Here is a 57532-nt window from a genome sequence, read left to right as displayed (position 1 = left end):
TTCGAGGTTCAATGCGTGTTTTTTTCTGAAGCAACTTCAGTATATCAATAAATAAGGCTATTCACTGGAAATTTAAAGGGTGACAGAATAAATTTCTTCTTTTTAAGAATTATGTGCACAATAAAACAGCATGTTATTCATATTTTTTTGGCATGTTGTGCAGTTATTTTGAGTAATGGATTAAAAAGCGACCAGTTGCGCAAATAAAAAAGCCGGGGCGACCCGGCAAAAACGAACATTACTGCATATCATTTTTTATTCATTGACGAACCAGTCATCCGCGCTTTCCCAGGTTTCCTGTAGGATTTCGCTGATGCGTTCTTTATCCTCTTTTGTCGCGCCAATGACCGACAAATTGTTGGCTGCGGCATAACGGACGACAACATTGCCCGCGTTATCTGGAAAAGAGTGATGGATACGGCGGGAGAGTTCACCGGCCAGCGCGTCAATCGCGCCAGCAGGCAAAGGTGACGTTTTCGCTATAGTGACTTCAATACGCATAATGGCCCCCTGTTGAATATACTGTGTATTTATACAGTTAACCTTTCCGGCTTACAACAGTTGGCCACATTTTTTTTATTATTTTACTGACCAGCGTACGCGCTCGCCGCCGAGGAAGGGCACCAGTGAGTCATCGGCAAGCGTGATGCTTTCCGGGACGAGCTGCTCTTCGCGTACCAGTTCAACGTAGGTTTCATTGACCGGCAGGCCGTAGAACCGTGGCCCATTGAGTGAGCAGAACGCTTCAAAATGCGCGAGGGCGTTCATCTCTTCAAAGACCGTAGCGTAGCTGCCAAGCGCCGTCGGGGCATTAAAGCAGCCTGCGCAGCCGCAGCTGGTTTCTTTCCGATGACGGGCGTGCGGCGCGGAGTCGGTACCGAGGAAGGCGCGGCTAAATCCGCTGGCGACCAGTTCACGCAAGGCCTGCTGGTGGACGTTACGTTTGAGGATCGGCAGGCAATACAGATGCGGGCGAATTCCGCCGACCAGCATATGGTTGCGATTAAACAGCAGATGCTGTGGCGTGATGGTGGCGGCTAACAGCTCGTTGCCGTCGCGAACGTACTCTGCGGCATCTTTGGTGGTAATGTGCTCAAACACGACCTTCAACGCCGTCAGACGCTGGCGCAGCGGCTCCATCACCGTTTCAATAAACCGTGCTTCGCGGTCAAAAATATCGATATCAGCATGGGTAACTTCGCCGTGTACCAGCAACGGCATGCCGAGTTTTTCCATGCGCTCCAGTACCGGCATGATCGTATCGACAGAGGTGACGCCGTGGCTGGAGTTGGTGGTCGCGTTGGCCGGATAGAGTTTTGCTGCGGTAAAGACGCCTTCGCGGAATCCGCGCTCAAGCTCATCAGGATCAAGCGTATCCGTTAAGTAGCAGGTCATCAGTGGGGTAAAGTCATGCCCGGCAGGAACGGCATCAAGAATGCGCTGGCGGTATGCGATGGCCGCATCGACCGTCGTAACAGGCGGCGCCAGGTTCGGCATCACTATCGCGCGGCCATAAATTTCACTGGTGTAAGGCACGACAGTTTTTAACATGTCGCCATCGCGAAGGTGAACGTGCCAGTCGTCTGGGCGGCGGATCTTTAAAACCTGGGATGGTGCAGTCATTAATATGCTCCGGCTGGGGGGATAGTCATTTTTGCCGGAAACCAAGGATAAGCGGAAACGTTTTCGTTTGCACGAAAAAAAAGGGCGCAAATGCGCCCTGGTGCGTTAGTCGGTGAACGGGATGATGATTTCGCCCGGTTTAACCTCTATGCCTTTGGCATATTTTTTCGCCAGCGCTTCGCCTTTGCTGCTGTCTTCACGCAAAACGTAGGCCGGTTGCTGATTAAAATAATTACGCAACGACTGATTCAGGTAAGGCATCAGCGTTTGCAGCACCGATTGCATTTTTTCCGGCGTTACGGTTGCATCCACCACTTCCATTTCTTGCAGATAAATCGCGCCTTTTTCTTTGTTAAAGACCGGTAGCGCTTTCAGCTTCAGTTTCATGGTGGCTTTCTGGCTGCCAAACAGGGAGCTCATATCCAGGTTCGCATCACCGGTTAGCGTGACTTTGTTGGGCTCTTCCCGGCCAATCTGGCTGCTGAGATTCGTCAGAACAATATGCGCATCCGCGATGCCCGGTAAGCCAATGTCTTTGGAAAAATTATTCCGTTTTTCAAGCGCCTGATTAATTTCTTGCTCGCTTACCGTGTACTGCGTGAGTTGGTTGCAGCCAACCAACAGGCCGCTAACCAACAATGCAGCGGCAAAGACAATCTTTTTCATGGGGTTCCTCAACATGATGCCCGTGTCGTAATCCTGACACAAAGCAGCATGTGGCACCAGCACGCCGCGTACCAGCAGAAAAAACTGAAAGGGTGGCGGCATGGCGCCTCCACCCACAAACATTAGAGGGCCATAGACGATAACAGGTTGATTTGCGTCTGTTTTGCCATGTTATCACGGTAATCAGCGACCCGGGTTGGCCAGTTTATGCCTGCGACCAGCGTCAGGTTACGTAATAACGGGAACAGATGAATATCGTCTTCAGACAGTTCACCGTTCACGGCATTAGGCTGCACAATCAATTTATCCAGCGCGCGCAGATCGTCGCTGATGTTTTTGATGAGCCCACTGGAATGCGCCAGATTTTCGCCAAAGTCGCCAATCATGGCCTCTTTTTTCTCGGTGAAGTATTTCCGCGCCGACGGCGTGGAGAACTCATCAAATGCCGATTTTGCGAAACGCGGAAGGAGCAGGCGATTGGCGTAACCGTTAACTTTGCGTAGCCACTCATCAATCGCGGGGTTCTGTTTTCCGATCAGCAAGGGTTTGCCGTCAAGGTTGTCCACATAATGGACGATATCCATACTTTCGGGCAGATAACGGCTGTCGTCCTTTTGCAGAATGGGCACCATTTTTTTGCCGATCATGCGGGTGGGCGTTGCGTCGTCGTCGTTTGCCAGGACGTTTAGCTCAACGGGAATATTTTTCAGGCCGAAAATCATGCGGGCTTTGATGCAGAAAGGGCAGTGATCGTAAATATAAAGCTTCACGTTTCTCCTCCATTTAACTGTCGGTTCTCTTTCAGTATGGAGGAGATGAAAGCAGGTATCAAATCAGGCGCCTGGCTCCAGCATGCCGCGTGGCGTCCGTTTGTGGCTGAATTGCCAGCCGAGCGCAAGAAAGGTCATGATTCCGATTACCCCAAGCATCATCCAGGGCAGTTCAGGCTGTTGCAGCGCTTTCCCCATATCGAACAACCATCCTCCGCCGATATACCCTATCGCGCCGCCAATGGCTAAACCCAGTCGACTGAAGCCCATATAGCTGCCGCGCGCCCGCGCATCGGCCAGTGAGGCGCTGAGCGTTTCACGCGCTGGTTCCGCAATGACCGAGCCGATATAGAACGTGCAAATGAGCGTGAAGAGCTGCTGTAAATTACCGACCAGCCCGACAGGCAACATACTGAGCGACATCAGCAGCAGTCCGGCCATCAGGCGGTGCTCCAGGCGAAAACGTTTCTCGCTCCAGCGGGCGATTGGGTAGAGCAGCGTCAGCGAGAGGCAGGCTTCGATCGCATACATCCACTTGACGGCGGACGGTGATCCCGCGATGTCATTGACCATGATGGGCAGCATCAGCATCACCTGTACGGCCAGCATGTAGTATCCCGCCAGGGTCAGCACGTAAGTCACGAACCGTTTGTCCGCCATGACGCGCCCCATGCCCTCGCGTACCGGGATTTTCACCGTTGACAGCTTCCACGCCGGAAGCAGCCAGGCGTTAAACGCGGCGCACAAAACGAACAGTACCGCCCCCGTCGCGCATACCAGACGAAAGTCATACTGCAACAACCAGCTACCCAATAGCGCGCCAGTCACGGCGCCCGCGCTGTCCTGCATCATCAACAGCGAAAAGAAACGACCGCGTTGTTCAGGGCGAATCAGCTTGACGACCAGCGCAGAGCGCGGCGGATCGAAAAGGGTGCCGCCAAGCCCGGAAAGAAAGCAGGAAAACCAGAGCAGCCAGGGCTCATGGGCGATCCCCATCGTCGCGAATCCGGCTGCGCGCATAAGCATCCCGGTAACAATCATTGGCTTCGCGCCAAAACGGTCGGCAATCGCGCCGCCAAAAATGCCCAGCCCTTGCTGGATGAACTGGCGCAGGCCGAGCGCAATGCCGACCATCAATGCCGCCCAGCCCATCTGGTCGACAAAGCGAATGGAGATCAGTGGAAACACCACGAAAAAGCCTAATACGACCAGCATATTATCGATGAGCAGGAAATATTTACCCAGGTTCCTGGCCTGCGAGACACGCGACATTTCCCCTCCCGGGAAAGACACTCGTCATCCTTCACGTCGCAGGCGCGTCGGCGGCGTTCGCACTCCCCGGCCACGTATTTCTGTGCGCTTTCAGGGAGTGATTCGCTTGCCGCCGTCCTGCAACTCGAATTCTGTTGAGTTTAAAAGGTGAGCACCTTCTATTCTGCGGTGTCGGCGCGTTTTTTCCCACCTTTGCCGGGACAATATTTTTTTATCAAAAGTCCATCTTGATAGAGAGTTTTCATCAAAATGTGTGAATAAGCCAAAAAATGACGATTTGCACTTTTCACAGAGCGTACAGGCGCAGGTATAGTAACGTTATCAGGGTGTGAAGACGTTACGGGAAGGAGTAGGTATAGAATGTTTGGCTATCGCAGTAACGTGCCAAAAGTACGCTTAACAACCGACCGTCTGGTTGTGCGTTTAGTACATGAGCGTGATGCCTGGCGTCTGGCCGATTATTACGCGGAAAATCGTCATTTTTTAAAACCCTGGGAACCCGTTCGTGATGAAAGCCACTGCTATCCTTCGGGCTGGCAGGCGCGTCTGAGCATGATCGCCGAGTTTCACAAACAGGGTTCAGCGTTCTATTTCGCGCTGCTCGACCCGGAAGAGAAAGAGATCATCGGCGTGGCCAATTTTTCTAACGTGGTGCGTGGCTCATTCCACGCCTGTTATCTGGGATACTCCATCGCACAAAAGTGGCAGGGGCAGGGGCTGATGTATGAGGCCTTAACCTCGGCGATTCGCTATATGCAGCGTACGCAACATATTCACCGTATTATGGCGAACTATATGCCGCATAATAAGCGCAGCGGCGACTTGCTGGCGCGACTCGGCTTTGAAAAAGAAGGGTATGCGAAAGATTACCTGTTGATTGACGGACAGTGGCGCGATCATGTGCTGACGGCGTTGACGACGACTGAATGGACCCCCGGTCGCTAAGGAGAGGACGATGAAATACGAACTAACCGCCACTGAAGCGCGAGTGATTGGCTGCCTGCTGGAAAAACAGGTGACAACGCCGGAGCAGTACCCGCTCTCGGTTAACGGCGTGGTTACCGCCTGCAATCAAAAAACCAACCGTGAACCGGTAATGAACTTATCGGAACATGAGGTGCAGGAACAGCTTGATAACCTGGTGAAACGCCATTTTCTGCGGACGGTGAGCGGTTTCGGCAATCGCGTCACCAAATATGAACAGCGCTTCTGCAACTCCGAGTTTGGCAATCTTAAACTGAGTCCGGCAGAGGTGGCGCTGATTGCCACGCTGCTGCTGCGTGGCGCCCAGACGCCAGGTGAACTGCGCAGCCGTGCATCCCGCATGTATGAATTCAGCGATATGGTGGAAGTGGAATCGACGCTGGAACAGCTTGCCGCCCGTGACGACGGCCCTTACGTAGTGCGCCTGGCGCGCGAACCGGGTAAGCGTGAAAGCCGGTATATGCACCTGTTTTGCGGCGAAGTCGATGAGCCGGTGAGTTCAGATGACGCGCCGCAGGCGGCGTCGGGCGATCTGCATGCGCGCGTTGAGGCGCTGGAAGGCGAAGTCGCGGAGCTGAAACAGCGCCTTGATTCGCTCCTGGCGCACCTGGGAGACTAACGTGAAAAAATTACGTATCGGTGTTGTTGGGTTAGGGGGGATCGCCCAAAAAGCCTGGTTGCCCGTGCTGGGCGCATCCGGCGACTGGACGCTACAGGGGGCCTGGTCTCCTTCGCGGGATAAGGCGCTGCGCATTTGTGAAGGCTGGCGGATGCCGTACGTTGAGTCGTTGCCAGCGCTGGCGTCAACCTGCGACGCTATTTTCGTCCACTCCAGCACGGCGACGCATTATGAGGTGGTAAACGAACTGCTCAATGCCGGGGTTCATGTCTGCGTCGATAAACCGCTGGCGGAAAATCTGCGCGATGCGGAACGGTTGGTGGCGTTGGCCGCGCGCAAAAATTTGACGCTAATGGTCGGGTTTAACCGACGCTTCGCTCCGCTCTACCGTGATCTGAAAGCGCAACTGGGCGCTGCCGCTTCTGTCCGTATGGATAAACACCGGACGGACAGCGTCGGGCCGCATGATTTGCGTTTCACGCTGCTGGATGACTACCTGCACGTTGTGGACACCACGCTGTGGCTGACGGACGGCAAGGCGCAACTGAACAGCGGCACGTTGCAGACCAACGATCTTGGCGAGATGCTGTATGCCGAACACCATTTTTTGGCGGATCAGTTGCAAATTACCACCAGTATGCACCGTCGCGCCGGGAGTCAGCGTGAATGTGTGCAGGCGGTGACGGACGGCGGTCTGTTTGACGTGACGGACATGCGCGAATGGCGCGAGGAACGCGGTCAGGGCGTGGTGCATAAACCCATTCCGGGCTGGCAGACAACCCAGGAACAACGTGGATTTGCCGGATGCGCCCGTCATTTTATTGAATGCGTGCAAAATCAGACGGTTCCTGAAACGGCGGGCGAACAGGCGATTCTGGCGCAGCGCGTCGTAGAGAAACTCTGGCGCGAGGCAATGAGCGAATAACGCCCTGTAACATCTGGCTGTAGTAATTCATCATAATCCAGGTACTATATGCCAACTCAAAATAACACCTCTTTCTGACAGAGAATGATGGCAAACCGTGGATCGTTCTGTCGGCCTGATAAGACGTTTTTACGTGGTTATCAGGCACAGCGATATTGCCGGATGGCGGCGTAAACGCCTTTATCCGGCCTGCGGTCGGCCATGCAAGGGTTTTGCTCCAGGGTCTGGAATACAACACTGATGAATTTATTAAAATCGCTGGCTGCCGTCAGCTCGATGACCATGTTTTCGCGCGTGCTTGGTTTTGCGCGTGACGCGATTGTCGCCAGAATTTTTGGCGCAGGGATGGCGACCGACGCCTTTTTCGTGGCATTCAAGTTACCGAATCTGTTGCGGCGCATTTTTGCCGAAGGGGCATTTTCCCAGGCGTTTGTGCCGATCCTTGCAGAATACAAGAGCAAGCAGGGCGAAGAGGCGACCCGGGTTTTTGTCGCCTATGTCTCCGGGCTGCTGACTCTGGCGTTAGCCGTGGTGACGGTGGCCGGTATGCTCGCCGCGCCGTGGGTGATTATGGTAACCGCGCCGGGTTTTGCTGATACCGCTGATAAATTCGCCCTGACCACCAAACTGCTGCAAATCACCTTTCCGTATATTCTGCTGATTTCGCTGGCCTCGCTGGTGGGCGCGATCCTCAACACCTGGAACCGTTTCTCGATTCCTGCGTTTGCGCCCACATTTCTGAACATCAGTATGATCGGCTTTGCGCTGTTTGCCGCGCCGTATTTTAATCCTCCCGTACTGGCGCTGGCCTGGGCGGTGACGGTGGGCGGCGTGCTGCAACTGGTTTACCAGCTTCCTCATCTGAAGAAAATTGGGATGCTGGTATTGCCGCGCATCAATTTTCGTGACGCAGGCGCGATGCGCGTTGTGAAGCAAATGGGCCCGGCGATCCTCGGCGTTTCGGTAAGCCAGATATCTCTGATCATCAACACCATTTTCGCCTCGTTTCTGGCTTCCGGTTCGGTCTCCTGGATGTATTATGCTGACCGACTGATGGAGTTTCCGTCAGGGGTTCTGGGCGTGGCGCTGGGCACCATTTTGCTGCCTTCACTGTCTAAAAGTTTTGCCAGCGGCAATCATGATGAATATTGCCGTCTGATGGACTGGGGGCTGCGTCTGTGTTTTCTGCTGGCGTTGCCGAGCGCCGTCGCGTTGGGCATTCTGGCCAAACCGCTGACGGTATCGCTGTTCCAGTACGGCAAGTTCACCGCCTTTGATGCGTCGATGACCCAGCGCGCGCTGGTGGCCTATTCCGTTGGTCTGATCGGCTTAATTGTGGTGAAAGTTTTGGCTCCGGGGTTTTACTCGCGCCAGGATATCAAAACGCCAGTCAGAATCGCCATTGTGACGCTGATCATGACTCAGTTGATGAACCTGGCGTTTATCGGGCCGTTGAAACATGCCGGTCTGTCGCTGTCTATTGGTCTGGCGGCGTGTCTGAATGCGTCGCTGCTGTACTGGCAACTGCGCAAACAGAAAATCTTTACTCCGCAGCCGGGCTGGACGTGGTTCCTGACCCGCCTGGTGATTTCCGTGCTGGTGATGTCCGCCGCGCTGGTTGGCATGTTGCATATTATGCCTGAGTGGTCAGAAGGGACGATGCTGTGGCGTCTGGCCCGACTGATGGCGGTTGTGGTTGTGGGGATTGCCGCCTATTTCGCCGCGCTGGCGGTGTTGGGCTTTAAAGTGAAGGAATTTACTCGCCGGACGGCATAGAGCATATATCCGGCCAATCGCCCGGTGGCGCTGCCGCTTACCGGGCCTACGAGTTGTTCTGTGATTGTGTCGGCCGGATTACGGCCAATCGCCCGGTGGCGCTGTCGCTTACCGGGCCTACAGGGTTGTTCTGTGATTGTGTCGGCCGGATTACGGCCAATTGCCCGGTGGCGCTATCGCTTACCGGGCCTACAGGGTTGTTCTGTGATTGTGTCGGCTGGATTACGGCCAATCGCCCGGTGGCGCTGCCGCTTACCGGGCCTACAGGGTTGTTCTGTGATTGTGTCGGCTGGATTACGGCAATTGCCCGGTGGCGCTGTCGCTTACCGGGCATACGAGTTGTTCTGTGATTGTGTCGGCCGGATTACGGCAATTGCCCGGTGGCGCTGTCGCTTACCGGGCCTACAGAGTTGTTCTGTGATTGTGTCGGCCGGATTACGGCCAATCGCCCGGTGGCGCTGTCGCTTACCGGGCCTACGAGTTGTTCTGTAGTCGTGTAGGCCGGATAAGGCGTAGCCGCCATCCGGCAATCAGATAGAGATTTTTTTCCCGCCACGGTGGGGAGAGGCGGTTTGACCGTTCGCGCCATATAGCGTCGGTTCCTGATGCGGTTTCAGCATGTCGAGCGCCTGATGATTCCGTTCAATCTGCCCTTCCAGCAGCCAACCATTATGTTGGTTGAGATCGCGTAAATGCTGCGTTTTTTCCGTAATCGCCTGCCAGCGCCTGGCGACATCATCATTAACGTTACGCTGCGCATCTTGTTCAAGACGGCGCTGCTGCTCCAGATAATCCAGCGTCGCCAGTAAAGAGCTTTTTTCTTCTGTAATACGCTGTAACTGGCTACCGCTAATGTGACCTACGGAGAGCTGCTGCTGCTCGGCATCCATCACCTTTTTCAGGTCATTGAGGACAGCCGTCATATGATCCAGAATTTCTGACAGACGAGTCATACGCTTATTTACTCTGTAAGTAGCTCTGCGCCTCGCGGATCAGCGAGTCTGCAATTTTACCGGTGTCCATCTTCAACTCACCGTTACGAATCGCCGTTTTCAGGGCTTCCACGCGCTCCATATTGATGTCGCTGGTACCGGGTTGCATCAGTTTCGCCTGAGCATCGCTTAACTTCACACTGGTACTGGTCGTGGTTGACGCTTTTTCCTGACGCGCTTTTTGTACCGGCGCATCGTTGGTTTCGCGCGGTTGGACAGTGCTAACGGGCTTCAAAGGTGAGGTACGGTCAATGCTCATTTATTTATCCTCATCGAGGGGTTACGCTGTAGCAGCCAGCTATCATCATTGGTTGATTATTTATCGGCAGCCACTACAAAATCTTTAACTCATTATAGATTAATAAGAATATTCCCATCAGGATCGACGGTTCCACTCACGACCTGGCCTGACAACATGCGTACGCGCGCGTTTTGCGCGACGGCGGCATTGTTCAATGCCTGGCCTTCCGCATTGACGCTAAATCCGTCGCCGCTCGCCACCACCAGAACGCGCTGACCAGCTTTTATCCGCCATGCCTGGCGCAACATACTGAGCTGTATTGGCTGCCCGGGAACGAGGTCGCGCAAGCTGACGGCGTCCTGAATCTGGTTGATGTCCAGGACGGTTCGCGGGGGAAGCTGATCCAGCCGTCCGCGTTTTAGCGTGATGTTAGCCGGGCCAAGCGCACCGCCACGGGCGACGGGAGCCGCGGCAACAACGTAATTCCCCGTTGCCTGTACATTTACCTGTAGGTAGCGCTTTTCGTTCGCGCAGCGCGCCAGTACGTTCACATGCCCCCATAACTTCGCACTTCCGGTTACGCTCAGCGCGGGCTGTTCGCAATTCGGCAACAGATTGGGCGACGTGCGGATCGTGACGACGACGTCATCGCTGAACCCTGCCAGACGCTGAGAAAACCAGTCCGTTAACTGGGCATTCAGATCCTGGGCCATCGTCAGGGGGCTGAACAGCAGCGCCAGCAGCGCTATTCCACGTTTTAACGTTTGCATCGTCACTTCCCGCCAGTTTAAGCAATGACAGGATTCTACCTGCGTACCACAAGCATCAACGCAACAAATAGCGACGCATTTTGCGTTTATTCCGGCGATAACGCGCGCGTGATGGGATTTAAGCTGTCGGCTGAATTTTGTCATTTGCGGAGGAGATATGCTCGATAAGCTCGATGCCGCCTTACGTTTTCAACAGGAAGCGCTGAATCTGCGCGCTCAACGCCAGGAGGTGTTGGCCGCCAATATCGCTAACGCCGACACCCCTGGGTATCAGGCGCGTGATATGGATTTCGCCAGCGAACTCAAAAAAGTCATGGTGCGTGGCCGGGAAGAAACCGGCGGGATCGCGTTGAAGCTCACCTCTGCACAACACATTCCGGCCCAGACCGTCGCGTCTCCTTCGGTGGATCTGCTCTACCGTATTCCTGACCAGCCGTCCCTTGATGGCAATACCGTCGATATGGACCGCGAGCGTACGCAGTTTGCGGATAACAGTCTGAAATACCAGACGGGCCTCACCGTGTTGGGTGGACAAATCAAAGGCATGATGAATGTGCTACAGGGAGGAAACTAATTCGTGGCGCTGTTAAACATTTTTGATATTGCCGGGTCGGCGCTCACCGCGCAGTCCAAACGTCTTAACGTGGCGGCCAGTAACCTGGCGAACGCCGATAGCGTCACCGGGCCGGACGGTCAGCCGTATCGCGCTAAACAGGTGGTCTTTCAGGTAGACGCGGCGCCAGGGGCGGCAACCGGTGGGGTAAAAGTGGCGGATGTCATTGAAAGTCAGGCGCCGGACAAACTGGTGTATGAGCCTGGCAACCCGCTGGCGGACGCCAACGGGTACGTAAAAATGCCTAATGTGGACGTGGTCGGTGAAATGGTCAACACCATGTCAGCCTCGCGCAGCTATCAGGCAAACGTCGAAGTTCTTAATACCGTGAAAAGCATGATGCTTAAAACGCTGACATTAGGCCAGTAAAGGAGGCGCGTATGTCTATTGCCGTAAATATGAATGACTCGACCAACTCGGGAGTCGCATCCACCAGCAGTGGCAGTTCGCTGACGGGAAGCAGCGCGAGTGATTTACAAAGCAGCTTCCTGACACTGCTGGTCGCGCAGTTGAAGAATCAGGACCCGACCAACCCACTGCAAAACAACGAGCTGACCACGCAACTGGCGCAGATCAGCACCGTTAGCGGAATTGAAAAACTGAACACCACGCTGGGCGCGATTTCTGGGCAGATCGACAACAGCCAGTCGCTACAGGCCAGCACCCTGATTGGTCATGGCGTCATGATCCCCGGCACCACCATTCTGGCCGGTACGGGCACCGAAGAGGGCGCGACCATCACCACGACGCCGTTTGGCGTGGAGTTGCAGCAGGCAGCGGATAAAGTCACCGCCACCATTACCGACAAAGACGGCAAGGTGGTGCGCACGATCAATATCGGCGAGCTGAAGGCTGGCGTTCATACCTTTACCTGGGACGGTACGTTGGAGGATGGCACAAGCGCGCCAAACGGTTCCTATAACGTCGCGATCGCCGCCAGCAACGGCAGTACGCAGCTTGTGGCGCAACCGCTTCAGTTTGCGCTGGTTCAGGGGGTTATCCGCAACAGTAGCGGTAATACCCTGGATTTAGGGACCTACGGAACCACCACACTCGACGAAGTACGGCAGATCATTTAAGCCTTTACACTTATCAGGAGTAAGTCATGGCCTTTTCTCAAGCGGTCAGCGGTCTGAACGCAGCAGCGACCAACCTCGATGTTATTGGTAATAACATCGCCAACTCCGCCACCTACGGGTTTAAATCCGGTACGGCGTCTTTTGCTGATATGTTCGCGGGCTCCAAAGTGGGCCTGGGCGTTAAAGTCGCCGGGATTACCCAGGACTTTACCGACGGCACTACCACCAACACCGGGCGTGGCCTGGATGTTGCGATTAGCCAGAACGGTTTCTTCCGTCTGGTTGACAGCAACGGCTCCGTTTTCTACAGCCGTAACGGCCAGTTCAAACTGGATGAGAACCGCAATCTGGTTAACATGCAGGGGCTGCAACTGACCGGCTATCCGGCGACCGGGACGCCGCCGACGATCCAGCAGGGGGCGAACCCAGGCCCGATCACCATCCCGAACACCCTGATGGCTGCACAGGCGACCACCACGGCGTCTATGCAGATCAACCTTAACTCAACGGATGAACTGCCGTCTAAGTCACCGTTTGATCCGAGCGATGCGGATTCCTACAACAAAAAGGGCACCATAACGGTCTTTGATAGCCAGGGTAATGCCCATGACATGAACGTTTATTATGTCAAAACTGCTGCCAATAAATGGGATGTATACACCCAAGACTCCAGCGTTGCAGGAGCAGCGGTTACGAAAGCGGCGGTAATGAATTTTAGCAGCAACGGTACGCTGACTTCCGTTAATAACTATATTGATGATCCGAGTAATCCAGGCACGTTAATTGAAGGCCCTGCGAACGCACAGCCACAAATTAACATCACTACGGAAGCGATTAACGGCGCGGTACCGGCTACTTTCTCCCTGAGCTTCCTGAATTCCATGCAGCAGAACACCGGTGCGAACAATATCGTCGCGACCAACCAGAACGGCTATAAGCCGGGCGATCTGGTGAGCTATCAGATCAACGATGACGGCACCGTAGTGGGTAACTATTCCAACGAACAAACGCAGGTTCTGGGGCAGATCGTGCTGGCTAACTTCGCCAACAATGAAGGTCTGGCTTCTCAGGGCGATAACGTCTGGGCGGCGACGCAGGCTTCAGGCGTTGCGCTGCTTGGTACGGCGGGTACGGGTAACTTCGGTAAGTTGACCAACGGCGCGCTGGAATCCTCAAACGTGGATTTGAGTAAAGAGCTGGTGAATATGATCGTCGCGCAGCGTAACTATCAGTCAAACGCGCAGACCATCAAAACCCAGGATCAGATCCTCAACACCCTGGTTAACCTGCGCTAAGCGCCTGACGGGATGGCTTAATGGATCACGCAATATATACCGCCATGGGCGCGGCCAGTCAGACGCTTAATCAACAAGCGGTGACGGCCAGCAACCTGGCGAACGCCTCCACGCCTGGTTTTCGTGCGCAACTTAATGCGTTGCGCGCGGTGCCGGTGGAAGGTCTCTCTTTACCGACGCGTACGCTGGTGGCTGCGTCCACGCCGGGAGCCGATATGACGCCCGGGCAGATGGATTACACCTCGCGCCCGCTGGATGTGGCGCTGCAACAGGATGGCTGGCTGGTTGTTCAGACCGCTGATGGTAACGAGGGATACACCCGTAACGGCAGCATTCAGGTGGACCCGACCGGACAACTGACAATTCAGGGGCATCCGGTTATCGGTGAAGCCGGGCCGATTGCCGTTCCTGAAGGTTCAGAAATTACCATCGCGGCAGACGGGACTATCTCTGCGCTTAACCCTGGCGATCCGGCCAATACCGTCGCACCGGTAGGACGTCTGAAGCTGGTGAAAGCGCTTGGCAGCGAAGTGCAACGCGGCGATGACGGTATGTTCCGTTTAAGCGCGGCGACACAGGCTGCGCGTGGCCCGGTGTTGCAGGCTGACCCGTCCATTCGCGTGATGTCTGGCGTACTGGAGGGCAGTAACGTGAATGCGGTGTCCGCCATGAGCGATATGATCGCTAACGCCCGCCGTTTTGAAATGCAGATGAAGGTTATCAGCAGCGTGGATGACAATGCCGGGCGCGCTAACCAACTGCTGTCGATGAGTTAATACAGGACATTTTATGATCAGTTCATTATGGATCGCCAAAACCGGCCTGGACGCGCAGCAAACCAACATGGATGTGATTGCCAACAACCTGGCAAACGTCAGCACCAATGGTTTTAAGCGTCAACGCGCGGTGTTTGAAGACCTGCTGTACCAGACGATTCGTCAGCCTGGCGCGCAGTCGTCAGAACAGACGACCTTACCTTCTGGTCTGCAAATCGGTACGGGCGTTCGCCCGGTCGCCACCGAGCGTCTGCATAGTCAGGGCAACCTGTCTCAGACCAACAACAGTAAAGATGTCGCCATCAAAGGGCAGGGCTTCTTCCAGGTGATGTTGCCGGATGGCACTTCTGCTTATACCCGTGACGGTTCTTTCCAGGTGGATCAGAACGGCCAACTGGTCACGGCAGGCGGCTTCCAGGTACAGCCAGCGATCACCATTCCGGCGAACTCGCTGAGCATCACCGTGGGTCGCGATGGCGTGGTAAGCGTAACTCAGCAGGGGCAGGCCGCGCCGGTACAGGTGGGGCAGCTTAACCTGACCACGTTCATGAACGATACGGGTCTGGAAAGCATTGGTGAAAACCTGTACACCGAAACGCAATCCTCGGGTGCGCCGAATGAGAGTACGCCAGGGCTTAACGGTGCGGGTCTGCTGTATCAGGGCTATGTCGAAACCTCTAACGTAAACGTGGCGGAAGAACTGGTGAATATGATCCAGGTTCAGCGCGCTTACGAAATTAACAGCAAAGCGGTATCGACTACCGATCAGATGCTGCAAAAACTGACGCAACTCTAAGTGTCGTCCGGTGAGGGAAACCTCACCGGCACACTGATTTTGAAGATGAAGGCAATGCAAAAATACGCTGCGCACCATTACCCGATTATGGCCCTGCTGGTGGTTTCACTGACAGGATGTGCCTGGATACCTTCCACACCGCTCGTGCAGGGCGCGACCACTGCACAGCCCATACCGGGCCCGACTCCGGTGGCGAATGGTTCCATTTTTCAGTCTGCGCAGCCGATCAACTATGGCTATCAGCCGCTGTTTGAAGACCGACGTCCACGCAATATCGGCGATACGCTGACGATTGTATTGCAGGAAAACGTCAGCGCCAGTAAGAGCTCCTCCGCCAATGCCAGCCGTGACGGTAAAACCAACTTCGGCTTTGATACGGTTCCTCGTTATTTGCAGGGATTGTTCGGCAACGCGCGTGCAGATATGGAAGCCTCTGGCGGGAACTCCTTCAATGGTAAAGGCGGCGCGAACGCCAGCAATACCTTTAGCGGCACGCTGACCGTGACCGTCGATCAGGTACTGGCAAATGGCAATTTACACGTCGTGGGTGAAAAACAGATCGCCATTAATCAGGGCACTGAGTTCATCCGCTTCTCCGGGGTCGTGAACCCACGCACCATCAGCGGCAGCAACTCCGTTCCGTCAACACAGGTTGCGGATGCGCGCATTGAATATGTCGGCAACGGCTATATCAACGAGGCGCAAAATATGGGTTGGCTGCAACGTTTCTTCCTTAACTTGTCGCCGATGTAAGCGAGGTCTCCAGTGTTTAAATCTCTTGTTGGAATTGTACTGATACTGGCAACCACCCTGGCGCATGCCGATCGTATTCGGGATCTGACCAGCGTGCAGGGGGTGCGGGAAAACTCGCTGATTGGTTACGGGCTGGTGGTCGGCCTGGACGGGACGGGCGACCAGACGACCCAGACGCCCTTTACCACCCAGACGCTGAATAACATGCTGTCTCAGTTGGGGATCACCGTCCCGACGGGTACCAATATGCAGTTGAAAAATGTTGCGGCGGTAATGGTCACTGCACAATTTCCGGCATTCGGTCGCCAGGGGCAAACGATCGACGTGGTGGTGTCCTCAATGGGGAACGCGAAAAGTCTGCGCGGCGGTACATTGCTGATGACGCCGCTGAAAGGGGTCGATAGCCAGGTGTATGCCCTGGCGCAGGGAAATATTTTAGTCGGCGGCGCAGGGGCGTCTGCGGGCGGCAGCAGCGTGCAGGTTAACCAGCTCAATGGCGGGCGTATCACCAATGGCGCAATTATTGAACGCGAGCTGCCCAGCCAGTTTGGCGGCGGAAATACCCTCAATCTGCAACTGAACAATGAAGACTTCGCAATGGCGCAGCAGATCACTGACACCATCAACCGCGCCCGTGGCTATGGCAGTGCGACCGCGCTGGATGCGCGCACGATTCAGGTTCGCGTACCCAGCGGCAACAGCTCGCAGGTCCGTTTCCTGGCGGATATCCAAAATCTGGAGGTGAACGTCACACCACAGGACGCGAAGGTGGTGATTAACTCCCGTACCGGTTCCGTGGTGATGAACCGTGAAGTGACGCTGGACAGCTGCGCCGTCGCGCAGGGCAATTTGTCCGTAACGGTGAATCGCCAGGCGAACGTCAGCCAGCCGGACACGCCGTTTGGCGGGGGGCAGACGGTCGTCACGCCACAAACGCAGATTGATTTACGTCAGAGCGGCGGTTCGCTGCAAAGCGTCCGTTCCAGCGCCAACCTGAACAACGTCGTCCGCGCGCTGAATGCGCTGGGCGCCACGCCGATGGATCTGATGTCCATCCTGCAATCCATGCAGAGCGCGGGTTGTCTGCGCGCCAAACTGGAAATTATCTGATGATTGGTGACAGCAAACTGTTGGCCAGCGCGGCCTGGGATGCGCAATCGCTCAATGAGCTGAAAGCCAAAGCGGGGCAAGATCCGGCGGCGAATATCCGCCCGGTCGCTCGTCAGGTGGAAGGGATGTTTGTGCAGATGATGCTGAAAAGCATGCGTGAAGCGCTGCCGAAAGACGGCATATTCAGCAGCGATCAAACGCGACTGTACACCAGCATGTATGACCAGCAGATTGCGCAGCAGATGACCGCCGGTAAAGGGTTGGGACTGGCGGAGATGATGGTCAGGCAGATGACCGAGGGGCAGACGCAGCCTGCGGAAGAAGCGCCGCAGGTACCAATGAAGTTCCCTCTGGAAACGGTGACCAGCTATCAAAATCAGGCGCTGACGCAACTGGTGCGTAAGGCGATGCCAAAAGCGCCGGAAAATAATGATGAGCCGCTGTCCGGCGACAGCAAAGACTTCCTGGCCCAGCTTTCGCTTCCGGCACGCCTGGCAAGTGAACAAAGCGGCGTGCCGCATCATCTGATTCTGGCGCAGGCGGCGCTGGAGTCGGGATGGGGTCAGCGACAGATCCGCCGTGAAAATGGTGAGCCGAGCTTTAACCTGTTTGGCATTAAGGCCTCGTCCAACTGGAAGGGGCCGGTAACAGAGATCACCACCACCGAATATGAGAACGGCGAAGCGAAGAAGGTAAAAGCGAAATTCCGCGTTTACAGCTCCTATCTGGAGGCGCTATCGGATTATGTGGGGCTGCTGACCCGTAACCCGCGCTATGCCGCGGTGACCGCCGCGTCTACCGCTGAACAGGGCGCACAGGCGTTACAAAATGCCGGTTATGCAACCGATCCTGACTATGCGCGTAAATTAACCAACATGATTCAACAGCTGAAATCCATGAGCGACAAGGTGAGCAAAACGTACAGTGCGAATCTCGACAATCTCTTTTAAATAGCTCAAGTCCAGAAACCTGCTGCCGATAATAACCAGTATTGAAGGATTACAAGGAACCTCCATGTCCAGCTTAATTAACAACGCCATGAGCGGACTTAGCGCAGCCCAGGCTGCGTTAAATACTGCCAGTAATAACATCTCCAGCTATAACGTTGCCGGGTATACCCGACAGACGACGATTATGGCGCAGGCCAACAGTACGCTGGGAGCGGGCGGTTGGGTCGGTAATGGCGTCTACGTTTCTGGCGTACAGCGTGAGTATGATTCTTTTATTACCAATCAGTTACGCGCGGCGCAGAATCAGAGCAGCGGTTTGACTACGCGTTATGAGCAAATGTCGAAAATTGATAACCTGCTCTCCAGTACCACCAGCTCGATTTCGACCTCTCTGCAAGGTTTCTTCACCAGCCTGCAAACGCTGGTCAGCAACGCGGAAGACCCGGCAGCGCGTCAGGCGCTTATCGGTAAAGCCGACGGCCTGGTAAACCAGTTTAAAACGACCGATCAGTACCTGCGCGATCAGGATAAGCAGGTCAATATTGCCATTGGCTCCAGCGTTGAGCAGATCAACAATTACGCGAAGCAAATCGCCAGCCTGAACGATCAGATCTCCCGTCTGACCGGGGTGGGCGCGGGCGCTTCACCGAACGATCTTCTCGACCAACGCGACCAACTGGTGAGTGAGCTGAACCAGATTGTCGGTGTGGAAGTTAGCGTCCAGGACGGCGGCACCTATAACCTGACGATGGCGAATGGCTATACCCTCGTGCAGGGCAGCAGCGCCCGTCAACTGGCCGCGGTGCCGTCCAGCGCCGATCCGTCACGCACCACGGTCGCCTATGTTGATGCGACTGCCGGAAACATTGAAATCCCGGAAAAATTGCTCAATAGCGGCTCGCTTGGCGGGTTGCTGACGTTCCGCTCTCAGGATCTGGATCAGACTCGCAATACCCTCAACCAGCTGGCGCTGGCCTTTGCCGAAGCGTTTAATGCCCAGCATAAACAGGGATATGATGCCAATGGCGATCAGGGCGAGGACTTCTTTTCCATCGGTAAACCGTCCGTATTGAGTAATGCGAAAAATACGGGTAGCGGAACCTTGTCTGCGGAAGTCACCGACAGTTCCGCGGTACAGGCTACCAATTATAAGCTGGTATTTGATGGTCAGGACTGGCAGGTCACGCGCTTGTCAGACAACACCAGCTTTAAGGCGGTTGAAACCAACGGGAAACTGACGTTTGACGGGCTGGAAGTGACGGTCGGGGCAGGGGCAAATGCGAATGACAGCTTTACCCTGAAACCGGTCAGCGATGCCATTGTGAACATGAACGTGCTGGTGACCGATGAATCCAAAATTGCGATGGCTTCCGATCCCGATGCGGGTGGGAGCGATAACCGTAACGGTCAGGCGCTGCTGGATTTACAAACCCAGAAAACGGTAGGCAATAAGTCCTTTAATGATGCTTATGCGACGATGGTCAGCGATGTGGGGAACAAAACCGCCACGTTGAAAACCAGCAGCACAGCGCAGGGCAATGTTGTGACGCAGTTGTATAACCAGCAGCAATCGATTTCCGGTGTTAACCTTGATGAAGAATACGGCAACCTGCAACGCTACCAGCAGTACTACCTGGCGAACGCCCAGGTGCTGCAAACCGCGAATACGCTGTTTGATGCGCTGTTGGGCATTCGCTAAGGAAGAGGAGGATAAATGCGTATCAGTACCCAGATGATGTACCAGCAGAATATGCGTGGTATCACCAATTCCCAGGCTGAATGGATGAAGTACGGTGAGCAGATGTCCACCGGTAAGCGCGTAATCAATCCGTCTGACGATCCTATTGCCGCTTCTCAGGCTATCGTACTCGCTCAGGCCCAGGCTCAGAACAGTCAGTATGCGCTGGCACGTACCTTTGCCACTCAGAAAGTGTCGCTGGAAGAAAACGTGCTAAGTCAGGTGACAGCTGCAATTCAAACTGCGCAGGAAAAAATCGTTTACGCCGCTAACGGCACCTTAAGCGATGATGACCGCGCCTCGCTGGCGAGCGATCTACAGGGGATTCGCGATCAGTTAATGAACCTGGCCAACAGCACCGACGGCAACGGTCGTTACATTTTCGCAGGTTATAAAACTGAAAAAGCGCCGTTTGATCAGGCAAATGGCGACTATAGCGGCGGCACTGAAAACATCACCCAGCAGGTTGATGCTTCGCGTACGATGGTGATTGGTCATACGGGCGATCAGATTTTTAATCGTATTACCAGTAATGCCGTACCGGAACCCGACAACAGCGCTTCAGAAACCAGCCTGTTTGCGATGCTGGATACGGCCATTGCAGCGCTGAAAACGCCGGTTGCTGACGATGATGTGAAGAAGGCGGAAGCTGCTGCGGCGATTGATAAAACAAACCGTGGCCTGAAAAACTCCCTTAATAACGTCCTGACCGTTCGTGCGGAACTGGGAACGCAATTGAGTGAGCTGGATTCTCTGGATTCATTGGGAAGCGAGCGCGCGCTGGGTCAGGCACAGCAGATGAGTAATCTGGTCGATGTGGACTGGAACGCGGCTATCTCGTCGTATGTAATGCAACAGGCTGCGTTACAGGCGTCCTATAAAGCGTTTAGCGATATGCAAGGAATGTCTCTGTTTCAGTTGAACAGATAGCACATGTTTTGAAACATATCATGAAACTGGGTATGTTTTGTCTGCCCGCTCCCTTCACCCCGGAGCGGGCATTTTTTTGCCCGGAAAACAGATAACGGGCACCGATTGCAGGTACAAAAAAGCCGACCCGCAGGTCGGCTTATCTTTAACATTGCGTTCAGCTTATTCTACAGGCTCCGGGCGCGTGGCTGGCGCGGCGGCCTGATGCGTTGCGCTATGACCACCTGCCGCACCTTTACCTTCAAAGATGAAGGCAGGGCGCTGCCAGTCGCTGTGATGTGGCGCTTCCGGGACATATTCCGGCGCAGGCGCGCGGGTCATCGGCGCACTGGCGTGGCTGACGGGTTTCTCCCCGGTGGTTACCGCGCTTTCTGACACGGTTTCAGCAACGGCAACAGGCGCAGCGACAATCTCTTCCGGTTCAGCGGCAACCACGACAGGTTCAACCGTTTCTTTAACGATCCCTTCAACGATCTCTTCCGGTTCGGCGATGACAACGTCAGCGGATTCTTCAGCCGTCGTGGTTTCCTGAACGTCAGCGACAGGTTCCGCTTGTGCAGCGACTTCCTGCGCAACAGGGACGTCAGCCTCTGCAATCACCTGAGGTTGTTCTTCAACCGGGGTGGCAATTACTTCAGGATGCGTTGTTTCCACAGTAGCGGGCTGAGGTTCAGCGACAACGGTTTCAGTTTGAACCGGTGCGTCTACAACCTGTTCGGCTGCGGCAGCGATGACCTGCGGCTCTACTGCAACCGGCTGAGCTTGTACGGCCTCTTCTTCGCGCTGTGCTTCCTGAGAACGGGCGACAGGGTAGCGAATCCACACTTTGCCAGACGCCATTTCCGGTGAAGCGCAAGCGACGGTTAACGGCATTGGCGATTGAAGCGGGTAACGCTCATCGCGGTAGCGACGACGACGCTGGCCGCTGACGCGCAGGTGGCGAGGAGAACGACGGGAGCGACGCGGCATTCCTGCGTTATCACGCGCTTCGCCGTTTTCTTCCTGCTCTGCTGGCGCAACGTCTGCGATCGCTGGCAGGTCGACTTTCGCCAGTTCAGTACGCTGAGCAGGCGCGCTTTGCGTAGCAGGCTGGGCGGCGACAGCGTCTTCGACGACTGGTGTTGCGACAGCTTCTGCTTCAGAGGTTGCAGAGTCTGTGTAACGAACTTTCTGGCTCAGCTGACGCTGTTTGCGGCGAGGCTGCGCCTGACGAACGCGTTCTTCCTGTTCTGTTTCCTGAGCCGGTTGCTCATCCAGGTTCAGCGCCTTGACTTCTTGCTGTGCCTGACGTTTTTCATCGTTGCGACGACGGTTGCGTTCACGACGCGGCGTCTGCTGCTCGTCACCGGACTTCGCCTTATCGGCAACGTCGTTAGACTGCTGGCGGTTGTCACGCGCTTCTGCGTTCTGCTGCTGCGCCTGACGACGGTTACGACGGTTGTCATCACGGTTTTCACCGCCTTCAGCGCGGTTGTCGCGATTATCACGGTTGTCACGGCGATCGTTACGGTCGCGGCGATTATTCTGGCGAGACTTACGACGATCCTGCTGACGCTCCGGTTTTTCTTCTGCTTTCGGTGCAGGTTGTTCAACCGGCTTAGCGACTTCGCTGCCGCTGAACATGTTTTTCAGCGCGCCGAAGAAGCGGGTAAGCAGACCTGGTTGTGCAGGCGCAGTGGCAACGGCTTTCGGTGCTGCCGTCGCTGCTTTCACCGCAGGTTCTGCTGGCGTCGGCGCAGGCGGCACTTCTGGCATCGCGAAGGTCGCCAGTGCTGGCTGTTCAGGGCGTTTACGCTCGGCGTACTCTTCTTCAGAAGGCAACGCCATCGCTTCTTCATGCAGTTTCGGCAGCATGTAGCTCAGGGTTGGCGTTTCTTCCCCTTTACGTACGCGCAGAACGGAGTAGTGCGGCGTTTCCATCTGATCGTTTGGTACGATCACGCAGCGCACGCCATCCTGACGAGTCTCAATAGCATTAACCGCGGTGCGCTTTTCGTTAAGCAGGTAAGAGGCGATCGGAACCGGAACAATGGCGTGAACTTCCTGGGTATTCTCTTTCAGCGCTTCTTCTTCAATCAGACGCAGAATAGACAGGGAGAGCGATTCGTTGTCGCGGACGGTGCCGGTGCCGCTACAGCGTGGGCAGACGTGATGGCTGGACTCGCCCAGAGACGGGCTGAGACGCTGGCGGGACATCTCCAGCAGGCCAAAACGAGAAATATGGCTAATCTGGATACGCGCACGATCCTGACGTACCGCTTCGCGCAGACGGTTTTCCACCGCGCGCTGGTGGCGTACTGGCGTCATGTCGATGAAGTCGATAACGATCAGGCCGCCGAGGTCGCGCAAGCGCAACTGGCGAGCAATTTCATCGGCCGCTTCCAGGTTTGTGTTAAACGCGGTTTCTTCGATATCGCCGCCGCGTGTGGCACGCGCGGAGTTAATATCAATCGCGGTTAACGCTTCGGTTGTGTCGATAACGATAGAGCCGCCGGAAGGCAGACGCACTTCACGCTGGAAGGCGGATTCAATTTGCGACTCGATCTGGTAGTGGCTGAACAGCGGAATCTCGCCGGTGTAAAGCTTAATCTTGCTGCTGAAATCCGGGCGACCCAACGCCGCGATGTGCTGGCGCGCCAGCTCAAGCACTTTCGGATTATCGATAAGAATTTCGCCGATATCCTGACGTAAGTAGTCACGGAATGCGCGGACGATAACGTTGCTTTCCTGATGGATTAGGAATGGAGCAGGGCGGCTTTCAGCGGCTTTCTGAATCGCTTCCCAGTGTTTCAGGCGGAAGCTCAGGTCCCACTGCAACGCTTCGGCGGATTTGCCGACGCCTGCGGTACGCACGATAAGCCCCATGCCGTCAGGCAGTTCGAGGCTTGCCAGCGCTTCTTTTAATTCGGTGCGATCGTCGCCTTCAATGCGACGGGAGATGCCGCCCGCGCGCGGGTTGTTCGGCATTAAAACCAGATAGCTCCCTGCCAGACTGATAAACGTCGTCAGCGCAGCGCCTTTGTTGCCGCGTTCTTCTTTATCAATCTGAACAATCACTTCCTGACCTTCGCGCAACACATCTTTAATGTTTGGACGGCCGTGGGCGTTGTAGTTGGCGGGGAAATATTCGCGGGCAATTTCTTTTAACGGGAGGAAACCGTGACGTTCAGCGCCGTAATCAACAAAAGCCGCTTCCAGACTCGGTTCGATACGGGTAATTTTGCCTTTATAGATGTTCGCTTTTTTCTGCTCGTGTCCTGGACTCTCAATGTCCAGGTCGTACAGGCGCTGCCCATCTACAAGGGCAACACGCAACTCTTCCTGCTGAGTTGCGTTGATTAACATTCTTTTCATCGTAACTTACTCATTATTCTTACATTGACGACTAAGCTGCGGGCATAGTAATGCCTTTCCGGGTGTGAACCGATGGCCTCGTGTCTATTCGCGTCGCCAACCTCACGGTTATCGTCTGCTCAAAGAGGCGCAGAGTGTCGGTTGCCTGTATTTCATACGGAAATACAGCGCAATTATCAGGGGAACAGCCTGGGAGTTACTCTCCAGAGAAGATTCCATTATGTTCATCGTCTTTCACGCCGCAGATGCGTTGGCTTTATCTGCTCACCCGGGCATAAGCTCCTGGGGATTCCCAGATTTGCCGCCTTTCTGCAACGCGTAGTACATAGAACATATACCGGTAAGGACTGCAACCCGCAGCCCGCTAACTGCCTGAAAAATCAATACGTCTTACGCCATTGCTGCGTTGATGATCTGTCTGGCAAAATGGGTCATTCCGTAAAATTTCTTGTTTTAACAAGGTTCGACACGGAAACGGTTACATTATTCCACTGCTAACCTTGTTATAGCAAGATGACTTTTACCATTTATCACCCGGTTACTCACAGTTTTTTCACTTCCTCATGGCGATTGGTTTAATAACCAGCAAATTGGTCATGTTGAACGTGAGTAACAGGATATAAAAGTAAATATAAGCATAGAAAAATGAGTGGCGCTAATCCTTATGGCTATTTAGAATCGGCCCCCATGAAAACTGAGACTCCATCCGTAAAAATAGTTGCCATTACTGCCGACGAAGCGGGGCAACGCATCGATAACTTTTTGCGCACGCAACTCAAAGGCGTACCGAAAAGCATGATTTACCGCATTTTGCGTAAAGGTGAAGTGCGGGTGAACAAAAAACGCATCAAACCGGAATATAAGCTCGAAGCCGGGGATGAAGTGCGTATTCCGCCGGTGCGCGTCGCCGAACGCGAAGAAGAGGCCGTTTCGCCGCATCTGCAAAAAGTGGCGGCGCTGGCCGATGTCATTTTGTATGAAGATGACCATATCCTGGTGCTGAACAAACCTTCCGGCACGGCGGTACATGGCGGAAGCGGGTTGAGCTTCGGCGTTATCGAAGGGCTGCGCGCGTTGCGGCCAGAAGCGCGTTTCCTGGAACTGGTGCATCGTCTTGACCGCGATACCTCTGGCGTACTGCTGGTTGCGAAAAAACGCTCAGCGCTGCGTTCTTTGCATGAGCAACTGCGTGAGAAGGGGATGCAGAAAGATTATCTGGCGCTGGTTCGCGGCCAGTGGCAGTCGCATGTTAAATCGGTACAGGCGCCTTTATTAAAGAATATTTTGCAAAGCGGCGAACGTATTGTACGTGTGAGTCAGGAAGGAAAACCCTCCGAAACGCGCTTTAAAGTTGAAGAGCGCTATGCGTTTGCGACGCTGGTGCGCTGTAGCCCGGTGACGGGACGTACGCATCAGATTCGTGTGCATACGCTGCATGCGGGCCATCCGATCGCGTTTGACGATCGTTACGGCGATCGCGAATTTGATAAGCAGCTTGCGGGAACGGGGCTGTCACGGCTTTTTCTGCACGCGGCAGCGCTGAAGTTTACCCATCCGGGGACTGGCGAGGTGATGCGTATCGAAGCGCCGATGGATAACCAACTCAAGCATTGCCTTCAGGTGTTACGTAACAAAGCCTGATGCGCGTTGCGATATTATCGCGCTAAACCTGTAGGCCGGATAAGACGTTTACGTCGTTATCCGGCTGATGACGCTGTGCTTATCAGGCCTACGGGCATTGCTCCGCTGTGGGCCTGATAAGATGTTTTAGCGTCGCCACCAGACGCGTCTACTATGCCATCAGCGGGTTCATCTCCTCCCGGCGCAGCATCTGGCACAGCGCAATCAGCGGTAGCCCAATAAGCGTATTGGGATCTCGCCCCTCCAGGCGTTCGAAAAGGGCAATGCCAAGACCTTCGCTTTTAAAACTTCCGGCACAATGCAATGGACGCTCTTTGCGGACATAGTCCTCTATTTCCGTTTCGCTTAAATGGCGGAAATGCACATCAAACGGTTCGACTTCCGTTTGTAAATGTCCGGTTGCAGAATTATAAAGCGCCAGTCCGGTATAAAACGTCACAATATTACCGCTGGCTTTGGTTAATTGCTGGCGCGCTTTTTCTTCGGTTAACGGTTTGCCGGTAATTTCGCCATCCAGAACGCAAATTTGATCGGAGCCAATAATCAGATGATCGGGGAAACGGTGGGCGAGCGATTGCGCTTTCGCCTGTGCGAGGCGAGAGACCAAATGGCGCGGCGCTTCGCCAGACATGGGCGTTTCGTCAACCTCGGGAGCCGCGCACTCGAAAGGGATCGCCAGTTTTTCGAGCAGCGCGCGACGCCAGGGAGAGGTAGAAGCAAGGATGAGACGGGGCATATTTTTTTCCCTCAGATATAGCGTATTAATGAGAGCCATCTTAAACTATGCTCTTCGTCCTTCAAGCATGACATACAGTCACGGTTTGAGCGAAAATAAGTCTGTAACCCGCAATGTGTGCGAATTATTGGCAAAAGGCAACCGCAGGCTGCCTTTTTCTTTGACTCTATGACGTTACAAAGTTAATATGCGCGCCCTATGCAAAAGGTAAAATTACCCCTGACTCTTGATCCGGTTCGTACGGCTCAAAAACGCCTCGATTATGAAGGTATCTATACTTCTGATCTGGTAGAGCGCGTCGCCGATTCTGTAGTCAGTGTGGACAGTGATGTGGAATGCTCCATGTCGTTCGCTATCGATAACCAACGTCTCGCCGTTATTACGGGTGATGCGAAGGTGACGGTATCGCTCGAATGCCAGCGTTGCGGGAAGCCGTTTACCCATCAGGTTCACACAACGTATTGTTTTAGTCCGGTTCGTTCTGACGAACAGGCTGAAGCACTCCCGGAAGCGTATGAGCCGATTGAGGTTAACGAATTCGGTGAAATCGATCTGCTTGCAATGGTTGAAGATGAAATCATCCTCTCCTTGCCGGTAGTTCCGGTGCATGATTCTGAACACTGTGAAGTGTCCGAGGCGGACATGGTCTTTGGTGAACTGCCTGATGAAGCGCAAAAACCAAACCCATTTGCCGTATTAGCCAGCTTAAAGCGTAAGTAATTGAGGAGTAAGGTCCATGGCCGTACAACAGAATAAACCAACCCGTTCCAAACGTGGCATGCGTCGTTCTCATGACGCTCTGACCGCAGTCACCAGCCTGTCTGTAGACAAAACTTCTGGTGAAAAACACCTGCGTCACCACATCACTGCCGACGGTTACTACCGCGGCCGTAAGGTCATCGCTAAGTAATCACGCGCAAGCGTGATGAAGCTTAGTGAGGATTTCCCCGCGTAAGCGGGGAAACACCAAACCAGGCAGCGACGATACCTTGACACGTCTAACCCTGGCGTTAGATGTCATGGGGGGAGATTTCGGCCCTTCCGTGACAGTGCCTGCAGCACTGCAGGCACTGAATTCTAATTCGCAACTCACACTTCTTTTAGTCGGGGATCCCGATACCATCACGCCATTACTTGCCAAAGCTGACTTTGAACAACGTTCGCGTCTGCAGATTATCCCTGCACAGTCAGTTATTGCCAGTGATGCCCGGCCTTCGCAGGCTATCCGCGCCAGTCGCGGCAGCTCAATGCGTGTGGCCCTGGAGCTCGTGAAAGAAGGCCGAGCCGAAGCCTGTGTGAGCGCCGGTAATACGGGCGCGCTCATGGGACTTGCGAAATTATTGCTCAAACCCCTTGAGGGCATTGAGCGTCCTGCGTTGATGACGGTTTTACCGCATCAGCAGAAAGGAAAAACGGTGGTGCTGGATTTAGGCGCCAACGTCGATTGTGACAGTACCATGTTGGTGCAGTTTGCCGTGATGGGGTCCGTGATGGCGGAAGAGGTGATTGGGATAACCAATCCCCGCGTGGCGTTGCTCAATATTGGTGAAGAAGAAACCAAAGGTCTCGACAGTATTCGTGATGCCTCTGCGTTGCTCAAAACAGTCCCTTCCATCAATTACATTGGTTATCTTGAAGCCAATGAATTATTGACGGGAAAAACTGATGTGCTGGTATGTGACGGATTTACAGGTAATGTCACATTAAAGACAATGGAAGGGGTTGTCAGGATGTTCCTTTCACTGCTGAAATCTCAGGGTGAGAGTAAAAAACGGTCGTGGTGGCTGCTGTTATTAAAACGTTGGTTACAAAAAAGCCTGACGAGGCGATTCAGTCACCTCAACCCCGACCAGTATAATGGCGCCTGTCTGTTAGGATTGCGTGGCACGGTGATTAAAAGTCATGGTGCGGCCAATCAGCGAGCATTTGCCGTCGCGATTGAACAGGCAGTGCAGGCGGTGCAGCGACAAGTTCCTCAGCGAATTGCCGCTCGCCTGGAATCTGTATACCCAGCCGGATTCGAACTGTTGGAAGGTGGCAAAAACGGACACTCACGGGTGCACAATTAACGGTGTAACCTGAGCGCAACCAACATACCAACAGTTTGCACGCGGTGGTATATAACCGAAAAGTGACTGAGCGTACATGTATACAAAGATTATTGGTACTGGCAGCTATCTGCCTGAACAAGTGCGTACTAACGCCGATTTGGAAAAGATGGTAGAGACGTCTGACGAGTGGATTGTCACGCGTACAGGCATCCGTGAACGCCATATTGCAGCGCCAAACGAAACAGTCGCGACGATGGGCTATACAGCCGCAAACCGCGCGCTTGAAATGGCGGGCATTGATAAAGACCAGATTGGCTTGATTGTGGTGGCGACCACGTCAGCAACACATGCTTTCCCAAGCGCAGCATGCCAGATTCAGAGTATGCTGGGCATTAAAGGCTGCCCGGCGTTTGACGTTGCAGCGGCCTGCGCCGGTTTTACCTACGCGTTAAGCGTTGCCGATCAGTATGTAAAATCAGGCGCCGTTAAATATGCGCTGGTCATCGGTTCCGATGTCCTGGCGCGCACCTGCGATCCCACCGATCGCGGGACGATCATTATCTTTGGTGACGGCGCGGGTGCAGCGGTTCTGAGCGCATCCGAAGAACCAGGTATTATTTCGACGCATCTTCATGCAGACGGCAGCTACGGTGAGTTGCTGACGCTGCCAAACGCCGATCGCGTCAATCCAGAAAATCCGATTTATCTGACGATGGCGGGCAACGAGGTGTTTAAAGTGGCGGTAACTGAACTGGCACACATCGTTGACGAGACGCTGGCGGCGAATAATCTGGATCGTTCCGCTCTGGACTGGCTGGTTCCGCACCAGGCTAACCTGCGCATCATCAGCGCGACAGCGAAAAAGCTGGGTATGTCGATGGATAATGTGGTGGTTACGCTGGACAGACACGGCAACACCTCTGCGGCCTCTGTGCCGTGCGCGCTGGATGAAGCCGTGCGCGACGGGCGGATTAAAGCCGGGCAGTTGGTATTGCTTGAGGCCTTCGGGGGTGGATTCACCTGGGGCTCCGCGCTGGTTCGTTTCTAGTATAAGGATTTAAACATGACGCAATTTGCTTTTGTGTTCCCGGGGCAGGGTTCCCAGACGGTTGGGATGTTGTCTGAAATGGCAGCCAGCTACCCGATCGTAGAAGAAACCTTTGCTGAAGCTTCTGCGGCGCTGGGTTATGATCTGTGGGCGCTGACGCAGCAAGGGCCTGCGGAAGAACTGAATAAGACCTGGCAGACTCAGCCAGCATTGCTGGCCGCTTCCGTTGCGCTGTATCGCGTATGGCAGCAGCAGGGCGGTAAAGCGCCTGCGCTGATGGCGGGACACAGCCTGGGGGAATACTCCGCGCTGGTATGTGCTGGCGTCATCGATTTCGCCGACGCGGTTCGTCTGGTTGAACTGCGCGGCAAGTTCATGCAGGAAGCTGTGCCGGAAGGCACCGGCGCAATGGCGGCGATCATCGGTCTGGATGATGCATCCATCGCCAAAGCGTGTGAAGAGGCGGCTGAAGGCCAGGTGGTTTCTCCGGTGAACTTTAACTCTCCGGGCCAGGTGGTTATCGCCGGGCATAAAGACGCGGTTGAACGTGCGGGCGCAGCCTGTAAAGCCGCTGGCGCAAAACGTGCGCTGCCGCTGCCGGTAAGCGTGCCGTCACACTGTGCGCTGATGAAACCTGCGGCGGATAAGCTGGCGGTTGAATTAGCGAAAATCGCCTTCAATGCCCCGACCGTACCGGTTGTGAATAACGTTGACGTGAAGTGTGAAACCGACGCTAACGCTATCCGTGATGCGCTGGTACGCCAGCTGTACAACCCGGTGCAGTGGACGAAGAGTGTAGAATTTATCGCAGCACAAGGTGTTGAACACCTTTATGAAGTGGGTCCAGGTAAAGTCCTCACTGGTCTGACTAAACGTATTGTTGACACCCTGACGGCCTCGGCGCTAAACGAACCGGCGGCACTGTCAGCGGCGCTTGAGCAATAAAAGAGGAAAACCATGAGTTTTGAAGGAAAAGTCGCACTGGTTACCGGTGCAAGCCGTGGCATTGGCCGCGCAATTGCTGAGACGCTCGTTGCCCGTGGCGCGAAAGTCATCGGTACTGCTACCAGCGAAAATGGCGCTCAGGCCATTAGCGAATACTTAGGTGCGAACGGTAAAGGTCTGATGTTGAATGTGACCGATCCGGCATCTATTGAATCTGTTCTGGAAAATATTCGCGCAGAATTTGGTGAAGTTGATATCCTGGTCAATAATGCCGGTATCACTCGCGATAATCTGCTGATGCGAATGAAAGATGATGAGTGGAACGATATTCTCGAAACCAATCTGTCATCTGTTTTCCGTCTGTCAAAAGCGGTAATGCGCGCTATGATGAAAAAACGTCATGGACGTATTATCACTATCGGTTCTGTGGTTGGTACCATGGGAAATGCGGGTCAGGCCAACTACGCTGCGGCGAAAGCGGGTCTGATTGGCTTCAGTAAATCACTGGCGCGTGAAGTTGCGTCGCGTGGGATTACTGTCAATGTTGTGGCTCCGGGCTTTATTGAAACGGACATGACGCGTGCGCTGTCTGATGATCAGCGTGCGGGTATTCTGGCGCAGGTTCCTGCGGGTCGCCTCGGCGGCGCTCAGGAAATCGCCAGTGCGGTTGCATTTTTAGCCTCTGACGAAGCAAGTTACATCACTGGTGAGACTCTGCACGTCAACGGCGGAATGTATATGGTTTAACCACGAAAAATATTTGCGTTATTGTAGGTCTTGGCCTCAAAATAACGTAAAATCGTGGTAAGAACTGCCGGGATTTAGTTGCAAATTTTTCAACATTTTATACACTACGAAAACCATCGCGAAAGCGAGTTTTGATAGGAAATTTAAGAGTATGAGCACTATCGAAGAACGCGTTAAGAAAATTATCGGCGAGCAGCTGGGCGTTAAGCAGGAAGAAGTTACCAACAATGCTTCTTTCGTTGAAGACCTGGGCGCAGATTCTCTTGACACCGTTGAGCTGGTAATGGCTCTGGAAGAAGAGTTTGATACTGAGATTCCGGACGAAGAAGCTGAGAAAATCACCACCGTTCAGGCTGCCATTGATTATATCAACGGCCACCAGGCGTAAGTGAACATCTCCAGGCGGTCATTCGACCGCCTGAGTTTTATCTTTTTGTCCCACTAGAATCATTTTCCCTCCCTGGAGGACAAACGTGTCTAAGCGTCGTGTAGTTGTGACCGGACTGGGCATGTTGTCTCCTGTCGGCAATACCGTAGAGTCTACCTGGAAAGCTCTCCTTGCCGGTCAGAGTGGCATCAGCCTGATCGACCATTTCGATACTAGCGCCTATGCAACGAAATTTGCTGGCTTAGTAAAGGATTTTAACTGTGACGACATCATCTCGCGCAAAGAACAGCGCAAGATGGATGCCTTCATTCAATATGGAATTGTCGCTGGCGTTCAGGCCATGCAGGATTCTGGCCTTGAAGTAACGGAAGAGAACGCAGACCGTATTGGTGCCGCTATCGGCTCTGGTATCGGCGGTCTCGGACTGATCGAAGAAAACCACAGTTCCCTGGTGAACGGTGGGCCGCGTAAGATCAGCCCGTTCTTTGTTCCGTCGACGATTGTTAACATGGTGGCGGGTCACCTGACCATCATGTACGGCCTGCGTGGGCCAAGCATCTCTATCGCTACCGCCTGCACCTCAGGCGTACATAACATCGGTCATGCCGCGCGTATCATTGCATACGGCGATGCGGACGCGATGGTAGCGGGTGGTGCGGAAAAAGCCAGTACGCCGCTGGGTGTCGGTGGCTTTGGCGCAGCGCGTGCGCTGTCTACACGTAATGATAACCCGCAAGCGGCCAGCCGCCCGTGGGATAAAGAGCGTGACGGCTTTGTTCTCGGCGATGGCGCGGGCATGGTGGTACTGGAAGAGTACGAACATGCAAAAGCGCGCGGCGCGAAAATTTATGCCGAAATCGTTGGCTTCGGGATGAGCAGCGATGCTTATCACATGACGTCACCGCCGGAAAACGGCGCGGGCGCCGCGCTGGCGATGGTCAATGCGCTGCGTGATGCGGCCATTGAGCCGGGTCAGATTGGTTACGTCAACGCCCACGGTACGTCTACGCCGGCAGGCGATAAAGCGGAAACTCAGGCAGTGAAATCTGTCTTTGGCGATGCGGCAAGCCGTGTGCTGGTCAGTTCGACGAAATCCATGACGGGTCACCTGCTGGGTGCTGCGGGCGCGGTAGAGTCCATTTTCTCTATCCTGGCGCTGCGCGACCAGGCTGTTCCGCCAACCATCAACCTGGATAACCCGGATGAAGGTTGCGACCTGGACTTTGTGCCTCACGAAGCTCGTCAGGTTAATGGAATGGAGTATACGCTGTGTAACTCCTTCGGCTTTGGCGGTACTAACGGCTCGTTGATCTTCAAAAAGGTCTAAGTCGTTCCACCAGAGAGTAAAAAGGTCCGCTTGTCGGGCCTTTTTTATTCAGCTTTCTTCCCTTGTCCTGTGTTAACCATCCTGCCACACTAATCGACCACGAATAAGGAGCCACTATGTTCTTAATTAATGGCCGTGAACAGGATTCTCTTGCCGCCAGCGATCGCGCGACGCAGTTTGGCGATGGCTGTTTCACTACTGCGCGAATCCGTGACGGTAGAATTTGCCTCCTGCCCGCACACCTTCGCCGTTTGCAGGATGCCTGCGAAAAACTGCTGCTTCCCTTCAGTCAATGGACGGAACTGCAACACGAAATGACGGCGATGGCAGCAGGCCAGAACAGTGGCGTACTGAAAGTTATTCTGAGTCGTGGCAGCGGCGGCAGGGGCTACAGCCCGTCAAACTGTCGTGCGGCCACGCGAATTTTATCCGTTTCTCCTTATCCCACTCATTATGAACGCTGGCGTACGGAAGGTATTACGCTGGCGCTAAGCCCCGTACGGCTGGGGCGTAACCCTATGCTTGCGGGTATAAAACACCTTAACCGACTGGAACAGGTACTGATTCGGTCTCATCTTGAGCAGACAAACGCTGATGAAGCGCTGGTTCTTGACAGCGAGGGATGGGTTACGGAATGCTGTGCGGCTAATTTGTTCTGGCGTAAAGAGAATGTGGTGTATACGCCGCGCCTGGATCAGGCGGGGGTAAACGGCATTATGCGACAATTTTGTTTACAGTCGCTGGCACAATCGCCTTTCCAGGTTGTCGAAGTGTATGCCGGGGAGGACGCGCTTATGCAGGCCGATGAGATGGTTATCTGCAATGCGTTGATGCCCGTGATTCCCGTGCGCGCCTGTGGCGATAAACTGATGTTTGCACGTTCATTGTTCGATTTTTTAGCCCCACTTTGTGAGCACCCGAATTAGTCATGAAAAGAATGTTACGCTTTTTCCTTCTGCTGGTCGTTGTGTTGGGCATTGCCGCTGGCGCAGGAATGTGGAAAGTGCGCCAACTGGCCGACAGCCCCTTGTTAATAAAAGAAGAGACGATCTTTACCCTGAAGGCCGGAACCGGGCGTCTGGCATTAGGCGATCAACTCTACGCCGACAAAATTATCAATCGGCCGCGCGTGTTTCAGTGGTTGCTGCGCGTTGAACCTGAATTATCAAACTTTAAAGCGGGCACCTATCGTTTAACGCCTGACATGACCGTACGGGAGATGCTGAAACTGCTGGAAAGCGGTAAAGAAGCACAGTTCCCGCTACGTCTGGTCGAAGGGATGCGCCTGAGCGATTACCTGAATCAGTTGCGGAATGCGCCTTATATTCAGCATACGCTTAGCGATGACCGCTACGAAACCGTCGCGCAGGCGCTGAAGCTGGAGACCCCGGAGTGGCTTGAAGGCTGGTTCTGGCCGGACACCTGGATGTATACCGCCAATACCACCGACGTCGCGCTTCTGAAGCGTGCGCATCAAAAGATGGTTAAAGCGGTAGATGACTTCTGGGAAGGGCGCGCGGAAGGGCTGCCTTATAAAGATAAGAATCAACTGGTGACGATGGCGTCTATTATCGAGAAAGAGACGGCCGTCGCCAGCGAACGCGATCAGGTGGCATCGGTCTTTATTAACCGTCTGCGTATTGGTATGCGTTTGCAGACCGATCCGACCGTGATTTACGGCATGGGGGCGAGTTATAATGGTAAGCTGTCGCGCGCGGCGCTGGAAACGCCGACGGCGTATAACACCTATACCATCACCGGGTTGCCGCCAGGTCCTATCGCCATGCCTGGCGAAGCCTCTTTGAAAGCCGCCGCGCATCCGGCGAAAACGCCGTACCTCTATTTTGTGGCTGACGGAAAGGGCGGTCACACGTTTAACACCAATCTTGCCAGCCATAACCGGTCAGTGCAGGACTACCTGAAAGTGCTTAAGGAAAAAAATGGGCAGTAACTATATCGTCATCGAAGGCCTGGAAGGCGCCGGAAAAACCACCGCGCGTAACGTGGTGGTGGAGACACTTGAGCAACTGGGTATTCACGACATGATTTTTACGCGTGAGCCGGGCGGCACCCAGCTTGCAGAGAAATTAAGAAGTCTGGTGCTGGACATCAAATCGGTGGGTGATGAAACGATCACGGATAAAGCTGAAGTGCTGATGTTTTATGCCGCGCGAGTGCAACTGGTGGAAACCGTTATCAAGCCTGCGCTGGCGAAAGGAACATGGGTCATTGGCGATCGCCATGACCTGTCCACTCAGGCCTACCAGGGTGGCGGCCGTGGGATCGATCAGACAATGCTGGCGACGCTGCGTGATGCTGTATTGGGCGACTTCCGTCCTGACCTGACTCTGTATCTGGATGTGACGCCGGAGGTTGGCTTAAAACGCGCGCGTGCGCGCGGCGAACTTGACCGCATTGAGCAGGAGTCTCTGGATTTCTTCAATCGCACGCGTGCCCGCTACCTTGAGCTGGCCGCCAGCGATGCCAGCATTCGCACCATTGATGCGACTCAGCCGCTGGAGGCTGTGATGAACGATATTCGCACAACCGTGACGGCCTGGATCAAGGAGCAGGGTGCATGAAATGGTATCCGTGGTTACGGCCAGACTTTGAAAAACTGGTAGCAAGCTATCAGGCGGGTCGGGGCCACCATGCGTTACTGATTCAGGCGTTGCCCGGAATGGGGGATGATGCGCTGATTTATGCCCTCAGTCGTTATTTGCTGTGCCAGCAACCGGAAGGGCATAAAAGCTGCGGGCGTTGTCGTGGCTGCCAGTTAATGCAGGCGGGTACGCATCCTGACTATTATTCGCTGTTGCCGGAAAAGGGAAAAAGCACTCTTGGCGTGGACGCGGTACGCGATGTGGGCGAGAAGCTGTACGAACATTCTCGACTTGGCGGCGCGAAAGTCGTGTTGATCCCGAATGCGGCCCTGCTGACTGATGCCGCGGCGAATGCCTTATTAAAGACGCTGGAAGAGCCGCCGGAGCAAACCTGGTTCTTCCTTGCCAGCCGTGAACCGGCACGCCTGCTGGCGACTTTACGCAGCCGCTGTCGTCTGCATCATCTTGCGCCGCCATCTGAACAATACGCTGTTTCCTGGCTTTCTCGTGAAGTGACAATGTCACAAGAGACGTTGCTGGCGGCGCTGCGCCTGAGCGCAGGGGCTCCCGGCGCCGCTCTGGCGTTGTTGCAGGCCGACAGCTGGGCGCATCGTAACGCGCTTTGCGAAGCGCTGGCGAATACGCTGCAATCCGGCGACTGGTATATCCTTCTGTCGGTGTTGAATCACGAACAGGCCGCCGTACGTTTACACTGGCTGGCGACGCTGCTTATGGATGCCCTTAAATACCGGTATGGCGCTTCCAGCCTGACAAATCAGGATGCCGGAACGCTGGTGGCGTCGATAGCTGAACGGTTATCCGTCGCACGTATCCAGGCCATACTCAGCGATGTCTGCCATTGTCGCGAACAGCTGATTAACGTGACCGGATTAAACCGCGAACTGGTATTAACCGATCTTATTCTCCGCATAGAGCATTACCTGCAACCAGGCGCCATGTTGCCTGTTTCCCATCTTTGAGAGAGACATTATGTTTTTAGTCGACTCACACTGCCATCTTGATGGCCTGGATTATCAATCTCTGCATAAGGACGTGGATGACGTGCTGGCAAAAGCCGCCGCGCGCGATGTGAAGTTCTGCCTGGCGGTGGCGACAACCCTGCCCGGATACCGGAATATGCGCGAACTAGTTGGCGAGCGGGATAACGTTGTGTTTTCCTGCGGCGTACACCCGTTAAACCAGGATGAAACATACGATGCGGAAGACCTGCGTCGCTTTGCCGCTGAAGAAGGCGTGGTGGCCATGGGAGAGACCGGGCTGGATTATTTTTATACGCCGGAAACAAAAGTTCGCCAGCAAGAATCCTTCATTAACCATATTCAGATTGGCCGTGAATTAAATAAACCCGTGATTGTGCATACCCGTGACGCACGCGCCGATACGCTGGCGATTTTGCGCGAAGAAAAAGTGACGGATTGCGGTGGCGTACTACACTGTTTTACAGAGGACAGGGAGACGGCGGGTAAATTATTGGATCTTGGGTTTTATATCTCTTTTTCCGGGATCGTGACCTTCCGCAACGCGGAGCAGTTACGTGATGCCGCCCGCTATGTTCCTCTGGATCGTCTGCTGGTTGAGACGGACTCTCCTTATCTTGCTCCGGTGCCGCATCGTGGTAAAGAGAACCAGCCTGCAATGGTTCGCGATGTCGCAGAGTATATGGCCGTATTGAAGGGTGTTGCCGTTGAAGAACTGGCGCAGGCAACCACTGAAAACTTTGCTCGCCTGTTCCACATCGACGCTTCTCGCCTGCAATCAACCCGTTAACCGAGTTTTTTTAAAGCTCGTAATTAATATTCAAAGCGAGTAAAGTTCACCGCCACAAAATGGGCGGTGAATGAGCGAATTGTAACATTCAGACACTCATTTTGTCAGAATGTGATGGTTTTATGGCTGTCAGGAGCTGAAACGTGATAGCCGTCAAACAAAACCGAGCTTATTTATTTTACTCTGTGTAATAAATAAAGGGCGCTTAGATGCCCTGTCCACGGCGAGGTTCTCCCCCCTCGCCAATGCGTGAAAACGTAGAATACACAAAATCATTCAGGCTGCATCAGGGCGGCAAGTGAGTGAATTGCAGGAGCTTACTTGAGTAAGTGACTGGGATGAACGAGCGCAGCCAACGCTGAGGCGGTTTGAAGGATGAAGTGTATAAGCACAAATACTCAGGAGCACTCCTAATTATGTTTAAGAATGCATTTGCTAACCTGCAAAAGGTCGGTAAATCGCTGATGCTACCGGTATCCGTACTGCCTATCGCAGGTATCCTGCTGGGCGTCGGTTCCGCTAACTTCAGCTGGCTGCCAGCCGTTGTGTCGCACGTTATGGCAGAAGCAGGCGGTTCTGTTTTTGCAAATATGCCGCTGATTTTCGCCATTGGTGTCGCACTGGGCTTCACCAACAACGACGGCGTTTCGGCTCTGGCCTCGGTTGTCGCTTACGGCATCATGGTCAAAACCATGGCCGTGGTTGCGCCGCTGGTTCTGCATTTACCTGCTGAAGAAATCGCAGCAAAACACCTGGCGGATACCGGTGTTCTCGGGGGGATTATCTCCGGTGCGATTGCAGCGTACATGTTCAACCGCTTCTACCGTATCAAATTGCCTGAGTATCTGGGCTTCTTTGCGGGTAAACGCTTTGTGCCGATCATTTCTGGTCTGGCTGCCATCTTCACCGGCGTGATCCTGTCCTTCATTTGGCCGCCGATCGGGACGGCTATCCAGACGTTCTCTCAGTGGGCTGCTTACCAGAACCCGGTTGTGGCGTTCGGTATCTATGGCTTCATTGAGCGCTGCCTGGTGCCGTTTGGTCTGCACCATATCTGGAACGTTCCTTTCCAGATGCAGATCGGTGAATACACCAACGCAGCAGGTCAGGTGTTCCACGGCGACATTCCTCGCTATATGGCGGGCGACCCGACTGCGGGCAAACTGTCCGGCGGCTTCCTGTTCAAAATGTACGGTCTGCCTGCTGCGGCTATCGCGATCTGGCACTCTGCTAAACCGGAAAACCGCGCGAAAGTGGGCGGTATCATGATCTCCGCAGCGTTGACCTCGTTCCTGACCGGTATCACCGAGCCGATCGAGTTCTCCTTCATGTTCGTTGCGCCGATCCTGTACGTTATCCACGCGATTCTGGCAGGTCTGGCATTCCCGATCTGTATCCTGCTGGGTATGCGTGACGGTACATCGTTCTCGCACGGTCTGATCGACTTCATCGTTCTGTCTGGCAACAGCAGCAAACTGTGGCTGTTCCCGATTGTTGGTGCAGGTTATGCGATTATTTACTACACCGTCTTCCGTGTGCTGATTAAAGCGCTGGATCTGAAAACGCCGGGTCGTGAAGACGCGAGCGAAGACAGCAAAGTGGGCGCAACCAGTGAAATGGCTCCGGCCCTGATCGCCGCGTTTGGTGGTAAAGAGAACATCACTAATCTCGACGCATGTATCACCCGTCTGCGCGTTAGCGTCGCTGACGTTGCTAAAGTGGATCAGGCTGGCCTGAAGACGCTTGGCGCAGCTGGTGTCGTCGTCGCAGGTTCCGGCGTTCAGGCTATTTTCGGTACGAAATCCGATAACCTGAAAACGGAAATGGATGAATACATCCGCAATAGCTAAGCAGTAAGACGTTGGGGAGAACTAAGGCAGCCAAATGGCTGCCTTTTTTACGCTGTGTTGCCGGATGGCGCGTGGCTTATCCGGCCTACGGTTATAGCACAGTTGTAGGCCTGATAAGGCATTAGCCGCCATCAGGCTTGCGAGAACGTAAAAAAGGGAGCCAGATGGCTCCCTTCTCGTCAGTAACGTTATCAGAACTGATAGCTTGCAGTAATGCTGACGTTACGTGGTTCGCCGTAGACAATAGAACCATCGATATTGGTGTCGTAGGTTTTGTCTAACAGGTTGTTGATGTTGCCCTGTACGGCGAAGTTTTTGGTTACCTGGTAGCGAGTGAACAGATCCACTAACGCATAGCTGCCTTGTTCTGCGCGCCATGTGCCGTATGGTGTGACCGTGTCGCTGCCGTGAACACGGTTCTGCCAGTTAACGCCACCGCCGACGGTCAACTCAGGCATGACTGGCAGACGGTAGCTGGTAAACAGCTTCACGGTTGTACGTGGCAAGTTCGGATTCACCGCATTTCCCTCGTTATCTTCCGCGATAAAGCGCGTTGCGCCGAAAGTCATCTGCCAGTTGTCGGTGATAGCGCCGTTAATTTCGAATTCAACACCTTTGCTGACGGTTCCATCTACCGCTTTATAAGCGGTGTCACCGTTACTACCTGAAATCGGTCTACCGGTCGACTGACCGACGTTATCCTGCTCAATACGGAAGACCGACAATGTGGTGGTCAGGCGGCTGTTCATCCAGTCAGATTTCAAGCCCACTTCATAGTTGTTACCCGTAATAGGGGCGAGGTATTTACCCGAGCTATCACGATAGTTTTGTGGCTGGAAGATGGAAGTATAGCTGGCGTAGGCAGACCAGTTATCATCAATGTCATATACCAGTCCGGCATATGGCGTGGTATGGTTTTTCTCCATCCGGTAGGTCAGCGTGTCGATACTCCAGTTGGTGTAGCGAGCGCCGATGATCAGATGCAACGGATCGGCCAGCGAAATGCGGGTCGCTGCATAGAGCGATTTCATGTGCGTGGTATCATCCTGGGCAACGGTTTGTTGACCCCAGTTTGTTTCCGGGAAGTTACCGTCGTAGTTGTAGAAATTGCCCAGTTCATCCGGGAATACGTTCGCCCAGGTATTCATATAGCGGTTATTCTGTTTACTGTAGCTTCCGCCGACCATCAGGTTATGCTGACGGCCAAACAGGTCGTAGCCCCCATCGGCGAAAAGATCGACAGCATCGACTTTACGTTTGCCGCTGTTCCAGCCCGTACCGCCAATGTAACCGTACTCTGGCCCGTAGTTGGCGTAAGGGCCAACCAGCATACCGGTGTCTTTATTGACATAGGCATCCAGGTACATCATTTTGCTGTCGAATTTGATTTCAGAATGCGTGGCGTTGAGCGTTGCCTGCCAGGTATCCGCAAAACGCTGCTTCAGCGTGACAAAGACTTTATTAAATTCTTTATCGTTGTAAGCCCAGTCTGGAGCGGTACTGCGCGAGCGGTCATATTTGTTGGTGCTGCCATCCGTATTCCAGCGAGGTAAACCGCCCCAGGTCGGGCTGTTAACGTCGATGCGTTGATATTCATACCCGGCGGAAAGGCTGGTTGTGCTCCCCAGATCGGCATCGATAATGCCGGAGAAGAATGTTTTCTCGCTGTTATAACGATCCAGCCATGAGTCATTGTTCTGATAACCCGCAACAATCCGCGCACGTACGTTACCGTCTTCTGTCAGCGGGCTTTGTAAATCGGTTACGTAACGCTGTTTGTTCCAGCTTCCATATTCCGCAGACACATTACCTTTGAATTCACGGCTGGTGGCATGTTTGCGGATCATATTGATAGACGCGGAAGGGTTGCCGGTTCCGGTCATTAATCCATTTGCGCCGCGTACGACTTCCACGCGTTCAAACAGGGCCGTGTCAGAAAGGGCATCACCAAGATTCCAGCGTGATTCAAAATAGGTGGGGATGCCATCGACCATGTAGTTGTCGATGAGGAAACCGCGTGAGTAGTAGAGGTTGCGGTCGGAGTCCGACTGGCTTCTGCTGATACCCAGCGTGCTGTCCATTACATCGCCAAGGGTTTGTAATTGCTGATCAGCCATGCGTTGCTGGCTGATGATACTGACAGACTGAGGAATATCGCGCTGCGCCATCTGCATTTTAGTGCCAGCGGTTGTCGTTTTAACGTTGTAGTCCTGTTCTTCATCGCTGGACGTGTCGGCTTGTGATGCGCTATCAACAACGATTGTTTCTTCTGTTGTGGTAGCGGCGAAGCTGGTGGAAGGCATCAATGCCATAGCGATGCAGGCTGCCAGCAGTGTGGGAACTGCGGCAGGCTGACGCTGCTCATCCTGGGTGTGTGTTGTGAAAGACATCGAAAAACCCCTAATAATGATGAACGTTAAGTTCAAACCATGAAATGGCATGGCGAACCCTTTTAATTTTCTAACCATCAAATGCGCATGAAAATGCAAATGCGAAATATACGCACTTGCATTAATGCTGTAAACAGATGTTACGGGTGAAAATGAAATCTTGTTTCAGTGCTATGAGGTGCAAAGAGAAGAGGGAAATGAGTATAAGCGCAGCAACTGACAGATTTTTTGCTTAATAAATCGTGGGTTAAAGTTGAAAGAGCGTGAGTAACTCGCTCATACTCTATACTCGCAGTGTGGCTCGGCGTAGCATGGCGCAACGTTATGGCTAATTTTGAAAAAAGGAAAAATGTCGTGGCAGAAGAAACTATATTCAGCAAAATTATCCGTCGTGAAATCCCCTCGGATATCGTTTACCAGGATGAACTGGTTACCGCATTTCGCGATATTTCGCCGCAGGCGCCCACGCACATTCTGATCATCCCGAATACCCTGATCCCAACGGTTAATGATGTCACGGCGGAGCACGAACAGGCGCTGGGCCGTATGATCACCGTCGCGGCAAAAATTGCCGGGCAGGAAGGCATTGCCGAAGACGGCTACCGCCTGATCATGAATACTAACCGTCATGGCGGGCAGGAGGTTTATCACATTCATATGCACCTGCTGGGCGGGTGTGCGCTGGGGCCGATGCTGGCGCATAAAGGCCTCTGACAATGACCAGAGGATGCCTTGCGATATCACTGGCCTTACTGTTGCTTGCGGGTTGTCGCTCACACCCTGAAATTCCGGTCAGTGATGAACAGACACTGGTGATGGAGTCAACGCTGCTGGCGGCCGGTATCACGGCGGAAGCGCCTGCGTTGACGACGTCCGATATTCAGCCTTCTGCATCCTCACGCCTCTATAACGAAAGGCAAGAACCCGTTACCGTGCATTATCGGTTTTACTGGTATGACGCCAGAGGGCTGGAAATGCATCCTCTGGAAGCGCCACGCAGTGTGACTATCCCGGCGCGTTCGTCGGTCACGCTGTATGGCAGCGCCAATTATCTGGGGGCGCATAAGGTTAGACTTTATCTTTATTTGTAAGGGGTGAATTTTGATGACGAAAATGAATCGCTACGCACTGGTGGCCGCGCTGGCGATATTCCTCTCCGGTTGTGTGGGGCAACGTGAACCCGCACCGGTTGATGAAGTCAAACCGGCGCCGGAACAGCCAGCTGAGCCGCAGCAGCCTGTGCCGGTCGTGCCATCGGTGCCGACGATCCCGCAACAGCCGGGCCCGATTGAACACGAAGACCAGACCGCACAGCCTGCGCCGCGCGTGCGCCATTATGACTGGAACAGCGCGATGCAGCCGATGGTCGGAAAAATGCTCCAGGCTGATGGCGTAACGGCGGGTAGCGTACTGCTGGTCGATAGCGTAAATAACCGCACCAACGGTTCGCTCAACGCGGGCGAGGCCACAGAGACTTTACGTAATGCGCTGGCGAATAACGGTAAATTTACGCTGGTTTCCGCGCAGCAACTGGCGATGGCGAAGCAGCAACTGGGTTTATCACCGCAGGACAGCCTCGGTACGCGCAGTAAAGCGATTGGCATCTCCCGTAACGTAGGGGCGCAATATGTGCTCTATTCCAGCGCGGCGGGTAACGTCAATGCGCCATCGCTGCAAATGCAGTTAATGCTGGTACAAACTGGCGAGATAATCTGGTCAGGTAAAGGTGCAGTCCAGCAACAATAATCTACTGACGCGCGACGACGTTTTGTCGCGCTACTTCCCGCAATATCATCCCGTCGCCGCCTGCCACAACGGATTAAGCGGCGGGAGTTGCATCATTGAACATGACGCCCGCCGTCTGGTGCTCCGTTGCCATCATGATCCCTTTGCGCCTGAATCTGATTTTTTGCGTCAGTATCACGCGTTGTCACGTTTACCGGAAACCCTTGCCCCCAGACCGCGTTTTTATATTCCCGGCTGGATGGCGGTGGACTATTTGCAGGGAGAGGTAAAATCTGGATTACCGGATACCGACGAACTGGCGGGCTTACTGTATCATCTGCATCAACAACCGCGTTTTGGCTGGCGTATTTCGCTGTTACCGCTGCTTATGCGCTACTGGCAGGGGAGCGATCCGGCACGCAGGACGCCGTACTGGCTACGGATGCTAAAACGGCTGCGAGCGGCGCGGGAACCTCGTCCGCTGCGTCTGGCGCCTTTGCATATGGATGTCCACGGCGATAACCTGGTACAGACGGCATCGGGGCTACGGTTGATTGACTGGGAATACGCCGGGGACGGCGATATCGCTCTGGAGCTGGCCGCTGTATGGGTAGAGGATGAGCGGCAGCATCAACGGCTGGTGAGATCCTATGCCGCCGTTGCGCATATCTGTCCGCAAACGCTATGGCGGCAGGTCAGGTTATGGCGCCCCTGGGTAATGATGCTGAAAGCCGGATGGTTTGAATACCGCTGGCAGCAAACCGGCGAACAACAATTTATCAGGCTGGCCGACGACGACTGGCGGCAGCTGAAAAAGAAAGGATAAGGAGAGCAGTGTGGGTCCAGTAATGTTGGATGTCGAAGGGTTTGAGCTGGACGCAGAAGAGCGCGAGATTCTGGCCCATCCGCTGGTGGGGGGGCTGATCCTCTTTACGCGTAATTATCATGACCCGGAGCAACTGCGCGAGTTAGTCCGCCAGATTCGGGCGGCTTCGCGCAATCATCTGGTGGTGGCGGTCGACCAGGAAGGCGGACGCGTACAGCGTTTTCGTGAAGGTTTTACCCGCCTGCCAGCCGCACAATCTTTTGCTGCGCTGCACGGGCTGGAAGAAGGGGGCAAACTGGCGCAGGATGCCGGGTGGCTAATGGCCAGCGAGATGATCGCGATGGACATTGATATCAGTTTCGCGCCGGTGCTGGATGTCGGGCATATCAGCGCAGCAATTGGCGAGCGTTCTTACCATGCCGATCCGCTTAAAGCTCTGGCAATGGCGACGCGTTTTATCGACGGGATGCATGCTGCCGGAATGAAAACCACCGGTAAGCACTTCCCCGGACACGGGGCAGTCACTGCCGATTCGCACAAAGAAACGCCAACCGATCCGCGTCCTGAGGCGGAAATTCGCGCCAGGGATATGTCGGTGTTCCGTTCGCTAATCACCGGGAACAAACTTGATGCGATTATGCCGGCGCACGTCATATACAGCGATGTCGATCCGCGTCCGGCAAGTGGTTCACCGCACTGGCTGAAAACGGTGCTGCGTGAGGAACTTGGTTTTGATGGCGTGATTTTCTCCGATGACCTGTCGATGGAAGGAGCGGCGATTATGGGGAGCTACGCAGAGCGCGGGCAGGCGTCGCTGGATGCGGGTTGCGATATGATCCTGGTCTGTAATAATCGTAAAGGAGCGGTCAGCGTGTTAGATAATCTGTCGCCGATCAATGCAGAACGTGTTACGCGTTTGTATCATAAAGGTTCATTTTCGCGTCAGGAGTTGATGGACTCCGCACGCTGGAAAACGGTCAGCGCCCAGCTTAACCAGTTGCATGAACGCTGGCAGGAAGAAAAAGCAGGTCATTAACCCGAGTTTTGTGTGAGGATGCGATGATTATCTATTTACACGGTTTTGACTCCAACAGTCCGGGTAACCACGAGAAAGTGTTGCAGCTACAGTTTATTGATTCGGATGTCAGACTGATCAGCTATAGCACACGGCATCCCAAACATGACATGCAGCATTTGCTGAAAGAAGTAGACAAAATGTTGCAACTGAATGTGGACGATCGGCCATTAATTTGTGGCGTAGGACTGGGTGGGTATTGGGCGGAGCGGATTGGCTTCCTGTGCGACATACGCCAGGTGGTATTCAACCCTAATCTGTTCCCCTATGAGAACATGGAAGGCAAAATCGACCGCCCGGAAGAGTATGCCGATATCGCAACGAAATGCGTCACCAATTTCCGCGAAAAAAACCGCGATCGCTGCCTGGTGATCCTGTCCCGGCATGATGAAGCGCTGGACAGCCATCGTTCGGCAAAAGAGCTGCATCATTTCTATGAAATTGTCTGGGACGAAGAGCAAACCCATAAATTTAAGAATATCTCTCCTCATTTACAGCGGATAAAAGCGTTTAAAACGTTAGGTTAAGCCGTTGTAACCCGATCACTCCCCTCAGAAACCAGCCTTCGGGCTGGTTTTTTTATGAGCATTCAGGCAGGGTTGTCTATCTTTTCAGCGAGAAAACTTGATGTACATCAATTTTGGTATGACCAATGCACCGTTCGTGTTATTCTCACTAGCGAAGTCACTTTGCATTACCGTAACTTGTTGTTAATTAAAGGCTATATTTATAACTTTTACTTAACAATTGGTTAATAAATTTAAGGGGGGGTCACGTTGACTACACCATTGAAAAAGATCGTGATTGTCGGCGGCGGTGCTGGCGGGCTTGAAATGGCGACTCAGTTGGGTAAAAAACTGGGTCGTAAGAAAAAGGCAAAAATCACGCTGGTGGACAGAAACCACAGCCATCTGTGGAAGCCGTTGCTGCATGAAGTGGCGACCGGTTCACTGGACGAAGGCGTGGACGCTCTGAGTTACCTGGCGCATGCGCGTAATCATGGTTTCCAGTTCCAGTTGGGTTCGGTTATGGATATCGATCGTGAAGCGAAAACGATCACCATTGCGGAACTGCGTGACGAGAAAGGGGAACTGCTGGTTCCTGAGCGTAAAATCGCGTACGACACCCTGGTGATGGCGCTGGGCAGCACCTCTAACGACTTCAACACCCCTGGCGTTAAAGAACACTGTATTTTCCTGGACAACCCGCATCAGGCGCGTCGCTTCCATCAGGAAATGCTGAACCTGTTCCTGAAATACTCTTCCAGCATGGGTGTTAGCGGTAAGGTCAACATTGCGATTGTCGGTGGCGGCGCAACGGGCGTGGAGCTTTCTGCGGAACTGCATAACGCTGTGAAACAGCTGCACAGCTACGGCTACAAAGGCCTGACTAACGAAGCGCTGAACGTGACGCTGGTTGAAGCCGGTGAGCGCATTCTGCCTGCGCTGCCGCCGCGTATTTCCGCTGCGGCGCATAGCGAACTGACCAAACTGGGCGTACGCGTACTGACTCAGACGATGGTGACCAGCGCAGACGAAGGCGGCCTGCACACGAAAGATGGCGAACACATCAAAGCTGACCTGATGGTGTGGGCGGCAGGGATTAAAGCGCCTGATTTCCTGAAAGATATTGGCGGGCTGGAAACTAACCGCATCAACCAGTTAGTGGTTGAACCGACGCTGCAAACCACCCGTGACCCGGATGTTTATGCCATCGGCGACTGTGCTTCCTGCGCACGTCCTGAAGGGGGCTTTGTGCCGCCGCGCGCTCAGGCCGCGCATCAGATGGCAAGCTGCGCACTGAATAATATTCTGGCGCAGATGAAAGGCAAACCGATGAAAGACTACGTTTATAAAGATCACGGTTCGCTGGTATCGCTCTCTAATTTCTCGACTGTCGGCAGCCTGATGGGGAACCTGATGCGCGGTTCAATGATGGTGGAAGGGCGTATTGCGCGTTTTGTTTACATTTCGCTTTACCGTATGCACCAGATTGCGCTGCACGGTTACTTTAAAACCGGGTTAATGATGTTAGTAGGCAGCATTAACCGTGTGATTCGCCCGCGTCTGAAACTGCATTAATCCTTACCGTATCGCCTGATGGCGCTTCGCTTATCAGGCCTACGGCTCGCACTGCATGTAGGCCGGATAAGGCCACCGGCCGCCATCCGGCATCAGCCCTCACCGTCTGTAGGTCGGATAAGGCCACCGGCCGCCATCCGGCGATTTAATCGCGCCATCTGCTTCAGAGTTCTCTGAATCGTGTCTGTTTGCCGCATAACCCCGCACTTTTCATCCTCTTTCTGATTTGCTTAACCCCACTGCTGGTTGCAAAATTGTTACTAATAGCAAAAAAGGAGGAATTCCCGTGAATAAATCAATGTTGGCGGGTATAGGGATTGGCGTAGCTGCTGCGCTGGGTGTGGCGGCGGTGGCCAGTCTGAACGTTTTTGACCGTAGCCCGAAATATGCGCAAGTCGTATCAGCCACACCCATAAAAGAAACCGTCAAAACACCGCGTCAGGAATGCCGCAACGTGACGGTCACGCACCGCAAACCTGTTCAGGACGAAAATCGCATTGCCGGTTCGGTGCTTGGCGCGGTTGCTGGCGGCGTGATTGGTCATCAGTTCGGCGGTGGTCGTGGTAAAGATGTGGCGACCGTCGTTGGGGCGCTGGGCGGAGGGTACGCCGGTAACCAAATCCAGGGATCAATGCAGGAAAATGACACCTACACCTCTACGCAGCAGCGTTGTAAAACGGTGTATGACAAGTCAGAGAAAATGCTGGGCTATGACGTCACTTACAAGATTGGCGATCAGCAGGGGAAAATCCGCATGGATAAAGATCCCGGAACGCAAATCCCGCTGGATAATAACGGTCAATTGATTCTGAATAACGACGCGTAAAAAAAGCTGTACTCTGCACGTTAGCCCCTCATTCGCTCAGGCTGAGGGGCTTTTTTTATCAGACGGTCAGGCGCTAAGCCTTCAGCATCTCCGGCCACAGCCGTAGGGTGGTGCGGGTTATCTGCATCAGCTTGTCAAACGTCGCGCCTTCACGCGCGCTGATCGACATTCCTTGTAAAATACAGTTCAGATATTCCGCCAGCGTTTGTGGATTGCAGTGCGCCGGAATTTCCCCGCGCTCCTGCCGCTGGCGCAAAAACTGGGTCAGCGTCTGCTCCTGCATCGCGTGGCGGGATTTCACCGTATGGGCGATTTCACGGGAGGAGGCGGCCAGTGTGGCGGACGTGTTGATCATAAAGCACCCGGCAGGGGTGTCTTTACTGGTGAAGCATGTCGCGACGGCGGTGAAATAGTCTTCCAGCGCGGACTCAACGCTTTTTTCTTCACAAAAGAGCTGGGCTTCATGTTTTGCCGCAAAGCGGCTGATATAGCGGTCCAGTACTGCGCGGAACAACCCTTCCTTGTTCGTAAATTCTGCGTACAGCGTGGGCGCTTTTGCGCCGGTCGCTTCCACGAGGTCGGCGAGCGATGTTGCTTCATAGCCGTGCTGCCAGAAGAGTGTCATGGCCTTATCAAGCGCGGCTTCCCTGTCGAACACTTTTGGTCGGCCACGGCTTTTTTTTACGCAACCTGTCGAGTCAGTTGTCATGATGCCGTTGTACCTTGTTGGGTTTGTTGAACAACCATTATAAAAATAATCCCGCTCAGTCTCCAGCGCATTCAGAAGAAAAATAATTCACCTGTATTGATATGAAAAATAAGTTCTTTTTAATTTATATAATGATCGTTATAAAAAAATGTTGACGTGTGACCTGGATCACATCTATGATTTACCTATCGATCGTTAAGTAAATATTTCGACACCGCTCATCTGCTAAAGGTCACTATCATGAAAAACGTAAAAACCCTCATTGCTGCCGCTGTACTGAGTTCACTCTCTTTCGCAAGTTTCGCTGCTGTTGAAGTTCAGGCGACGCCAGTAGATCAACAGAAAGTGGGCACCATTTCCGCAACCGCCGGGACTAACCTGGGATCTCTGGAAGATCAACTGGCGCAAAAAGCGGATGAAATGGGCGCGAAATCTTTCCGCATTACTTCGGTAACCGGTCCTAACACCCTCCACGGGACTGCGGTTATCTACAAATAAGCATTAACCCTCATTAATGCCACTGCTACTGCCACAAAAAAGCCCCGCTGTCTGAGCGGGGCTTTTTTATTATCCGACGTTACATCGACTGCTGCGTTATCCCGGGATGGCGGGTGACATCGACCGGCATTCCTGAACGCACTTCCATAACATGCTCCATAACGGCGGCATCGGTCTGTGCGGCATCTTTGAAAGCCTGCATTTGGCCGTTCAATACGATCGGCAATATTTGCGGATCGTCATCAATATTCTTCGATAACGGCTGGTGGACTTCTACCAGGCGCATGCCGCCAGGTTCAACGGACGCTTTGATCGGCGTATTAATAATGTTGACCTTCGTACCCGGCGTGACCTGACGGAACAGCGTCTCAATATCACCGTCACGCAGGCGAATACAGCCGGAACTGACGCGCATCCCGATACCGAAATCAGCATTCGTGCCGTGCAGCAAGTAGACGCCGCCATAAGCCGCTAAGCGGATCGCATGATGGCCCATTGGGTTATCCGGCCCGGCGGGAACCACGGCAGGGAGGTCTATCCCCTGAGCTTTGTAACGGGCGCGGATATTCGCCGTAGGTGTCCAGGTTGGGTTCGCGCGCTTATCCGAGACGGTAGTGACCATCGTTGGCGTCAGCGTATCGCCACCCAGTTGACCGATACCGATTGGATACACGGTCACCGAATTTTTTCCGGGAGGATAGTAATACAGACGCAATTCGGCGAGGTTAATCACAATACCTTCGCGCGGCGCATCCGGCAGTAAGGTTTGCAGGGGGATGGTCAGAACGCTGCCCGCGCGGGGAACGTAAGGATCAACACCCGGGTTTGCCTGTAGCAATGCTAAAAAACCGACATTGTATTTTTTAGCAATCGCCTCCAGCGAGCCGCCGTTGTTTTCGACAACGTGAAATGTATTTTCGCCCACCAGTTTGCTGCCGGGAGGAGGAAGCGGCCAGGTGTTCGCTTGCGCCGGTATCGCCAGCGCTACGGACGCGGCGAGCGTAAAAAACGCCAGCCAGCGGGAAAGTCGCATGTTATTCATTATCATCACAAATCAAAGGGTTATTGTAATAAATTGAGTCAATGATCATTATGGCGGGTTGTCATGTTTTGAAGTGCAAGAGAAGTGCAAAGTGTTGTAAATGTGGGCGAAAACGCGGGGGATGGCAGAGGGCATTACGCCCGGTGGTGCTGCGCTTACCGGGCCTACAGGGTATGCTTCCCGTAGGTCGGATAAGGCGATGTGCCCGGTGGCGCTGCGCTTACCGGGCCTACAGGATATGCTTCCCGTAGGCCGGATAAGGCGCTTGCGCCGCCATCCGGCGTCGTAGGGCGTTACGCCGCCGCGTTTTCTTCCAGTTGCGCCATAAACTGGCGCACCCAGTCCATACGCGTTTTACGCTCCGCTAGATCCTGAATAAACTTCAGGCGTGTCGGGCCGTCGAGGCGGAAGTGCTGCGGTTGTTTTTGCAACAGACCAATCAGCCAGGTTGGGTTTACGTGATTTTTCTCGGCAAACTCGATCGTACCGCCTTTCTCGTTGCCTTCCAGTTTTCGAATGCCCAGCTTCTGTGCCTGTTGGCGCAGACGCGCGATATCCAGCAGATTGCGCGCCGGGTCAGGCAGCAGTCCGAAACGGTCGATCAGCTCTACCTTGAGCTCCTCCAGCTCGTTTTCGTTTTTCGCACTGGCAATGCGTTTATAGAACGACAGACGCGTATTCACATCCGGGATAAAATCATCCGGCAGCAGCGACGGCATACGCAGTTCGACTTCCGTCTGCTGGCTGGTGAGGTCTTCCAGCGACGGCTCGCGTCCGGCTTTCAGCGCATCCACGGCGTTCTCCAGCAGCTCCATATACAGCGAGAAGCCGATGGTCTCCATCTGCCCGCTCTGATCTTCGCCAAGCAGCTCGCCAGCGCCGCGAATTTCGAGGTCGTGGGTCGCCAGCGCAAAACCGGCGCCTAAATCTTCCAGCGAGGCAATGGCTTCCAGGCGTTTTTGCGCGTCGGTCGTCATCGCTTTTGGATGCGGCGTCAGCAGCCAGGCATACGCCTGATGGTGCGAACGTCCAACGCGGCCACGTAGCTGGTGTAGCTGCGCCAGGCCGAAATGGTCAGCGCGCTCAATGATGATCGTGTTCGCGGTTGGAATATCAATACCGGTTTCGATAATGGTGGTACACACCAGAACGTTAAAGCGCTGGTGGTGGAAGTCGTTCATAACGCGCTCAAGTTCGCGCTCGCGCATCTGCCCGTGACCAATCGCGATGCGGGCTTCCGGCACCAGTTCCGCCAGTCGGTCCGCGGCTTTCTGGATATTCTCCACGTCGTTATACAGATAATACACCTGGCCGCCGCGCAGAACTTCACGCAGGATAGCCTCGCGCACCACCAGGTTGTCATATTCACGGACGAAGGTTTTTACCGCCAGACGACGGGCGGGCGGTGTGGCAATGATCGACAGATCGCGCATACCGCTCATCGCCATGTTGAGCGTACGAGGGATTGGCGTTGCCGTCAGCGTCAGAATATCAACGTCGGCGCGCATTGCCTTGATGCGCTCTTTATGCCGTACGCCGAAACGGTGCTCTTCATCGACAATCAGCAAGCCCAAATCTTTTAATTTCACATCGCTTTGCAGCAGCTTATGAGTGCCGATCAGAATGTCGATTTTCCCCTCAGCGACCTGCTCAAGGATCTGCGCTTGCTCTTTGGCGCTACGGAAACGGGAGAGCATTTCGATGCGCACCGGCCAGTTGGCGAAGCGGTCGCGGAAGTTATCGAAATGCTGTTGCGCCAGCAGGGTGGTAGGCACCAGCACCGCGACCTGTTTGTGGTTTTCCACCGCCAGGAACGCGGCGCGCATCGCCACTTCGGTTTTCCCGAAGCCGACGTCGCCGCACACCAGACGATCCATTGCCAGCGGTTGGCACATATCGCTCAGGACGGCGTTAATGGCCTGCGCCTGGTCTGGCGTGGTCTCGAACGGGAAGCTGTCGCAGAACAGTTGATACTGCTCGCGATCGTGCTTAAAGGCGAAACCTTCTTTTGCCGCGCGCTGGGCGTAAATATCCAGTAGCTCTGCCGCCACGTCGCGCACTTTCTCCGCGGCTTTCTGTCGGGCGCGAGACCAGGCGTCGCCGCCCAGTTTATGCAGCGGCGCGTTCTCTTCGGCGCCTCCGGCATAGCGGCTGATGAGATGTAAAGATGACACCGGTACGTACAGTCTGGCGTCGTTGGCGTAGGTGAGCATCAGGTACTCGCCCTTGATGCCGCCGGCTTCCAGCGTCGTCATACCCGCATAACGCCCCACACCATGCTCAAGGTGTACCACCGGCTGTCCAGGATGCAGCTCCGCCAGGTTGCGGATCAGCGTGTCGGGGTTAATCGTGCGGCGTGAGTCCTGACGGCGACGCGCAACGCGTTCACCCAGCAAATCGCTCTCGCAAATAAGCGCCAGATTACGCTGCGTATCGATAAAGCCATGCTCCGCAGCGCCAATCATCAGGTAACGTCCGGCGTCGAGCGCCTCATCCAGGCGCAAAATTCGTTTGGGTGAAATTTTAATACGGGCGAGCAGTTCCCCGAGCGCTTCGCGGCGGCCTTCGCTTTCTACGGAGAAAATGACCGGCCCGTTGAAGGATTCAAGAAACCTACGCAGCGCGTCCAGCGGCGCTTTTTGCTGCGCCTGTACCGCCAGATCCGGCAGTTTCTGGAAACCCAGATTGGTATTCGCCGCCTTACCTGGCAGATGTTCGGTTTTTAACTGTACGCGGGGCCAGCGTTTGAGTTCAGAGAACAGCTCATCGACCCGCAGCCACAGGGATTCCGGCGGCAAAAGCGGGCGCATAGGATCGACGCCACGGTTTTCAAAACGCGCCAGGGTATCGGCCTGGAAGCGTTCAGCGCTGTTTTCCAGCGCGCCGGTATTCACCAGCAGCGTGTTCGCCGGGAAGTAGCTGAACAGAGGCGGCAGCGTCTCGTTGAAGAACAGCGGCTGCCAGTATTCGATCCCGGCAGGCAGCGTGCCTTTACTGACCTGCTGGTAAATATGCTCGGCGTCGCGTTTAACTTCAAATGTGTCACGCCACTGGCTGCGGAACAGCTCGATGGCCGTTTTATCGGTCGGAAATTCATGCGCGGGCAGCAAATTGATGGCGTCGACTTCTTCCAGCGTACGCTGGGTATCGGCATCAAACAGGCGCAGGCTGTCGATTTCATCATCAAAAAAATCAAGACGATAGGGCTGTTCGCTGCCCATCGGAAACAGATCCAGCAGCGCGCCGCGAGTGGCGTACTCACCGTGTTCCATGACCTGATCAACATGGCGATAGCCCGCGCTATCCAGCTGTGCGCGCAGGGCGTCGCGCGACAAACGCTGACCCTTTTTCATCACCAGGGCGTGGCCGTGCAAATAACTGTGCGGGCAAACGCGCTGCATCAGCGTATTTACCGGAACAATCAATACGCCGCGCTGCATTGACGGCAACTGGTAAAGCGTGGACAGGCGTGAAGAGATGATTTCCTGGTGTGGGGAAAAGCTGTCGTAAGGGAGCGTTTCCCAGTCCGCCAGATTCATCACCAGTTGGTCGGTGAACTGGCGAACTTCGTCATGCAGGCGCAGGGCGTTTTGCATGTCAGGTGCAATAAGCACGATTGGGCCAGCATGGCGCTCGGCAATCTCCGCCACCAGCGTGGCGCAGGCGGCGCCGGTAAGCTCACCCAACTGGCGCTGATCGCCGGGTTTGGTTGGCAGAGTATAACGTTGTTGTTCAGGCATAGTGGTTGCAGGATCTCTATTGGGTATACACCACACTATGGGGGCATATCACTGATAAGCAATGCTCTTTATTATCCGTGATCGTTTCTCTTTAGCAAATTGATTCGCCCCCGGGAGGGGGCGAAAAGATTAACGCGAATAGCTGGTAACGGCGGGGAGTGAAGGCGGAGAGAAGAAGAGATCGGCAAACAGGCGTTGCGAAATTTTTCGGACGGTAAGGCCCGTCAGCGTGCAAATCAGCAGACTGGCAAAGGGGTAAACCAACAGCAGAGCAAACTCAAGCTGCGGCGACCATGCCGCGCCGTTGATTTTCGGAATCAACGTTAAGCTGAACGCTTCGACCAGGATACGGTGGGTTGTATAGATAGCAATAGTGTTTGAGCCGATGACATTCAGCAGGCTGGAAGAACGCATGCCGAAGCGCTGCTCATACTGATAGAAAAGCTTCATGATCAGCACAATCGACACCAGTGAGAGCAGCAGGGATACATTAGCCAGCCAGGCGATGACGGCGAGCAGCGCAATGCCCGCAAACGCGATAGCATAACGACGCAGTGGGACATGCTTAATCCACTCCATCAGCGTGGCGCCAAACCAGGCGCCGAGGCTGTAGTAAGGCAGGTTGCGGATCACGCTGTTCATTCCCCACCACGGCGTCGGCACGAAGTTTATCGTCACGCTCAGCAGTACAAACAGTACGAACAGTGGTTTTGCCCATTGGCTGAAGACTTTACACAGCACAAAATAGACAACCAGCGCATACAGATACCAGAGGCTGGTGCTGGCCGTCAGCATTCCGTGAATAAACTCGCCGACGGACCCGGCATAAGCGGCGTTGGAGGCATTGTTGATGTCGCGTTCGGGCGCCAGCCAGTGGTTGAGCCAGCTAAGCGCCAGCCATTGCGCCACTCCCCAGAGCGCCAGTACCCAGACAATGCTCCAGATCCGTTTATCAATACAGGTTCCCCAGGGCACGCTGTCAATATAGCGGCGGATCAGATACCCGGAAATAAAGAAAAACACCGGCATACGAAACGGCGCCAGATAGAGGTTAAAGTAGATCCAGCATTTCGTCAGAATCTCCGATAACGGATACTGGAAAGCGGTCAGGTGGGGATAGAACGTAATCACAGAGTGATAAATGACCACCAGGCAGATGCATAACCCTTTGATTTGGTTGATCCACAATTCTTTTTGTTTCATCAGGACGGCGTACTCGTGTTATTCAACATAGCCTGTGATCCTGCGGGCGGGGATCGGTGTTGTAATGCGTAACATTCTGTATTTTATTTTTTTAAGATAAAGATCAGGGTCAAGGGTGAGTATCAAGGCAGGTATCTTCAGGAAGTTGATTTCTTGATACTTTTCAGAATTACGCTGACGAACACTTACGGTTCAGTCATTTACCCATTCCGCTTTCGCTTATATACTCAGGGCTTTGCTAACAGCAACCAGACGGATTTCATGTACCAACCTGTCGCTCTATTTATTGGCCTGCGTTATATGCGTGGGCGTGCAGCAGATCGTTTCGGTCGTTTCGTCTCCTGGCTTTCCACCATTGGCATTACTCTCGGGGTGATGGCGCTGGTCACGGTATTGTCGGTGATGAATGGTTTTGAACGTGAACTGCAAAACAACATCCTTGGCCTGATGCCGCAGGCAATTCTCTCGTCTGAGCAGGGCTCCCTTAATCCACAGCAGATACCCGAAAAAGCGGTTACGTTAAATGGCGTCAATCGTATCGCGCCGCTTACCACGGGAGATGTCGTGCTGCAAAGCGCGCGTAGCGTCGCCGTGGGCGTGATGCTGGGTATCGACCCGGCGCAAAAAGATCCCTTAACGCCGTATCTGGTCAATGTGAAGCAAACCTCTCTTGAAGCGGGCAAGTATAATGTCATCCTCGGCGAGCAGCTTGCCGGGCAGTTGGGCGTCAATCGCGGCGATCAAATTCGCGTGATGGTGCCTTCCGCCAGCCAGTTCACGCCAATGGGACGGCTGCCGAGCCAGCGCCTGTTTACGGTGATTGGCACCTTCGCGGCGAACAGCGAAGTGGATGGCTACCAGATGCTGACCAATATTCAGGACGCGTCGCGCCTGATGCGCTACCCGGCGGGCAATATCACCGGCTGGCGCTTGTGGCTCAATGAGCCGCTGAAGGTGGATACCCTCAGCCAGCAGACGCTGCCGGAGGGGACGAAATGGCAGGACTGGCGTGAGCGAAAAGGCGAACTGTTCCAGGCCGTGCGCATGGAAAAAAACATGATGGGTTTGCTGTTAAGCCTGATTGTCGCCGTGGCGGCGTTTAATATTATTACTTCGTTAGGTTTAATGGTGATGGAGAAGCAGGGCGAAGTGGCTATTTTACAAACCCAGGGGCTGACGCCGCGCCAGATCATGATGGTGTTTATGGTTCAGGGCGCCAGCGCCGGGATTATCGGCGCGCTGCTGGGGGCAGTGCTGGGCGCATTGCTGGCCAGCCAACTGAATAACCTGATGCCGATCATTGGCGCATTCCTGGATGGCGCTGCGCTGCCGGTGGCGATTGAACCGCTACAGGTTGTTGTTATTGCGCTGGTGGCGATGGCCATCGCGTTATTGTCCACGCTGTATCCTTCCTGGCGCGCTGCCGCCACCCAACCCGCTGAGGCTTTACGTTATGAATAAGATCCTGTTGCAATGCGACAACCTGTGCAAACGCTATCAGGAAGGCTCTGTGCAAACCGACGTGCTGCACGATGTCAGCTTCAGCATTGGCGAAGGCGAAATGATGGCGATTGTCGGCAGCTCCGGCTCCGGGAAAAGTACGCTCCTGCACCTGCTGGGCGGCCTGGATACGCCGACGTCGGGCGATGTCATTTTTAGCGGCCAGCCGATGAGCAAACTCTCGTCGGCGGCGAAAGCGGAACTGCGCAACCAGAAGCTTGGCTTTATTTATCAGTTCCATCACCTGCTGCCGGATTTCACCGCGCTGGAAAACGTCGCGATGCCGCTGCTGATCGGCAAGAAAAAACCGGCTGAAATTACCGAGCGGGCGCGTGAAATGTTGCAGGCGGTGGGGCTGGATCACCGTGCTAACCATCGTCCATCCGAACTTTCCGGCGGCGAGCGTCAGCGTGTCGCCATCGCCCGAGCGCTGGTCAACAATCCGCGCCTGGTGCTGGCGGATGAACCGACCGGCAACCTGGATGCGCGCAATGCCGACAGTATTTTCCAGCTTCTGGGCGAACTCAATCGCGCTCAGGGAACGGCGTTTCTGGTGGTGACTCACGATTTGCAGCTGGCGAAGCGAATGAGCCGTCAGCTTGAAATGCGCGACGGTCTGCTGACGGCAGAACTGAGCCTGATGGGAGCTGAGTAATGGCTTCGCCTTTATCGTTATTGATCGGCTTGCGCTTTAGTCGTGGTCGTCGGCGCGGCGGTATGGTGTCGCTGATTTCCGTTATCTCGACTATCGGCATCGCGCT

General features: G+C 54.3%; 57 protein-coding genes (1 of these 57 running past the window's edge). 42 read left to right on the top strand and 15 right to left on the bottom strand.

Translation table 11 applies throughout. The annotated features are described in order from the left end of the window. Positions 1-255: 255 nt before the first annotated feature. The 5 genes from dinI to mdtH all read right to left on the bottom strand — a co-directional run bounded on the left by dinI (position 256) and on the right by mdtH (position 4331). Complete coding sequence (gene dinI / locus OGX80_RS09750; protein WP_012132864.1) at positions 256-501, bottom strand: DNA damage-inducible protein I; 246 nt, start codon at positions 499-501, stop codon at positions 256-258. 78 nt (positions 502-579) lie between these two features. After that, positions 580-1623 (bottom strand): dihydroorotase, encoded by a 1044-nt coding sequence (gene pyrC / locus OGX80_RS09745; protein WP_058668995.1) that lies wholly within the window; start codon positions 1621-1623, stop codon positions 580-582. 105 nt (positions 1624-1728) lie between these two features. Beyond that, positions 1729-2289: a lipoprotein gene (locus tag OGX80_RS09740; protein ID WP_024130445.1), complete on the bottom strand. Its 561-nt coding sequence runs from the start codon at positions 2287-2289 to the stop codon at positions 1729-1731. Positions 2290-2411: 122 nt separating this feature from the next. After that, positions 2412-3059 (bottom strand): glutaredoxin 2, encoded by a 648-nt coding sequence (gene grxB / locus OGX80_RS09735; protein WP_115181727.1) that lies wholly within the window; start codon positions 3057-3059, stop codon positions 2412-2414. A 63-nt stretch (positions 3060-3122) separates the two neighbouring features. Further along, positions 3123-4331, bottom strand: a complete 1209-nt coding sequence (gene mdtH / locus OGX80_RS09730) for a multidrug efflux MFS transporter MdtH (protein ID WP_012132860.1) — start codon at positions 4329-4331, stop codon at positions 3123-3125. A 360-nt stretch (positions 4332-4691) separates the two neighbouring features. Between mdtH and rimJ the strand changes: the two genes are divergently transcribed. The 4 genes from rimJ to murJ all read left to right on the top strand — a co-directional run bounded on the left by rimJ (position 4692) and on the right by murJ (position 8635). Next, entirely contained in the window at positions 4692-5276 is a 585-nt protein-coding gene (gene rimJ, locus OGX80_RS09725) for a ribosomal protein S5-alanine N-acetyltransferase (protein WP_024130443.1), read from the top strand. 10 nt (positions 5277-5286) lie between these two features. Further along, entirely contained in the window at positions 5287-5934 is a 648-nt protein-coding gene (locus OGX80_RS09720; protein ID WP_115181726.1) for a YceH family protein, read from the top strand. A gap of 1 nt (position 5935) precedes the next feature. Beyond that, positions 5936-6859, top strand: coding sequence for a Gfo/Idh/MocA family protein (locus tag OGX80_RS09715; protein ID WP_115181725.1), 924 nt, complete (start codon positions 5936-5938; stop codon positions 6857-6859). A 240-nt stretch (positions 6860-7099) separates the two neighbouring features. Further along, a complete protein-coding gene (gene murJ / locus OGX80_RS09710) occupies positions 7100-8635 on the top strand; it encodes a murein biosynthesis integral membrane protein MurJ (protein ID WP_049011711.1) in 1536 nt (511 codons plus the stop codon). A 530-nt stretch (positions 8636-9165) separates the two neighbouring features. Here the strand turns inward: murJ and flgN are convergent. From flgN to flgA, 3 genes are all read right to left on the bottom strand, one after another. Further along, positions 9166-9588, bottom strand: a complete 423-nt coding sequence (flgN, locus tag OGX80_RS09705) for a flagella biosynthesis chaperone FlgN (RefSeq protein ID WP_115181724.1) — start codon at positions 9586-9588, stop codon at positions 9166-9168. Between the two features lie 4 nt (positions 9589-9592). Next, a complete protein-coding gene (gene flgM, locus OGX80_RS09700) occupies positions 9593-9886 on the bottom strand; it encodes a flagellar biosynthesis anti-sigma factor FlgM (RefSeq protein WP_115181723.1) in 294 nt (97 codons plus the stop codon). Positions 9887-9978: 92 nt separating this feature from the next. Next, positions 9979-10638 carry a flagellar basal body P-ring formation chaperone FlgA gene (gene flgA, locus OGX80_RS09695; RefSeq protein ID WP_049010759.1) on the bottom strand — a complete coding sequence of 220 codons (660 nt, stop codon included), beginning with the start codon at positions 10636-10638 and terminating at the stop codon, positions 9979-9981. Positions 10639-10795: 157 nt separating this feature from the next. On the opposite strand from flgA, the gene flgB reads away from it, so the two are divergent. From flgB to flgL, 11 genes are all read left to right on the top strand, one after another. Beyond that, on the top strand, positions 10796-11212 hold the full coding sequence (gene flgB / locus OGX80_RS09690) for a flagellar basal body rod protein FlgB (protein WP_012132848.1): 417 nt from the start codon (positions 10796-10798) through the stop codon (positions 11210-11212). Positions 11213-11215: 3 nt separating this feature from the next. Beyond that, a complete protein-coding gene (flgC, locus tag OGX80_RS09685; protein WP_012132847.1) occupies positions 11216-11620 on the top strand; it encodes a flagellar basal body rod protein FlgC in 405 nt (134 codons plus the stop codon). A gap of 11 nt (positions 11621-11631) precedes the next feature. Then, positions 11632-12330: a flagellar hook assembly protein FlgD gene (flgD, locus tag OGX80_RS09680; protein ID WP_012132846.1), complete on the top strand. Its 699-nt coding sequence runs from the start codon at positions 11632-11634 to the stop codon at positions 12328-12330. Positions 12331-12356: 26 nt separating this feature from the next. After that, positions 12357-13625, top strand: a complete 1269-nt coding sequence (flgE, locus tag OGX80_RS09675; protein WP_049008920.1) for a flagellar hook protein FlgE — start codon at positions 12357-12359, stop codon at positions 13623-13625. 20 nt (positions 13626-13645) lie between these two features. Next, positions 13646-14401: a flagellar basal-body rod protein FlgF gene (gene flgF, locus OGX80_RS09670; protein WP_012132844.1), complete on the top strand. Its 756-nt coding sequence runs from the start codon at positions 13646-13648 to the stop codon at positions 14399-14401. Positions 14402-14414: 13 nt separating this feature from the next. Continuing rightward, positions 14415-15197, top strand: coding sequence for a flagellar basal-body rod protein FlgG (gene flgG / locus OGX80_RS09665; protein ID WP_012132843.1), 783 nt, complete (start codon positions 14415-14417; stop codon positions 15195-15197). Positions 15198-15251: 54 nt separating this feature from the next. After that, entirely contained in the window at positions 15252-15950 is a 699-nt protein-coding gene (gene flgH, locus OGX80_RS09660) for a flagellar basal body L-ring protein FlgH (protein WP_024130441.1), read from the top strand. Between the two features lie 12 nt (positions 15951-15962). Further along, positions 15963-17060, top strand: a complete 1098-nt coding sequence (locus tag OGX80_RS09655) for a flagellar basal body P-ring protein FlgI (RefSeq protein WP_012132841.1) — start codon at positions 15963-15965, stop codon at positions 17058-17060. Then, positions 17060-18010, top strand: coding sequence for a flagellar assembly peptidoglycan hydrolase FlgJ (gene flgJ, locus OGX80_RS09650; protein ID WP_110494347.1), 951 nt, complete (start codon positions 17060-17062; stop codon positions 18008-18010). Before OGX80_RS09655 ends, flgJ begins: the two co-directional genes overlap by 1 nt. 64 nt (positions 18011-18074) lie before the next feature. Beyond that, positions 18075-19709, top strand: a complete 1635-nt coding sequence (flgK, locus tag OGX80_RS09645) for a flagellar hook-associated protein FlgK (RefSeq protein WP_115181722.1) — start codon at positions 18075-18077, stop codon at positions 19707-19709. A gap of 15 nt (positions 19710-19724) precedes the next feature. Continuing rightward, a complete protein-coding gene (gene flgL / locus OGX80_RS09640) occupies positions 19725-20678 on the top strand; it encodes a flagellar hook-associated protein FlgL (protein ID WP_058669000.1) in 954 nt (317 codons plus the stop codon). 162 nt (positions 20679-20840) lie between these two features. Here the strand turns inward: flgL and rne are convergent, their stop codons facing one another. After that, a complete protein-coding gene (rne, locus tag OGX80_RS09635; protein WP_115181721.1) occupies positions 20841-24032 on the bottom strand; it encodes a ribonuclease E in 3192 nt (1063 codons plus the stop codon). Between the two features lie 687 nt (positions 24033-24719). Between rne and rluC the strand changes: the two genes are divergently transcribed. Continuing rightward, positions 24720-25673 (top strand): 23S rRNA pseudouridine(955/2504/2580) synthase RluC, encoded by a 954-nt coding sequence (rluC, locus tag OGX80_RS09630; RefSeq protein ID WP_012132836.1) that lies wholly within the window; start codon positions 24720-24722, stop codon positions 25671-25673. A gap of 151 nt (positions 25674-25824) precedes the next feature. On the opposite strand, the gene OGX80_RS09625 is transcribed toward rluC, so the two are convergent. Further along, positions 25825-26409 carry a Maf family protein gene (locus OGX80_RS09625; RefSeq protein WP_012132833.1) on the bottom strand — a complete coding sequence of 195 codons (585 nt, stop codon included), beginning with the start codon at positions 26407-26409 and terminating at the stop codon, positions 25825-25827. Positions 26410-26607: 198 nt separating this feature from the next. Here OGX80_RS09625 and yceD point away from each other — a divergent pair, with 198 nt between their 5' ends. The 14 genes from yceD to ptsG all read left to right on the top strand — a co-directional run bounded on the left by yceD (position 26608) and on the right by ptsG (position 39156). Beyond that, on the top strand, positions 26608-27129 hold the full coding sequence (gene yceD / locus OGX80_RS09620; RefSeq protein WP_012132832.1) for a 23S rRNA accumulation protein YceD: 522 nt from the start codon (positions 26608-26610) through the stop codon (positions 27127-27129). A 16-nt stretch (positions 27130-27145) separates the two neighbouring features. Continuing rightward, positions 27146-27319: a 50S ribosomal protein L32 gene (gene rpmF, locus OGX80_RS09615; protein WP_000290727.1), complete on the top strand. Its 174-nt coding sequence runs from the start codon at positions 27146-27148 to the stop codon at positions 27317-27319. A 79-nt stretch (positions 27320-27398) separates the two neighbouring features. Beyond that, positions 27399-28478, top strand: a complete 1080-nt coding sequence (gene plsX / locus OGX80_RS09610; RefSeq protein WP_071818860.1) for a phosphate acyltransferase PlsX — start codon at positions 27399-27401, stop codon at positions 28476-28478. A gap of 76 nt (positions 28479-28554) precedes the next feature. Next, positions 28555-29508, top strand: coding sequence for a beta-ketoacyl-ACP synthase III (gene fabH / locus OGX80_RS09605; RefSeq protein WP_012132830.1), 954 nt, complete (start codon positions 28555-28557; stop codon positions 29506-29508). A gap of 15 nt (positions 29509-29523) precedes the next feature. Next, complete coding sequence (gene fabD, locus OGX80_RS09600) at positions 29524-30453, top strand: ACP S-malonyltransferase (protein WP_115181719.1); 930 nt, start codon at positions 29524-29526, stop codon at positions 30451-30453. A 12-nt stretch (positions 30454-30465) separates the two neighbouring features. After that, positions 30466-31200, top strand: a complete 735-nt coding sequence (fabG, locus tag OGX80_RS09595) for a 3-oxoacyl-ACP reductase FabG (RefSeq protein ID WP_012132828.1) — start codon at positions 30466-30468, stop codon at positions 31198-31200. 151 nt (positions 31201-31351) lie between these two features. Beyond that, positions 31352-31588, top strand: a complete 237-nt coding sequence (acpP, locus tag OGX80_RS09590; RefSeq protein WP_000103754.1) for an acyl carrier protein — start codon at positions 31352-31354, stop codon at positions 31586-31588. Positions 31589-31673: 85 nt separating this feature from the next. Further along, a complete protein-coding gene (gene fabF / locus OGX80_RS09585; RefSeq protein WP_012132827.1) occupies positions 31674-32915 on the top strand; it encodes a beta-ketoacyl-ACP synthase II in 1242 nt (413 codons plus the stop codon). Positions 32916-33031: 116 nt separating this feature from the next. Beyond that, positions 33032-33841 carry an aminodeoxychorismate lyase gene (gene pabC / locus OGX80_RS09580; protein WP_047457518.1) on the top strand — a complete coding sequence of 270 codons (810 nt, stop codon included), beginning with the start codon at positions 33032-33034 and terminating at the stop codon, positions 33839-33841. A gap of 2 nt (positions 33842-33843) precedes the next feature. Next, complete coding sequence (gene yceG / locus OGX80_RS09575; protein WP_012132825.1) at positions 33844-34866, top strand: cell division protein YceG; 1023 nt, start codon at positions 33844-33846, stop codon at positions 34864-34866. Further along, positions 34856-35497 carry a dTMP kinase gene (tmk, locus tag OGX80_RS09570; RefSeq protein ID WP_012132824.1) on the top strand — a complete coding sequence of 214 codons (642 nt, stop codon included), beginning with the start codon at positions 34856-34858 and terminating at the stop codon, positions 35495-35497. Before yceG ends, tmk begins: the two co-directional genes overlap by 11 nt. After that, complete coding sequence (holB, locus tag OGX80_RS09565; protein ID WP_115181718.1) at positions 35494-36498, top strand: DNA polymerase III subunit delta'; 1005 nt, start codon at positions 35494-35496, stop codon at positions 36496-36498. The genes tmk and holB overlap by 4 nt, the downstream gene beginning before the upstream one ends. A 10-nt stretch (positions 36499-36508) precedes the next feature. Further along, the gene (locus OGX80_RS09560) at positions 36509-37306 is read left to right on the top strand and encodes a metal-dependent hydrolase (protein WP_112002269.1); all 798 of its coding nucleotides are present in this window, start codon (positions 36509-36511) and stop codon (positions 37304-37306) included. 416 nt (positions 37307-37722) lie between these two features. Continuing rightward, positions 37723-39156: a PTS glucose transporter subunit IIBC gene (ptsG, locus tag OGX80_RS09555; RefSeq protein WP_024130440.1), complete on the top strand. Its 1434-nt coding sequence runs from the start codon at positions 37723-37725 to the stop codon at positions 39154-39156. A 191-nt stretch (positions 39157-39347) separates the two neighbouring features. Here ptsG and fhuE read toward each other — a convergent pair whose 3' ends face one another. Continuing rightward, positions 39348-41546 (bottom strand): ferric-rhodotorulic acid/ferric-coprogen receptor FhuE, encoded by a 2199-nt coding sequence (gene fhuE / locus OGX80_RS09550; RefSeq protein ID WP_058669166.1) that lies wholly within the window; start codon positions 41544-41546, stop codon positions 39348-39350. A 354-nt stretch (positions 41547-41900) separates the two neighbouring features. On the opposite strand from fhuE, the gene hinT reads away from it, so the two are divergent. From hinT to OGX80_RS09510, 8 genes are all read left to right on the top strand, one after another. Beyond that, on the top strand, positions 41901-42260 hold the full coding sequence (hinT, locus tag OGX80_RS09545; RefSeq protein ID WP_115182342.1) for a purine nucleoside phosphoramidase: 360 nt from the start codon (positions 41901-41903) through the stop codon (positions 42258-42260). A 2-nt stretch (positions 42261-42262) separates the two neighbouring features. Further along, positions 42263-42637 carry a YcfL family putative periplasmic lipoprotein gene (locus tag OGX80_RS09540; protein ID WP_071258229.1) on the top strand — a complete coding sequence of 125 codons (375 nt, stop codon included), beginning with the start codon at positions 42263-42265 and terminating at the stop codon, positions 42635-42637. A 13-nt stretch (positions 42638-42650) separates the two neighbouring features. Then, positions 42651-43292 (top strand): penicillin-binding protein activator LpoB, encoded by a 642-nt coding sequence (gene lpoB / locus OGX80_RS09535; protein ID WP_115181717.1) that lies wholly within the window; start codon positions 42651-42653, stop codon positions 43290-43292. Then, complete coding sequence (gene thiK / locus OGX80_RS09530; protein ID WP_115181716.1) at positions 43273-44097, top strand: thiamine kinase; 825 nt, start codon at positions 43273-43275, stop codon at positions 44095-44097. The genes lpoB and thiK overlap by 20 nt, the downstream gene beginning before the upstream one ends. Before the next feature lie 10 nt (positions 44098-44107). Further along, positions 44108-45133: a beta-N-acetylhexosaminidase gene (gene nagZ, locus OGX80_RS09525; RefSeq protein ID WP_024130435.1), complete on the top strand. Its 1026-nt coding sequence runs from the start codon at positions 44108-44110 to the stop codon at positions 45131-45133. Between the two features lie 23 nt (positions 45134-45156). Continuing rightward, positions 45157-45699, top strand: a complete 543-nt coding sequence (ycfP, locus tag OGX80_RS09520; protein WP_012132812.1) for an alpha/beta hydrolase YcfP — start codon at positions 45157-45159, stop codon at positions 45697-45699. A gap of 249 nt (positions 45700-45948) precedes the next feature. Further along, entirely contained in the window at positions 45949-47253 is a 1305-nt protein-coding gene (ndh, locus tag OGX80_RS09515) for an NADH-quinone dehydrogenase (protein ID WP_024130434.1), read from the top strand. A 286-nt stretch (positions 47254-47539) separates the two neighbouring features. Further along, on the top strand, positions 47540-48079 hold the full coding sequence (locus tag OGX80_RS09510; protein WP_024130433.1) for a glycine zipper 2TM domain-containing protein: 540 nt from the start codon (positions 47540-47542) through the stop codon (positions 48077-48079). Positions 48080-48152: 73 nt separating this feature from the next. Here the strand turns inward: OGX80_RS09510 and comR are convergent, their stop codons facing one another. Beyond that, entirely contained in the window at positions 48153-48788 is a 636-nt protein-coding gene (comR, locus tag OGX80_RS09505) for a TetR family copper-responsive transcriptional repressor ComR (RefSeq protein ID WP_024130432.1), read from the bottom strand. A gap of 240 nt (positions 48789-49028) precedes the next feature. On the opposite strand from comR, the gene bhsA reads away from it, so the two are divergent. Continuing rightward, positions 49029-49286, top strand: a complete 258-nt coding sequence (gene bhsA, locus OGX80_RS09500; protein ID WP_047457498.1) for a multiple stress resistance protein BhsA — start codon at positions 49029-49031, stop codon at positions 49284-49286. A gap of 79 nt (positions 49287-49365) precedes the next feature. Here the strand turns inward: bhsA and ldtC are convergent, their stop codons facing one another. The 3 genes from ldtC to OGX80_RS09485 form a co-directional block, all read right to left on the bottom strand. After that, positions 49366-50331 (bottom strand): L,D-transpeptidase LdtC, encoded by a 966-nt coding sequence (gene ldtC / locus OGX80_RS09495; RefSeq protein WP_024130431.1) that lies wholly within the window; start codon positions 50329-50331, stop codon positions 49366-49368. A 290-nt stretch (positions 50332-50621) separates the two neighbouring features. Next, a complete protein-coding gene (gene mfd, locus OGX80_RS09490) occupies positions 50622-54068 on the bottom strand; it encodes a transcription-repair coupling factor (RefSeq protein WP_104868794.1) in 3447 nt (1148 codons plus the stop codon). A gap of 129 nt (positions 54069-54197) precedes the next feature. Further along, a complete protein-coding gene (locus tag OGX80_RS09485; RefSeq protein ID WP_012132800.1) occupies positions 54198-55271 on the bottom strand; it encodes an acyltransferase family protein in 1074 nt (357 codons plus the stop codon). A 261-nt stretch (positions 55272-55532) separates the two neighbouring features. Here OGX80_RS09485 and lolC point away from each other — a divergent pair, with 261 nt between their 5' ends. The 3 genes in view from lolC to lolE are tightly spaced (each overlapping or abutting the next) and all read left to right on the top strand, a layout consistent with a single transcriptional unit that may run on beyond the window. Further along, complete coding sequence (gene lolC / locus OGX80_RS09480; protein ID WP_115182341.1) at positions 55533-56732, top strand: lipoprotein-releasing ABC transporter permease subunit LolC; 1200 nt, start codon at positions 55533-55535, stop codon at positions 56730-56732. Continuing rightward, complete coding sequence (gene lolD / locus OGX80_RS09475; protein WP_012132798.1) at positions 56725-57426, top strand: lipoprotein-releasing ABC transporter ATP-binding protein LolD; 702 nt, start codon at positions 56725-56727, stop codon at positions 57424-57426. The genes lolC and lolD overlap by 8 nt, the downstream gene beginning before the upstream one ends. Further along, positions 57426-57532 carry the 5' portion of a lipoprotein-releasing ABC transporter permease subunit LolE gene (gene lolE / locus OGX80_RS09470; RefSeq protein ID WP_024130429.1) on the top strand. 1138 nt of this gene lie beyond the right edge of the window, so only the first 107 of its 1245 coding nucleotides appear in the window; it begins with the start codon at positions 57426-57428; its stop codon lies off the right edge, out of view. The genes lolD and lolE overlap by 1 nt, the downstream gene beginning before the upstream one ends.

It is taken from the genome of Citrobacter sp. CK194 (assembly GCF_030333395.1).
Classification (GTDB): Bacteria; Pseudomonadota; Gammaproteobacteria; order Enterobacterales; family Enterobacteriaceae; genus Citrobacter_B; species Citrobacter_B koseri.
Note: the sequence above shows the minus strand (reverse complement) of the source record. Positions and strands in the feature narration are given on the sequence as shown.

Bases quoted from the DNA above. Each gene is read 5' to 3' on its own strand.
- OGX80_RS09625 (WP_012132833.1), bottom strand. From the start codon at position 26,409: ATGCCCCGTCTCATCCTTGCTTCTACCTCTCCCTGGCGTCGCGCGCTG.
- flgN (WP_115181724.1), bottom strand. From the start codon at position 9,588: ATGACTCGTCTGTCAGAAATTCTGGATCATATGACGGCTGTCCTCAAT.
- flgK (WP_115181722.1), top strand. From the start codon at position 18,075: ATGTCCAGCTTAATTAACAACGCCATGAGCGGACTTAGCGCAGCCCAG.
- flgG (WP_012132843.1), top strand. From the start codon at position 14,415: ATGATCAGTTCATTATGGATCGCCAAAACCGGCCTGGACGCGCAGCAA.
- ycfP (WP_012132812.1), top strand. From the start codon at position 45,157: ATGATTATCTATTTACACGGTTTTGACTCCAACAGTCCGGGTAACCAC.
- fabG (WP_012132828.1), top strand. From the start codon at position 30,466: ATGAGTTTTGAAGGAAAAGTCGCACTGGTTACCGGTGCAAGCCGTGGC.
- lpoB (WP_115181717.1), top strand. From the start codon at position 42,651: ATGACGAAAATGAATCGCTACGCACTGGTGGCCGCGCTGGCGATATTC.
- flgM (WP_115181723.1), bottom strand. From the start codon at position 9,886: ATGAGCATTGACCGTACCTCACCTTTGAAGCCCGTTAGCACTGTCCAA.
- lolC (WP_115182341.1), top strand. From the start codon at position 55,533: ATGTACCAACCTGTCGCTCTATTTATTGGCCTGCGTTATATGCGTGGG.
- bhsA (WP_047457498.1), top strand. From the start codon at position 49,029: ATGAAAAACGTAAAAACCCTCATTGCTGCCGCTGTACTGAGTTCACTC.
- dinI (WP_012132864.1), bottom strand. From the start codon at position 501: ATGCGTATTGAAGTCACTATAGCGAAAACGTCACCTTTGCCTGCTGGC.
- mdtH (WP_012132860.1), bottom strand. From the start codon at position 4,331: ATGTCGCGTGTCTCGCAGGCCAGGAACCTGGGTAAATATTTCCTGCTC.
- pyrC (WP_058668995.1), bottom strand. From the start codon at position 1,623: ATGACTGCACCATCCCAGGTTTTAAAGATCCGCCGCCCAGACGACTGG.
- flgB (WP_012132848.1), top strand. From the start codon at position 10,796: ATGCTCGATAAGCTCGATGCCGCCTTACGTTTTCAACAGGAAGCGCTG.
- OGX80_RS09540 (WP_071258229.1), top strand. From the start codon at position 42,263: ATGACCAGAGGATGCCTTGCGATATCACTGGCCTTACTGTTGCTTGCG.
- comR (WP_024130432.1), bottom strand. From the start codon at position 48,788: ATGACAACTGACTCGACAGGTTGCGTAAAAAAAAGCCGTGGCCGACCA.
- acpP (WP_000103754.1), top strand. From the start codon at position 31,352: ATGAGCACTATCGAAGAACGCGTTAAGAAAATTATCGGCGAGCAGCTG.
- yceD (WP_012132832.1), top strand. From the start codon at position 26,608: ATGCAAAAGGTAAAATTACCCCTGACTCTTGATCCGGTTCGTACGGCT.
- rpmF (WP_000290727.1), top strand. From the start codon at position 27,146: ATGGCCGTACAACAGAATAAACCAACCCGTTCCAAACGTGGCATGCGT.
- flgJ (WP_110494347.1), top strand. From the start codon at position 17,060: ATGATTGGTGACAGCAAACTGTTGGCCAGCGCGGCCTGGGATGCGCAA.
- flgA (WP_049010759.1), bottom strand. From the start codon at position 10,638: ATGCAAACGTTAAAACGTGGAATAGCGCTGCTGGCGCTGCTGTTCAGC.
- OGX80_RS09560 (WP_112002269.1), top strand. From the start codon at position 36,509: ATGTTTTTAGTCGACTCACACTGCCATCTTGATGGCCTGGATTATCAA.
- murJ (WP_049011711.1), top strand. From the start codon at position 7,100: ATGAATTTATTAAAATCGCTGGCTGCCGTCAGCTCGATGACCATGTTT.
- ptsG (WP_024130440.1), top strand. From the start codon at position 37,723: ATGTTTAAGAATGCATTTGCTAACCTGCAAAAGGTCGGTAAATCGCTG.
- yceG (WP_012132825.1), top strand. From the start codon at position 33,844: ATGAAAAGAATGTTACGCTTTTTCCTTCTGCTGGTCGTTGTGTTGGGC.
- lolD (WP_012132798.1), top strand. From the start codon at position 56,725: ATGAATAAGATCCTGTTGCAATGCGACAACCTGTGCAAACGCTATCAG.
- OGX80_RS09740 (WP_024130445.1), bottom strand. From the start codon at position 2,289: ATGAAAAAGATTGTCTTTGCCGCTGCATTGTTGGTTAGCGGCCTGTTG.
- holB (WP_115181718.1), top strand. From the start codon at position 35,494: ATGAAATGGTATCCGTGGTTACGGCCAGACTTTGAAAAACTGGTAGCA.
- mfd (WP_104868794.1), bottom strand. From the start codon at position 54,068: ATGCCTGAACAACAACGTTATACTCTGCCAACCAAACCCGGCGATCAG.
- fhuE (WP_058669166.1), bottom strand. From the start codon at position 41,546: ATGTCTTTCACAACACACACCCAGGATGAGCAGCGTCAGCCTGCCGCA.
- rimJ (WP_024130443.1), top strand. From the start codon at position 4,692: ATGTTTGGCTATCGCAGTAACGTGCCAAAAGTACGCTTAACAACCGAC.
- rluC (WP_012132836.1), top strand. From the start codon at position 24,720: ATGAAAACTGAGACTCCATCCGTAAAAATAGTTGCCATTACTGCCGAC.
- OGX80_RS09720 (WP_115181726.1), top strand. From the start codon at position 5,287: ATGAAATACGAACTAACCGCCACTGAAGCGCGAGTGATTGGCTGCCTG.
- flgD (WP_012132846.1), top strand. From the start codon at position 11,632: ATGTCTATTGCCGTAAATATGAATGACTCGACCAACTCGGGAGTCGCA.
- flgH (WP_024130441.1), top strand. From the start codon at position 15,252: ATGCAAAAATACGCTGCGCACCATTACCCGATTATGGCCCTGCTGGTG.
- fabD (WP_115181719.1), top strand. From the start codon at position 29,524: ATGACGCAATTTGCTTTTGTGTTCCCGGGGCAGGGTTCCCAGACGGTT.
- flgF (WP_012132844.1), top strand. From the start codon at position 13,646: ATGGATCACGCAATATATACCGCCATGGGCGCGGCCAGTCAGACGCTT.
- pabC (WP_047457518.1), top strand. From the start codon at position 33,032: ATGTTCTTAATTAATGGCCGTGAACAGGATTCTCTTGCCGCCAGCGAT.
- fabH (WP_012132830.1), top strand. From the start codon at position 28,555: ATGTATACAAAGATTATTGGTACTGGCAGCTATCTGCCTGAACAAGTG.
- rne (WP_115181721.1), bottom strand. From the start codon at position 24,032: ATGAAAAGAATGTTAATCAACGCAACTCAGCAGGAAGAGTTGCGTGTT.
- flgE (WP_049008920.1), top strand. From the start codon at position 12,357: ATGGCCTTTTCTCAAGCGGTCAGCGGTCTGAACGCAGCAGCGACCAAC.
- OGX80_RS09485 (WP_012132800.1), bottom strand. From the start codon at position 55,271: ATGAAACAAAAAGAATTGTGGATCAACCAAATCAAAGGGTTATGCATC.
- tmk (WP_012132824.1), top strand. From the start codon at position 34,856: ATGGGCAGTAACTATATCGTCATCGAAGGCCTGGAAGGCGCCGGAAAA.
- flgL (WP_058669000.1), top strand. From the start codon at position 19,725: ATGCGTATCAGTACCCAGATGATGTACCAGCAGAATATGCGTGGTATC.